Here is a 57,671-nt window from a genome sequence, read left to right on the forward strand (position 1 = left end):
CTGTGGGTTTGCGGGGTGTGAGCCGCATGGATGCGGCGACCAAGCCCCCATGGACGGGTTTACGGCGTCCCCGCAAACCCACAGTGCCCCGCCATCCCACGGAATGCCGCTCCTGACGTTGAGGTTGCCGGCCAGCGGCCGGCACTACCGGGGGGGCAGGGCGCAGCCCTGCAAAAAAAACCTACTTCACCCGACGTCCCGTGCGGTCGATGCGGAACCACTCGCCGCCTTCCATCGGCGTATGCCCATCGCCATCCGGCGTGCCACGCCTGCACCCGTTGCAGACCTCCGCCACGCCGTCCTCGAACGGCCACGCGAAATCAAACAGCGCCGGAATCACCTGGCGGAACTGCAGGTCGAAGTAGCCCACGCGGTCACCCACGCGCCCGCGCAGCAGGCCTTCCTGCGGCGTGTCCGCTCCGTTGTCCCAGGCCAGCACCGGCAGGCTGCCGCCGTTGCGGGCCACGTAGTGGAAGCCGCCATCGGCATGCACAACCGCCAGGCCCTGCGCGTCGTACTGCAGGCCCTTCAGCGCGTCGGCGCTGAGCTTCAACTGGTGTGCGTCCACCTCGCAGCCGGGCAGGGCCACCAGGCCCTGTTCTTCCGTCAGCTGCGTGCACGCCGGTGCCTGCGCCCACGCCGCACCGCTGGCCAGCAGGCCGCACAGTGCCAGCGACCGCGCGAGGCGGCCGCTGGCAGACGACGGCCGCTCAGGCCGTGCCGTCACTGCGCCTCGGCCTTGCGCTCGAAGGCGGTCGGCGCCGGCAGCTGCACCGGCACGCCCTTGTCGTCGCAGGTGCCGGCCTGGCACAGGCGCTCGCGCAGGGCCGGGGTGGCCTGCACGATCATGTGGTAGATCGCGTTCTGTTCCAGGGTGCCGCGGATGGCCTTGCTGCCCGGGCCGCGTGCCCAGATGCCCACGTCTTCGCCACCGTGCGATTCGGACTTCATCGGTACCAGCGCTTCCTGCATGTAGTCCGGGTGCTCGGTGTCCACGTCATGCAGGTTCGGGCGGCCGTTGGCCTGTTCGAAGCTGCTCGGGTTGTGCGGGTAGACCTTGGGGCCGGCCGGCTGCTGGTTGGTCGTGCCGGTGTGGCCCGGGCCGTTGGCGTAGCTCAGCGTGGTGTACGGCTGGCCGTTGCCATCCAGCGCGTAGTCCAGCTTGCCGGCGCCGTCTTCGCCGCCCTTGTCCTTCACCTTGCCCAGGATCGGGTTGCCGCGTGCCGGGTAGCCGACGAAGTTGAGGGTGTGCGAGTGGTCGGCGGTGACGATGATCAGGGTGTCGTCGGCCGAGGTCAGTTCGTTGGCCACGCGCACCGCGTCGGACAGGGCGACGGTTTCGGTGAGGGCGCGGTAGGCGTTGCCGCTGTGGTTGGCGTGGTCGATGCGCGCGCCTTCGATCATCAGCACGTAGCCTTCCTGGTGCTGCGCGAGGTTCTTGATCGCCGCGGCGGTCAGCTCGGCCAGGCTCGGCTCACCGGCGGGGTCCTGCGGGCGCTCGTACTCGTAACGCATGTGGTCCGGCTCGAACAGGCCGAGGATGGCCGGCGCGGTGGCCGCGGCCGCCAGCTGCGTGCTGTTCCAGACGTAGGCACCCTGCGGATGCGACTGCTGCCATTCCTGCACCAGGCTGCGCCCGTCCAGGCGCTGGCCGACCTTGTCGTCGTACTCGGGGTCGCGTTCTTCCACGGTGGTGAATTCGCCACGGCCACCGCCGAGGGCGACCAGCGGGCCACGGCCATAACGCGAGGTCGACAGCAGCTGCTGGGCGATGTCCTTGCAGCCGGCGGCCTTGGCGGCGTCGGTCAGGTCGGTGTCGTTTTCCCAGTTGCGCTCGGGCGAGTGCGCGTAGGTCGCGGCCGGGGTGGCGTGGGTCAGGCGTGCGGTGGAGACGATGCCGGTGGCCAAGCCGGCGCTGTCGGCCAGCTGCAGCCAGGTCAGCAGGCCCTTGGACAGGCTGTCGGCGCAGTCACTGCGGCTGCCGGCGCTGACGCCGATCGCACCCATGTGGGTCTTCACGCCGGTGGTGATGGCGGTCATCGTGCCGGCCGAGTCCGGCGTCTGCGAATCGGTGTTGTACGTCTTGCTGAACGCCGTGGCCGGGAAGCGCTCCCAGGACAGCAGGTTCTCTTCGCCCGAACCGCCCTTCTGCTGGCCTTCGTAGATGCGCGAGGCGGCGACGGTGGTCAGGCTCATGCCGTCACCCAGGAACAGGATGACGTTTTTCGCCTTGCCGGACATCGCGCCATTGGCGGCCGCCTGGGCGGCGCCGCTGCGGTACCACCACTGCGGGGTCTCGCCGGCCGGATGGGCGACCGGATCAACGGCGACCTTCAGGCCGGCCGGGGCGGAGGCGGGGGTGGTGCTGGCGCAGGCGCCCAGCAGCAGGGTGGTGGCACAGGCGGCCAACAGGGAGACGGAACGACGCATGGACGCTGGGATCTCACAAAGTGTAACGGGGCGTTCATTATGCCCAACCCTGCAATGCACGCCGATGACACACAGTTTGCCGGTGGGGCGGTCGTACCGCCTGCCCGCTTGGGCTATCGTGCCAGCATCCCTTCCTTCCCCCCTGGATTGCCTATGAAACTGGTCTCTGCCTGGCTGCGGATTCCATTCTGGCAGCGCGTGGTCGGTGGCTTCGTGCTCGGCGCGCTGGCGGGCTGGGCGCTTGGCCCGGCCGCTGAAACGTGGTTCGGCCCGCTCGGCGAGCTGTACGTCACCCTCATCAAGATGATCGCGGTACCGCTGGTGTTCTTCGCGGTCATCAACGCCATCTCCTCGCTGCACGGCCAGAAATCGGTCGCCGCGCTCAGTGGCCGCACGTTCCTGTGGTTCGTCATCACCGCCGCGCTGGCGGTGTGCGTGGGCCTGGGCGTGGGCACGGTGCTGCAGCCCGGCGCCGGTGGCCTGCAGCTGTCGATGGCCAACAACTACGTGCCGCGCGAAGTACCCAGCGTGGTGCAGGTGCTGCTGGACGTGGTGCCGTCCAACGTGTTCTACGCGCTGTCGGGCATCGGCACCAAGGTCAACGCCGCGGGCGAGACCGTGCTGGCGGCCGGCCGTGGTTCGATCCTGCCTGTGATCTTCTTCGCCGGCCTGGTCGGCTTCGCCATCGTCAAGCTCGGCGAGAAGGTGACCGAGGCGCGCAAGCTGGTCGGCCAGATGAGCGACATCATGATCCAGGTGACCCGCTTCGTACTGGAAGTCACCCCGATCGGTACGTTCGGCCTGATCGCCGGCCTGGTCGGCAGCTACGGCTTCGAGAAGCTGCTGCCGCTGGGCCATTTCGTGCTGGCCCTGTACGTGGCCTGCGCGCTGCACATCATCGTGGTCTACAGCGCGCTGCTGCTCTCGCACGGGCTGAATCCGCTGAAGTTCTTCCGCGGTGCCGCGCCGGGCATGCAGGTGGCGTTCGTCAGCTCGTCCAGCTTCGCGGCGATGCCGGTGGCGCTGCGTTCGATCACCCACAACCTGGGCGTCAACAAGGACTATGGTTCGTTCGCCGTGCCGCTGGGCGCGAGCATCAAGATGGACGGCTGCGGTGCGATCTACCCTGCGCTGTGCGCGGTGTTCATCGCCCAGTACAGCGGCGTGCCGCTGACGCCGGAGCAGTACGTGGTGGTGCTGATCGCATCGGTGCTGGGCAGCTTCGGCACGGCCGGCGTGCCGGGCACGGCGGTCATCATGGCCACCGTGGTGCTGAGTGCGGCCAACCTGCCGCTGGAAACCATCGGTTACCTGTACGCGATCGACCGCATCCTGGACATGATGCGGACCATGACGAACGTGACGGGCCAGATGCTGGTGCCGGTGCTGGTGGCCAAGGAAACCGGCCTGCTCGACCAGTCGGTGTACGACAACCCGTCGACCAATGTCGGCCTGGATGATCCCGACCCGACCCCGCCGCGTAGCTGAAGCGGCACTGCAACGGGCTGTATCAGCACCTGTAACACCGCTGATACAGCCCCTGCCGAGCCTTGTGCAGCGTTGTTTCCTGCACGTTAAGGCAAACGAAATCCGAACGCCTCTGTAACACCCTGCTGGCAACGCGCCACCCCCTCGACTGGCTGAACCGCTTGCTACCAAGCGGTTTGGAAGTTGGCACGGAAGCTGCTATGTCCCTGCGCATACGCAACGGGAGAGCGGCATGGACAGCAGCACCACCCATCTGGGTTCCTCGGTCCGGCAGCTGGCGCTGCTGCTGGCCCTGGCCTGCCCGCTGGCGGCCGCCGCCTCGGGTGCGCGCCAGGGAGTGAAGGCGCAGCCGGGCGAGATCGTCCTGCTGCGCGATGTGGCCGCACGTCCGGCCTATCGCATGGCGCCGCCCGGCATGGCGTTGATCGCCGATCCCAAACCGCAGCATGAGATCGCCACCGCACTCGGCAGCGGCGGCGGCTCCAGCGGCATGGATGAATTGAGCGATGACGACTATGCCGGGCTCGGGGCGGGGCAGACCGGCCGCATGGCCGCGCCAGGCGGCACCACCGTGGAGCGGGTGACCCACCAGGCCCTCGGCGGCACGCTGGGCCGTTCCAGTGACGGCGCGCTCGGTGGCAACAGCCTGGGCGGTGCGATGAGCGGCCCGCTCGGCGCCGTCGGCAACACCACCCGCGGCATCGGCGATACCGTGCGCGGCGCGCTGGCGCAGTTCCCGCTGGGCGCGGCACCGCAGGGAGGTGGCAAGTGAATCGCGCGGCGCGTGGCGCGCTGCTGCTGGTGCTGGCGGGTGCGCCCGCACTGGCCTGGGCCGATGATTACAGCGGCATGCTGTCCTATCTGGACGTGGCCCGTATCGGCGACCGCGCGCTGGCCGGTGCCAGTGGCGCCATCATGGTCAACCAGGCCAGCGGCGACCTGAACATCCAGGCCAACCTGCAGGGCATGGCCACCGGCGACCAGGCCAACGTCGCCATCGCTGCACGCCAGCAGCGCCATGCCGACGTGGTGCTGTCGGGGCCGCTGCAGGCCAGCGCACATATCGAAGGCCAGGCGCTGAACGGCGCCAGTGGCATCGCATCGATCAACCAGGCCAGTGGCATCGCCAACACGACGCTCAACGTCGTCAGCGCGACGCTGGCCCGGCAAGGGATACGCGAGACCGACGACGCGGCTTTGGCGGCGTCGGACATCGCGTCAACAGGGGGGCAGGGCGACACCGGCGACGGTGTTGCGGCGGGTATCCGCAGCGTCGGGGTTTCCGCCTCGGCACTGCGGGGCTTCGACGGTGTCCTGCAACTCAATCAGATCGCGGGAGCCCGCAACGACACGGCCAACGTGCTTGGCATGGTCGTCCAGGGCAACCCGTGAGCAGTACCCACCACCCGATGTATCACTGATGAGAGAGAGGACACCATGAACGCGACTTTCAAGAAGTCTCTGCTCGCCATGGCAATTGCTTCTGCCTCGACCGCCGCCGCGGCCAATGGCTGGGACAACCAGAACGCCAACGCGAACATCAACCACAACCATGTCGTGACCGAAACCCGTAACGACACCCACAACCACACCGACAACGAGGTCCGCAACTGGACCCGTACCAACACCACGGTACGCAACAACACCGACAGCTCGAGCGTGACCCGCAACCGTACGGTCAACGAGCAGGTACAGAAGAACAGCAACATCCAGGCCGACGAGCGCAAGGAAAAGAACAACCACGGCGTCGACGTGAACCTGGAAAAGGACCTGCGCCTGAGCAGCGACGTGAACTTCTCCGGCGATCCGACCATCACCGGTGACATCGACCTGGATTCGGCCGCCATCGCGGTCATCGACAACCGCCAGTCGATCAGCCACAACGCCGCGTCCAACAGCCTGGTCACCAACAGCGCCTCGATCGCCGATGACGTCGGCTCGGGTGCCTCGGGCAACCTCGGCTTCAACGTCGTGGCCGGTGACAACAACGCGCAGGACAATGCGGCTTCGCTGTCCGCCGCTGACGCGTCCTTCAGCTTCGGCATGGCCGACGCCGAAGTGTTCGTCAACCAGTCCGGCATGGGCAACACCACCATGAACTCCGGCGTCACCAACGCTGCCGGCCTCGGTGGCAATGCCTTCGGCGGCGCGTCCGGCAACATCGGCGTGAACATCGCGTCGGGCAACAACAACGAGCAGAAGAACGCGCTCGCTGCGTCGGTGGCCACCAGCGCGATGGCCCAGTCCAGCATCAGCTCCAACCAGGTGTCCAGCGGCAATGCCGTGAGCAATGCCGGCTTCGTGCAGTCCTACACCGATACGGTGCAGGTCGGCATGAGCGGCGGTGTCAGCGGCCTCACCCTGGCCTATGGCGCCGGCACCTACAGCGGCCGTGGCAATGCCTACCAGATGGCCAACTACTATCTGGATACCTGGAGTGGCGACCTGCCGCACCCGGGTGGCAACGCGACCGGCCACATCGATCTGGACAACGAGATCCAGAACGCGACGCCGAACCCGTACCGTCAGGGCGTCGGTGGCCTGGGCTTCGATACGCGTGAAAGCGGCACCAGCCAGTTCGTCGAACTGGGCGTCGCCGACCTGTACGCCAGCCTGAGCGGCACCGTCACGACCACCCGCTGGGTGAACGTGAATGCGACCAACACCTCGGCGCTGTCGGGCAGTGCGTTCTCGGGCGCCTCCGGCAACATCGGCGTGAACGTCGCCTCGGGCACCGGCAACCTGCAGGCCAACAGCCTGGCCCTGGCCGTGGCACAGCCGAGCACCGGTGGCGGTGGCGGCACCGGCGGCGGCGAGTAACACCTGGCGTGACCGCTTTCGCAGCGAAGCTGCGTTGAGTGCAACAAGCCCGGCCATCCGCCAATGGCCGGGTCCCCCGGGAGCCCCTGCTCCTCCTCCCCCTTGGGGCAGGGGCTCCTTCCTTCTGCTGGAGGGCACCATGGCCGCACACCGCTGCTGGATCCGCCTGCTGTCCTGCCTGCTGTTGCTGGGCAGCGCCCACGCATGGGCAGGCGACGTCAAGTTCACCGGCGTACTGCCCAACGGCGCGCTGATGCAGCAGAAGGTGGAGAGCATGCAGGAGCGGCGCTACCGCAACCTGGTGCGGCAACACACCGATTACAGCTGTGGCGCGGCCGCACTGGCCACCATCCTGCGCTACGCCTACCACCTGGACACCACGGAGGCGACGGTGATCGAAGGGATGATGGACGTGTCCGATCCGCAGCTGGTGAAGGAACGCGGTTTCTCGCTGCTGGACATCAAGCGCTATGTCGAATCGCTCGGCATGCGCGGGCGTGGCTACCGCATCGATGAAAGCCGGCTGCGCAACCTGCGCGTGCCCGGCCTGGTGCTGATGGACGTACGCGGGTTCCGCCACTTCGTGGTGCTCAAGCAGGTCCGTGGTGGCATCGTCGAGGTGGCCGACCCCATCCTCGGCAACCGCAGCCTGTCCCTGGCCGAATTCAACGAAGCGTGGCCGTCGCGCGCTGTTTTCGTCGTCATCGGCAGCGACTTCGATCGCAACACTGTTCTTCTGCAACCCAGCGAGCGGCCCAGTGCGCGTGCGTTGTACGCGCGGCAGGGCCCGATCACCGATGCCGAACTGGTCGATTTCGGCTTCAGCCATGCCGACCTGTTCTGAAGGAGGCCCGATCATGCTGTGCCAACGTTTGTTGATCGCCACGCTGCTGCTGTTGCCGGTGCTGCCCGCCTGGGCCGCTGAAGGCGCACCAGGGCGCGGCCTGAAGGAAATACCCGATCCCGAACTGAACCTGATGCGTGGTCGCTACACCGTGGGCGGCAACAACGTGGCCTGGTTCGGGGTAACGATGATTTCGCAATGGCAGGGTGCCAACGGCAGCAGCGTGCAGGGCGCGCTGACCCTGGGCATGGACTTCCGCCAGGGCAGTACGCCGCGGCTGACGTTCCAGCCGCACGTGCAGGTCACCAACGCCGATGCCCCGATGCCCACCCCGGACGGACGCAGCATCGACAGCAGCGGCCTGGCCAACGCCACCGGCCTGGTGCAGGCGGTGCAGGTGGCCGGCGATGGCAACACCGCGCGCAACGTGACCACCTTGACCGTGCGTGATGGCGCGGTGCCGACCACCACCGACGATGGCAACCGCATCGCCCAGATGCAGCAGGGCGGGACCAGTGCCACGGCGGTGCTCGATGGTAACCAGGCGCGCCTGATGCTGCAGATCGACGGCCAGGGCCTGGTCCAGCAGTGGATCCGCAATGGCAGCGTCGGCCAGGGCATCGCCCTGTCCGGTGATGGGCAAGTGGCAAGCAACCGGCTGCAGCTTGAGCTGGTACGCAGCACCGTGGCCAGCAACCAGCCGTTGAGCCAGAGCGTGGCCCAGGCGATCGCGCTGAACCGCGGCATGGGCCCGGGCCAGTAACACGGCCCGGTCAAGGGGGAAGGACGGACAACGCAGGCCAACGACATGCACACCTATTTGCGGCTTACCCCGCTGGCGCTGGCGGCGCTGGCGGCCAATGCCTTCGCCCAGCAACCGGCGGCGGAGGCCAAGGACGGTGCCGATGTACAGGCACTGATCACCCAGCTCGAGCAGCTCAAGGCCAACTACGCGCAGGAGGTGCGACGCCTGCGCGAGCTGGACATGCAGGTGCAGGCCATGCAGGCCCGCCTGAGCGGACGGGCCGGCGGCGCCACGATCCCGGCGGCGCCCCTGGCGCCTGCGGCGGCGGCCGCCGTGCCACCGAGCAGCGAAGGTTATGCCAGCACCGCGGCCGAGGCCCAGCAAGCCAAGCAGGAGGCGCGGCGCAGCGTGGACGATGTGAAACAGCAGCAGGCGGCGCTGTTCTCGCGCAGGTTCACCGTTGAAAACAGCCTCACCTACGCGCGCTATGACCGCAAGCAGCTCTCCCTCAACGGCTTCCTGGCGCTGGATGCGATCTTCCTCGGCAACATCGCCATCGAGAATGTCGAGTCCGATTCGCTGACCTACAACCTGGCCGCGCGCTGGGGTGTCAGCCCGAACCTGACGTTGAACATGGACGTGCCCTACCTGGCACGGCGCACCGTGTACCAGAAGGGTGGTGCGGGCGGCGCGGCGGCGGCGATCGCGCAGGAAGAGACCAACGGCAACGGCATCGGCGATGTCAGCATGAGCGCCAACTACCGCCTGTTCGGCGAGCGTGGCTGGCGCCCGGAAACGGTGCTGACCGGCGGCGTCACCGCACCGACCGGCCGCGCACCGTATGGCCTGGACTGGCGGGTGATCGAGCGTGATGACGATGACTACATCCGCTTCGCGGTCCCGCGCGAACAGCCGACCGGCAACGGCGTCTGGCAGGCCAACCTGGGCGTGTCGATGGTGAAGACCGCCGATCCGGCGATCCTGTTCGCCAACGCCGGCTACATCCATTCCTTCCCGCGTGGCTTCGACGATATCGACAGCAACCCGGACACAGTGAACCCCGGCGATGTGAAGCTGGGTGGGTCGGTGTACTTCGGTGCCGGCGTGGCCTTCGCCTTCAACGAACGCACCAGCCTGAGCATTTCCTTCAGCGACAAGATCAGTGCACGCGCGTCGACGCGGTTCCAGGGCGGGCAGTGGGTGAAGGTAATCGGCAGCGATGCCAACGCGGCGTCGTTGAACCTGGGCGTGACCTACGCGCTGAACCAGCACGCGACGATGGTGACCCTGCTGGGCATCGGCCTGACCCCGGATGCACCGGACTTCACGCTGTCGTTCAAGGTGCCGTACATGTTGTAGCTGATTGCGGTGATCCTGCATCGGCAACGCCGGGCCTGGCCCGGCGTTCTTTTTTTTGCAGCGACCCTCACGCTTCCAGTAGAGCCGAGCCATGCTCGGCTGACTTCCTGCCGGGCAGCGCCCGGCACTACCGCTCCGGCGGCAGTTCCAGCCGGTGCTTCCGGCACAACCGGTACACCGTCACCCGCGACACCTGCATGTGCCGCGCGCAGGCCGACACGTTGTAGCCATGCATCTTCAGTGTCCGCAGCAGCACATCGCGCTCGACCTGGCCGCGTGCGTCCTGCAGCACCGCGCGCGGCGAGGGGGCGTCGGCGTCGGCCAGATCCAGGTCGCTGGCGCTGATCAGCTCGTGTTCGCTGACGATTGCCGCGCGCTGCACCCGGTTCAGCAGTTCGCGCACATTGCCCGGCCAGTCGAACTGGCGCATCGCCACGCGCGCACCGGGATCGAAGCCACGGGCGCGGCCGGGATGGCGGTTGCGGAAGCTGCGCAGGAAGTGCTCGGCCAGCAGCAGCACGTCGTTGCCACGGTCGCGCAGCGCCGGCATCGGCAGCCGCAGCACGTTGAGGCGGTAGTACAGATCGCGGCGGAACCGCCCCTGGGCAACGGCCTGTTCGAGGTCGACATGGGTTGCCGCCAGCACGCGGACATCCACCCGCAGCGGCTGGTTGCTGCCGACCCGCTCCAGCGTGCCTTCCTGCAGCACGCGCAGCAGGCTGGTCTGTGCGTCGGCAGGCAGGTCGCCCACCTCGTCCAGGAACACGGTGCCGCCGTCGGCGGTTTCGAACAGGCCGACCCGGCGCTGGGCCGCCCCGGTGAAGGCGCCGCGCTCGTGGCCGAACAGCTCCGACTGCACCAGGCTTGCCGGGATGGCCCCGCAGTTGACTGCGAGGAAGGACCGGCCGGCGCGCCCGGACAGGGCGTGCAGGGCCTGCGCGGCGAGCTCCTTGCCGGTGCCGGTTTCGCCGGTCACCAGCACCGGCAGCTCGACCGGAGCGAATTTGTGCAGGGACGCGCGCACGGCCAGCAGGGCCGGGCTGTCGCCGATCAGCGCGGGCAGGCCGCCGCCGTCGCGTATCGCCGCTGCGGGAGGATCATCCTCGCCGCATTCGCGCTGCATCGCGGTCAGCAGGTCCTGCAGCTCGCGGGGCAGGGTGAACTGGTCCTGGCAGGCGCGCAGCAGCGCCGCCCAGCTGGGCGGCGGCACATCCAGACCGCCCGGCAGCACGGCCAGCCAGGGCAGGTGGTGGTGCTGCTCGACCCACGGCAGCATGGGCTGCAGCGCCTCCGCATCCAGGTGGCGCAGGTCCAGCACGGCCACCAGATGGTCGCGGCCGCGCAGGCCCACGGCCATGGCCGGCGAGGGACTGACGCAGCGCAGCTGCCAGCCGGCCGCCGCCAGCGCGTCGCGCTCGCTCGCCAGTGGCTGGCCGAACCAGATCACACAGCGTGATGGAACCTGCAGGCTTGCCGCCATGCCTTCCCCCAAGCATCCGGGCAACGCGGGCGGTGTCAGACCGGGCATCGCGCGTGCCGCCCCACGCCGGGATGCCATGGCCGCATCCAGCGGCCGGTCGCGGCATGTATCCCGCCGTGACATCAGTGACCAACGCAGGCAGCGGCGGCCAGCGGCCACGCATCTGCACGTCAGGGGAGGTGGACAACAAAAAAGCCGCTGCAGGGCAGCGGCTTCCAGTGCGGGTGCGGGCGTCCGGGTCAGAGGTCGACGCGGCGGGCCTGCATGAACTTGTTGCCCCAGTAGCCGCTGAGCAGGGTGTCGACGCGGACGTCCTTGCCGGTGCTCGGTGCGTGCAGGAAGCGGCCTTCGCCGACATAGATGCCGACGTGGTCGACGCGGCCCTTGCGGCCGAAGAAGACCAGGTCGCCCGCCGCCAGCGCGGCGCGGTCGTTGATCAGTTCGGCATTGTTGTCATGGGCCATTTCGCGCGAGACGCGCGGCAGCTCGATGCCCAGCGCCGAGCGGAATACGTAGCCGACCAGGCCGCTGCAGTCGAAGCCGCTGTCCGGGTTGCTGCCACCCCAACGGTAGGGGGTGCCCAGCAGGGTCATCGCGCGGCGCAGCAGGGACTGCACCTTGCCGTTGTCGGCCTCGGTGCCAACGACGCTGCCATTGGCGGCGCTGCTGGTGTCGTAGTTGGCAAGCAGGCGGCTGAGGTCGCCGGCAACCATCGCCGAACGGTCCATCAGCGGAATGGTGTCATTGGCGGCCAGATGCGGCAGCAGGGCGGCCAGGGTGGCGCTGGCGGCGGCATCGGCGCGGCTGCGCTGGGGAGCGGCAGCGTCGGCCTTGGCGGCCGGCCGGGCGGTCTCGGCCACGGTGGCCGGGGTCGCATCGGTCTTGGTGGGCGCACTCTGCGACCAGGCCGGAAGGCTGGTCAGACACAGCGCCAGGCCCAGGAAAAGCGGGCGGACACTACGTGAAGAAGCGGCGGTCTGGCCTTGGCCTTGCAGGTCGTCAGTCGTCACGCGTCGGTCACAGGAAAAAAACGATGGGGCATCATGCCCTGTAAAAGCGTCAATAAGTTAAAAATTCCGTTAATAAACCGTTATTTCCATAGTGACGTCCATCACAGTTTTGAACATATCGCCTGTTCATTTTAGCGAAGAACGCGTTTCGCTCCTGTGTAGTGGTCTTTCCAGTAGGCGCCGCTGAGCGAGTCCAGGCGGACGGTGCCGCCGGTGCTCGGCGCGTGCACGAACCGGCCTTCGCCCACGTAGATGCCGACATGGGTGACGTTGCCGCGGCTGCCGAAGAACACCAGGTCGCCGGTGGCCAGGCGCTGCGGATCGATCTTCGGTCCCTGCACGGCGGCCAGGTCGCGTGAGGTGCGCGGCAGCTTCAGGTCGACCATCTCGCGGTAGACGTAGGTCACCAGGCCGCTGCAGTCGAAGCCCGAATCGGGGGTGTTGCCGCCATAGCGGTAGGGCGTGCCGACCAGGCTGATGGCGCGCATCAGCACCGAATTGGCAGCCTCGGGGTTGTCCGGCGTGGTGGCCGGCCAGTGCGCCGTGGGCGGCGGCGTGGCGGGGCGGACGGCCTTGCCGCCACCGCAGGCGGCCAGCAGCAGGGGCAGGGCCAGCAGCAGGGCGGGCGCGAGGATCCGGCGCAGGCCGGACGAAACTGGCGTGTTGTGCATGTTCTCCGGATAATGCGCCACCTTGGATTGGCCGTCATGATGGCGGCGTCCCCGCCGGGCGACAACCCGCCCCAACCCGCCTGCCTCCGGCAGATCCAGACAGAGTTGCGCATGAAGATCGAAAAAGACCGCGTTGTCCGCTTCCACTACACCGTCTCCGAGGTCGGCCAGGCGCCGATCGAATCGTCCAAGGACCGCGGTGAGCCGCTGTCGATCCTGATCGGCCACGGCAACATCATCCCGGGCCTGGAAAACGCCATGATGGACAAGGAAGCCGGCGCGACCTTCGACGTCGACGTCTCGGCGGCCGATGCCTACGGCGAGCGCCGCGAAGGCCTGTCCCAGCGCGTGCCGAAGAAGCACTTCGGTACCGCCAAGCTGGTCCCGGGCCAGCAGGTCGTGCTGCAGACCAACTTCGGCCCGCGCGCGGTCACCGTGCAGAAGGTCGGCATGAGCGTGGTCGACGTCGACCTGAACCACCCGATGGCCGGCAAGGACCTGCATTTCGACGTCGAGATCGTTGAAGTGCGCGAAGCCGCCAAGGAAGAAATCGACCACGGCCACGTCCATGGCGACGGTGGTCACCAGCACTGATCGCCCCGCGATCGTGATGGCAGCAACGGCCCGCTTCGGCGGGTCGTTGCGTTTCTGGAACAGGGCGCGGCCGTCCATGGCGCGCAGGGCGGCGGCATAATGACGGACCTGCCTGCCGGATGCCCCGTGAACGCCGCTTCCCCTTCCCTGCAGCCGGTAGCGTCCGGCGAACGCATCGCGGTGCTGGACGTGCTGCGCGGGGTGGCCCTGCTGGGCATCCTGCTGATGAACATCGAGGCCCTCAGCGGACCGCTGGATCTGGCCTTCACCGGCATCGACACGCGCTGGCACGGGCTGGATTACGCGGCCGACGCCTTCGTCTACATCTTCGTGCAGGGCAAGTTCTTCACCCTGTTCTCGCTGCTGTTCGGTGCCGGCTTTGCGGTCATGGCGCAACGCGCGCAGGCGGCCGGGCGTGAATTCGCGCCGTTCTACCTGCGGCGCAGCCTCGGCCTGGCGCTGATCGGCCTGTGCCACGCGCTGCTGGTCTGGTCCGGCGACATCCTGGTGATGTACGCGCTGGTGTCGCTGCCTCTGCTGGCCTGCCGCGAAGCGCCGCGCAGCTGGCTGCCGTGGATGGGCATCGTGGTCTACCTGGCCGGCGTGTCGATGATGCTGCTGATCGGCGCGATGGTGACGATCTCGCCGCCGCCGGACCTGCAGAAGATGCTGGTGGACGCGCAGCAGGCCATCGACCAGCAGCGCCTGGTGTACGGGCAGGGCTCGTGGATGCAGGGCAACGTGCAGCGGCTGCAGGAGTTCGGCAGCTCGCTGGGCGCGCTGGTGATCACCGGGCCGGAAGTGCTGGGCATGTTCCTGATCGGCAGCTGGTTCGCCGCCAGTGGTGCGTTGACCGAGCCGGAGCGCTTCCCGCGGCTGTATGCCAGCCTGCGCTGGGTCGCGCTGCCGCTGGGCCTGCTGGTCACTCTGGGCGGGGTACTGTGGAAGCCGTACCTGGCGCCAGGCGAATACAGCTTTGAAACCACCGCGGTGATGTCGCTGGTGTCGGTCGGCGCGGTGCCGATGTGCCTGGGCTACCTGGCGTGGATCGTGCACTGGCGCGCGCGGCTGGGCTGGCTGGCACCGGCGGGGCGCATGGCGCTGACCCACTACCTGGCGCAGTCGCTGGTCTGCACCTGGCTGTTCAACCACTACGGGCTGGGCTGGTTCGACCTGATGCCGCGCGCATGGCAGCTGGTGTTCGCATTGCTGCTGTTCGCGCTGCAGGTGGGCATCTCGCAGCTGTGGCTGCGGCGCTTCCGCTTCGGCCCGATGGAATGGCTGTGGCGTGCGATGACCTACCGGCAATGGCCGCCGATGCGCCGCGAACGCGGGCACGGGTGAACTGAACTGTTCTGCTGCCGCTCACATCGTGGTGGGTACGCGCCATGGCATGCTCGCTGCCTGTGGCCGTGAACCGCTGAGCGGCACGCATCTTCTTTCTTCGAGCGATTCCGATGAGCACTGCATCCTTTGACTACGACCTGATCGTGCTTGGCGGCGGTTCCGCCGGCCTGGCCGGTGCCATCCGCGCGGCCCAGCACGGCAAGCGCGTGGCGCTGCTGGAACCCGGCGCGCTGGGCGGTACCTGCGTCAACGTCGGCTGCGTGCCGAAAAAGGCGATGTGGCTGGCGGCCGACCTGCACGAGCGCATCGGCCTGGCCAGTGCGATGGGCTTCGATGTGCCGGCACGGCCGGCGCTGTCGTGGAAGGAACTGGTGATCCATCGCCAGGCCTACATCTCCAACATCCATACCAGCTACAACAAGCGCCTGGACGAAACCGGCGTGGTGCGCATCCCGGCGCGCGGCCACCTGGTCGACGCGCATACCGTGGACTGCAGCGATGGCGTGCGCTACAGCGCCGGACACATCCTCATCGCCACCGGCGCGCACCCGCAGCGCCCGGACATTCCCGGCGCGGAGCTGGGCCTGGTCTCCGATGATTTCTTCGACCTGCGCAGTGCGCCGGCCGAAGTGGCGATCATCGGTGGTGGCTACATCGCGGTGGAACTGGCCGGCCTGCTGCAGGCGCTGGGCAGCAGGGTCAGCCTGCTGGTGCGTGGCAACCGGCTGCTGGAGCGCTTCGATCATGAACTGACCGACCAGCTGGCCGAGAACCTGAAACAGCAGGGCGTGCGCATCCATTTCGACTACCGCCTGCGTGAACTGCAGCGCGACGGCGGGCGCGTGCGCGCGTTCGGCCATGACGGCCCGCTGGACAGCGTGTTCGATGCAGTGTTCTTCGCCACCGGCCGCCGTGGCAACAGCCGCGACCTCGGCCTGGAAGCGCTGGGCATCGGCATCGGCGAACACCAGCAGGTGGAGGTGGATGAGTGGCAGACCACGGCGGTGCCCAGCGTGCATGCGGTGGGTGACATTGCCGGCAAGGTCGGCCTGACCCCGGTCGCGGTGGCCGCGGCACGGCGCCTGATGGACCGCCTGTTCGGCGGCCGCCCTGAAGCGAAGATGGATTACAGCAACGTGGCCAGCGTGGTGTTCTCGCACCCGCCGCTGGGCGCGGTGGGCATGAGCGAGGAAGAAGCACGCGCCTGCTTCGATCAGGTGACGGTCTACCACAGCCGGTTCCGGCCGATGCTGCAGGCGCTGGCCAACGGCACCCAGCGCAGCCTGTTCAAGATGGTGTGTGCCGGTGCGGAGGAGCGCGTGGTCGGCATCCACCTGCTCGGCGAAGCAGCCGATGAGATCCTGCAGGGCTTCGCGGTGGCGGTGAAGATGGGCGCGACCAAGGCCCAGTTCGACGACACCGTGGCCATCCACCCGACCTCGGCCGAGGAAGTGGTGCTGATGCGCTGACGCGCGGTTGTTGTAGAGCCGAGCCCATGCTCGGCTGCGCCCATCTGTAGAGTCGAGCCATGCTCGACTGCGGTGGGAAGTCAGTCGAGCATGGCTCGACTCTACAAGGCGGGCAGCGGGCGCCCGCATGCGACAATGCGCGTCCCCACATACCCCATGGCCGCACCCTGCGGCCTGCCGTCGTCCTGATGTCCAACCCTTCCCCCCGCATCGCTACGACCTCCCCGCGCATTGCCCTGGGCGGCATCGGCCTGGCTGCGGTCGGTGCCATCGCCGCGTCCGGCAAGGCCATCATCGTCAAGCTGGGCCTGCGCCACGGCGTCGATGCCACCACGCTGCTTGCCCTGCGCATGCTGATGGCGCTGCCGCTGTTCGTGCTGATGGCCCTGTGGTCGGCGCGCCGTGCCGAACCGCTGTCCTGGGCCGACCGTGCCCGCGTGCTGTGGCTGGGCTTCACCGGCTACTACCTGTCCAGCCTGCTCGATTTCCAGGGCCTGCAGTACATCAGCGTGACCCTGGAACGGCTGATCCTGTACTTGAACCCGACCCTGGTGCTGCTGATCAACGTGCTGCTGGCGCGGCAGCGCCCGGGCCGCTGGCAGGTCGCGGCGCTGGTGCTGAGCTACCTGGGCGTGCTGCTGGCCTTCGGCCATGACCTGCAGCGCGAGGGCGGGCAGATCATCGTCGGCAGCCTGCTGGTGCTGGGCAGCGCGCTCAGCTACGCGCTGTACCTGTTCGGCAGCGGCCAGGTGGTCGCGCGCATCGGTGCGGTAAGGCTGACTGCCTATGCCAGCTGCGTGGCCGGCGTGCTGGTGCTGCTGCATTTCGCCATCACCCATCCGCTGCCGCTGCTGTGGCAGGCACCGGCGCCGGTGCAGTGGCTGTCGCTGGTCAACGCCACGGTGTGCACCGTGCTGCCGGTGCTGGCGATCATGCTGGCGGTGCAGCGCGTCGGCTCGTCGCTGGCCGCGCAGGTGGGTATGCTGGGCCCGGTTTCCACCATCGTGATGAGTCTATGGCTGCTCGACGAGCCGATGGGGCCGGCGCAGATCGCCGGCACCGTGCTGGTGCTGATCGGCGTACTGCTGGTGACCCGCCTGCGGCGCTGACGCCGGAGCAGGCGCGTGACCGCATCCTGGCGGTGATCCGTGCGATCCCGCCGGGCCAGGTGCTGGGCTATGGCCAGGTCGCGATGCGCGCCGGCCTGCCCGGGCGCGCGCGCCTGACCGCGCGCATCCTCGGCCAGAACGAAGACCCGGACCTGCCCTGGCACCGCGTGCTGCGCTCGGACGGGCGCATCGCCATGGCCGAAGGTTCGGCCGGCTGGCGCGAGCAGTCGCAGCGGCTGCGCGCCGAAGGCGTGGTGGTGGAAAACGGCCGCGTGCGCATGCCTGCCAGCGATCCGGCTGCCGCGCTGGACGCGGCGATCTGGGGCCCGGGCTGATCACCAGCGGCGACTGAACGGAACGGGCAGGGCGGTCGCCACGCTGTCGTGAGGCTGCGGCTATGATGGAGGCCGTTCCATGCCGGTATTCCCATGTTCCCGCGACTGCCCACCGTCACCAAGGCTCTGCTGATCGCCAACGTGATCCTGTTCCTGCTGCAGCAGCCGTTCCTGCTCGGCATGCAGACCTTCGAACCGTTCATGCTGCAGCCGTGGCAGCAGGGTTTCGATGCGTTTTCCCCGGGCGGCAATTTCCAGCCGTGGCAGCTGCTGACCTATGGCTTCCTGCACAGCGGCTTTGCGCACCTGTTCTTCAACATGTTGCTGCTGTTCCTGCTTGGCTCGCCGCTGGAACAGACCTGGGGCGAGAAGCGGTTCCTGGTCTTCTACCTGGTCTGCATCGCCGGTGCCGGCGTCTGCCAGCTGATCGTGGGAACGATGCTGGACAACCCGGCCACGGTGCTGGGCGCTTCGGGCGGTGTGTTCGGCCTGCTGCTGGGGTACGGCATGGTGTTCGGCGACCGGGTGATGCGGCTGCTGTTCCCGCCAATCACGATGACGGCGCGGACCTTCGTGATATTGATGGGTGTGACCGAGGTGGTCATGGCCATGACCGGTTGGGATCCGGGCGTCGCCCATCTGGCCCACCTCGGCGGCATGCTGTTCGGCTGGCTGCTGATCCGCTACTGGCGGGGGCAGCCGCCGTTCAACAAGCATCGCCCGCCGGGCCCGCCCGGCCCACGCAAGCGGCCGAACCACCTGCGCAGCGTGAAGTGAGGCGCGCCGCGCCTCTCTTCACGCGGGTAGGTGCCGACCGTTGGTCGGCACACTTTGAATGGGATCATTTGACGCTGTGGGTGCCGACCGTTGGTCGGCGCACGGTGCCCGCATCCACGCATGGCGTGGATCTACAGATCCTGCAGCACCACCTGCGCGGCATTGTGCCCCGGCGCACCGGTCACGCCGCCGCCGGGATGGGTGCCCGATCCACACAGGTACAGCCCCGGCAGCGCACCGCGATAGCCGGCCTGTCCGACCATCGGCCGCGCCGAGAACAACTGGTTGGCACTGAGCGCGCCGTGGAAGATATCGCCGCCGACCAGGCCGAAGGTCCGCTCCAGATCCAGCGGTGACAGCACCTGTCGGCCCAGTACGCTGGCGGCAAAGCCCGGCGCATGGCGGTCGACGGTGGCCATCATCAGGTCGGCTACCTCGTCCCGATGGTCATCCCAATGCCGCCCACCAGGCAGCACCGGCGCCACGTGCTGGCAGAACAGGCTGGCCACATGCTGCCCGGGCGGGGCCAGCGAATCGTCCAGCGTGCTGGGAATCAGCATCTCCACGATCGGTTCGCGCGACCAGCCATCGCGCCGTGCGTCCAGCCACGCGCGGTCCATGTAGTCCAGGCTGGGCGCCATGATGATGCCTGCGCTGAGGTGGTCGCCGGGGCCGGGCAGGGCGCGGAAGTCCGGCAGCCGCGACAGTGCGACGTTCATCCGGAACGTGCCCGAGCCGCAGCGCCACTGCGCCATCCGCTCGCGCGTCGTCGGCGGCACCTGCGTTGGCTCCAGCAGCTGTTCGTACAGCAGCTTGGGATTGACGTTGGCGACCACCGCACGTGCGCGCAGCGTTTCGCCGCTGCTCAACTCCACACCGGCCACGCGCCCCTGCTCGACCAGCACGCGCTGCACGCCCGCATCCACGCGCAGCTCGGCACCGGCCTCGCGCGCGGCCGCCGCCATCGCCTGGCTGATCGCGCCCATGCCGCCGATCGCGTGGCCCCAGGCACCTTTCACGCCGTTGCACTGGCCGAACACGTGGTGCAGCAGCACATACGCGCTGCCCGGCGTGTACGGGCTGGCGAAGTTGCCGACGATGCCATCGAAGCCGAACAGCGCCTTGATCGGTTCGCTCTCGAACCAGCGATCCAGGTACTCGGCGGCCGAGAGGGTGAACAGGTCCAGCAGCTCCTGCCGCAGCGACGCATCCAGCGAGGCCAGTTCGCGGCCCAGGCGCCCCATCTGCCACAGCGCGGGCAGGGCGCGCCATCCGCCGGCCACGCCGAGGTCGGGCGGCGCACGCAGCGACCATGCACGCAGCACGTCGGCGAAGATCTCCAGCCGCGCTTCGTACTCGGGCAGCCGCAGCGCGTCGCGCTCGGAGAATTTCGCCACCTCGGCCTGGGTGCGGCCCGGTGCCGACAGCAGGTAGCGGCCATCGTCCAGCGGCAGGAAGTTGTTGGCCGGCCGGTTGATGATGCGCAGTCCATGCGCGTGCAGCTGCAGGTCGTCGATTACCTTCGGCTGCAGCAGCGACACGGTGTAGGAAGCCACCGAGTTGCGGAAGCCGGGATGGAACTCCTCGGTGACCGCCGCACCGCCCAGCACGCCGCGGCGCTCCAGCACCAGCACCTTCTTGCCGGCTTTCGCCAGGTAGGCGGCACACACCAGTCCGTTGTGGCCACCACCCACGATGATCGCGTCCCAGTGGTTCATGCGCCCGCAATCGCCGCTTCGATGGTGGCGATGTCGATTTTCTTCATCGGCATCATGGCGTTGAACGCGCGTTTCGCCAGTGCCTTGTCCGGGCTGGTCACCGCGTCGATGAGCATGCGCGGGCTGATCTGCCACGACACGCCCCAGCGGTCCTTGCACCAGCCGCAGTCGCTTTCCTGGCCACCGTTGCCGACGATGGCGTTCCACAGCCGGTCGGTCTCGGCCTGGTCTGCGGTCTGGATCTGGAACGAAAACGCTTCGCTGTGCTTGAACGCCGGGCCGCCGTTCAGGCCGACGCAGGCCACGCCGCAGATGGTGAACTCGACGGTGAGCACCGCGCCCTCCTGGCCGGCCGGGTAATCGCCCGGCGCGTGGTGCACGGCGGTCACCGCACTGTTGGGGAAGGTGTTGGCGTAGAAGGTGGCCGCATCCAGCGCCTCCTTGTCGTACCACACGCAGATGATGTTCCTGACGGTCATGATCGGCTCCGCAGCGGTCGAAGGCGCAGCGATAGCACGGGCGGTGTTAATGCGGGATCGTGCTGCACTGCAGGACCGCGCTACCATGCGATGGCAGAGCAGTTCCCTTCCATCGCAGTACGACAAGGACGACGCGTGAAGATCCTGATCCTGGGCGGATATGGGGTATTTGGAGGGCGCCTGGTGCAGCTGCTGGCGGACCTGCCGCAGCTGGAGCTGCTGGTGGCCGGGCGCACCCTGGCGGCGGCGCAGGCCTTCTGCGCGGACTTCCGCGGCGAAGCGCGCGTGCGGCCGCTGCGGGTGGACCGGCAGGAGCTGGCGCCGACCCTGCTGGCCGAAGGGCCCGATCTGCTGATCGATGCGTCCGGTCCCTTCCAGGAGTACGGCAGCCAGCGCTATTCGGCCATCGAGGCCTGCATCGCTGCCGGCATCGATTATCTGGATTTCGCAGACGCCGCCGACTTCGTGTTCGGTGTCTCGCAGTTCGACGCGCAGGCGCGCGCGGCCGGCGTCTACGTGCTGTCCGGGGTCAGCAGCTTCCCGGTGCTGACCGCCGCCGTGTTGCGGGTGATGGCCACGCGCATGGACATCGTCAGCGTGGAAGGCGGTATTGCGCCGTCGCCCTACGCAGGCATCGGCCTGAACGTGATGCGCGCGGTGGTCGGTTATGCCGGGTCACCGGTGAAGCTGCGTCGCGGCGGGCGTGATGGCCACGGCGTGGGCCTGGCCGAAAGCCGCCGCTTCACCGTGGCGGTGCCGGGCCGGATACCGCTGCGCAACCTGCATTTCTCGCTGGTGGACGTGCCCGACCTGCAGGTGCTGCCGCCGGAGCACCCCACGCTGACCGATATCTGGATCGGCGCCGGCCCGGTGCCGGAGATCCTGCACCGCATCCTCAACCTGCTGGCCAAGGCCCGCCAGCACCTGCGCCTGCCGTCGCTGGAACCGTGCTCGCGGCTGTTCTACACCGTGCTGAACCTGATGAAGTTCGGCGAGCATCGCGGCGGCATGATCGTGCGCGCACTCGGCGTGCGTGATGGCGCGCCGGTGCGGCAGAGCTGGCACCTGCTGGCCGAAGCCGATGACGGTCCCTACATTCCGTCGATGGCCATCGAGGCGCTGATCCGCAAGCAGCTCGCCGGCGAACGGCCGGCGCCGGGCGCGCGCCCGGCAACGCATGCGCTGGAACTGACCGACTACGACCAGGTGTTTGCCGGCCGCACCATCCATACCGGTTTCCGCCAGGACATGCCCGGCGCCAGCCTGTACCAGCGCGTGCTGGGCGATGCCTATTCGCGTTTGCCCACAGCCGTGCAGGCCCTGCATGCGCCGGGTGCGGCACGGTGCTGGCAGGGCAGGGCGCAGGTGCAGCGAGGCAGTGGCCTGCTGTCGCGGCTGCTGGGCGTGGTGTTTGGCTTCCCGGCTGCGGGCGGGCAGGTGCCGGTCAGCGTCGCCTTTGCGCCGGAAGCGGGCGGCGAGCGCTGGACGCGCACGTTTGCCGGGCGCCGCTTCTCCTCGCTGCAGACCGAAGGGCGTGGTCGCAACGAGGCGCTGCTGGTCGAGCGCTTCGGTGCCGTGTCGGTGGCGCTGGCCGTGGTGGTCGAGGGCGGTCGGCTGCAGCTGGTGCCGCGTCGCTGGTCGCTGCTGGGCATCCCGCTGCCGCGCGCGCTGCTGCCGGGCGATGACAGCTTCGAGTACGAAGTGGATGGACGTTTCGTGTTCGACGTGGAGATCGGTGCGCCGCTGGTCGGCCGCATCGTGCATTACCGGGGGACGCTGGAGCCGGCGTGAGGATTACCGCTGCGTGCATGCAGCGGGTGTGTCGGAATCGGATCGACGTGCTGTCGCTTCGGACGCTGCATGGCGCGCGGCAGCGCTTCTGGTGTGACGTATATCGCCTGTGGTGGGGCGGTTCGGGCGTGCGTACAGGCGGTTGCGAGACCCGCCGAATGTCCAGGATTTTCAAGCGCATGGCGTGAATCCGGGCCCGCGCCGAGCGCTGTGTCGTGGCGAATTCCGCGCACTTCATCGCCGGTTTCAGCACTGCCGCACACGCCAGGCCCGTGCCTATAACGCTCCGGCAGTTCCATCACCGGAGAGAGTTCATGGCATTTGCATCCGCACATCGCGTGCTGAAGCGCAGCGCGCTTTCAGCAGTGTTGTTTTCCATCGTCGGCAGCGTCGCTGCGCAGAGCACCACCGGCACGCTGCACGGCACCGCCGCCGGCTCCGAAGGCGCGACCGTCGTCGCCCAGAGTGACAGCGGCCTCAGGCGCACGGCGGCCATCGATGCGCAGGGGCGCTACAGCTTTGGCGCGCTGCCGGTGGGCCGCTACAGCATCAGCCTGCAGCGCGACGGGCGCATCCTCGAACAGCGCGACGACGTGCAGCTGCGCGTGGGCAGTGGTACCGAAGTGAGCTTCGCCGCACATGGCCCAGCCACCACGCTGGAAGCGGTCAACGTCACCGCGGCGAACCTGCCGAAGATCGATGTGAGCCACACCGTGTCCAAGTCGGTCATCACCTCCGAGCAGCTGGACGTGCTGCCGCTGGGGCGCAGCGCTGAATCCATCGCGCTGCTGGCGCCGGGCGTGGTGGCCGGCAGCGGTGCCTTCTCCAACGGGTCGCGCTCGGTCCTGTCGTTCGGTGGCTCCAGCGTCACCGAGAACGCGTATTACCTCAATGGCTTCAACGTCACCAATCCACTCAACTACCTGGGCGGCGTCAGCCTTCCTTACGGCTCCATCGACCAGCAGGAAACCTTCACCGGCGGCTATGGTGCGGCGTATGGCCGTTCCACCGGTGGCGTCATCAACCAGGTCGGCAAGCGTGGCACCAACGCGTGGCGGTTCGGCGCGCAGGTCACCTGGTCGCCTGCCGGGCTGGCCGAATCTCCGGCATCGGTGAACTACCCGGACATGACCCTGCCGGAGGGATATGCCTACGAGAACGAGGCCAGGCCGGGCACGCTGTACCGCTACCGGCGCGGTGACAAGTCCACCACGACCACCTACAGCGGCTATGTCAGTGGGCCGTTGATCGAAGACAGGCTGTTCATCCATCTTGCCGCCGAATCGAACCGTCGCGAGGGTGTTGCAACCGCCAACGAGGCCGCCGCGCAGCAGGTGCGCAACCACTACCGTGCGGATACACCGAAGTTCTACGGCAAGATCGACTGGAACATCAACGACAGCAACACGCTGGAATACACGCGCTTCCAGGACACCGATCGTACCGGCGGCTACTACCGGGACTTCGACTACGAGACGCTGTCCGAAGGGGATCGCACCGGTACGTTCCCCAACGTGGCAAAGTCCAGTACCGACGTCGATATCTTCAAGTACACCGGCTACCTCAGCGACGCGCTGACCTTCAGTGCCGTGTGGGGGCGCGCCCGCACCAGCAACCTCAAGTTCAATCCGCTGGACTCGGGCAACCCCTACATCAACGGCGCCGGCAACCAGGATCCCGCGTTGAACGGCGGCACGCCGATCCGCAACGACCAGCCCGATCTGTACACCAAGGCACCGGATGCAGGCAGCACGACGCACGGGCTGCGCATGGACCTGCAGTACCGCATCGGCAACCATGAGTTGACCGCCGGTGTCGACAACATGACCTACCGGGCCACCAACGAAGGCGAATCCATGACGGGCCCCGGCCATGCCTGGATCTATTCGCGTGGCAATCCGGGCGCCTCGCCCAGCCCGGGCTTCGGCATCGCACCCCCGGGGGGAAATGGCTACTTCGTGCAGAAGTACATTTTCTCCACCACCACCAGCATGTCGGTGAAGCAGCGGGCCTATTACCTGGAGGACCGCTGGCAGCTGACGCCCGACTGGCTGCTGACGCTCGGCCTGCGCAACGACCGCTTCACCAACTTCAACAGCGATGGCCGCGCCTACGTGGAGAGCGGCGACCAGTGGGCGCCACGCCTGGGCGCCAGCTGGGATGTTTTCGGTGATGCGTCGTTGAAGCTGTTCGCCAACCTGGGCCGCTACTACCTGGCATTGCCCAACAGCGTGGCCATCCGTGGCGCTTCCGCATCAACCTACACGCGTGAGTACTTCACCTATACCGGCATCGATGCCAACGGCAACCCGACCGGCCTGACGCCGCTGGGGCCGGGGCCGGTGTCGGCCAATGGCGAGTACGGGCAGGCGCCGGATCCGCTGGCGGTGGCGCCGACCGACCTGAAGTCGCAGTATCAGGACGAGCTGATCCTCGGCTTCGAGAAGACCCTGGGCAGCCGCTGGAACACCGGCGGCAAGGTCACCTACCGGCAACTGCAGTCGGCCATTGACGATACCTGCGATGCCGACCGCTTCGTCGACCGACTGGCAGGCATGGGGCTGGATGCGGACACCTTCGATCTGCCCGGTTGCGTGATCTTCAATCCGGGTGCCACCAACACGTTCCAGCTGCGGCACCGTGATGGTTCCGGCTACACGCCGGTCAGCATGAGTTCGACGGACTGGGGCTACGACGGCAATAAGGCGAAGCGCCAGTATGTCGCGCTGGATGTGTTCATCGAGCACCCGATGTCCGACGGCTGGTACGGCCGCCTGGACTACACCTGGTCGCGCAGCTTCGGCAACGCCGAAGGGCAGGTGAGATCGGATATCGGCCAGAGCGATGCCTCCAAGACCCAGGACTGGGATGCGGCGGCGTTGATGGAGTACGCCGGCGGCTATCTCGCCAATGATCGGCGGCACCAGTTCAAGGCGTTCGGCGCCTACCAGATCAATGACGAATGGACCGCATCTGCCACGGTGCGGGTGATGTCGGGCATGCCGAAAAACTGCCTCGGCTACTACGGCAGTGACCAGAGCGATCCTCTCAATGGCTACGGATCGGCCTACCACTACTGCAACGGCAGGCCGTCGCGCCCCGGCGACGCGGGTCGGCAGCCGTGGACGGCGCAGCTGGACATGGGCGTGATGTACCGCCCCGGGTTCGCTGACAACCGGCTGGGCCTGGGCCTGAGTGTCTTCAACGTGCTCAACCAGCGGCGCCAGCTGCAGTCGACCGCCAAGTACCAGACCGGACCGGACACGGTCTCCAACCTCTACGGCATGGGCAGCTACTTCACGGCCCCGCGGACGGTGCGCCTGAGCGCCTCCTACGACTTCTGACCTGCGCGAACAGCGGCTCTCTCTCTCCGCAAAGGTTGGCTTGGCCCTGATCCGTCAGGGCCCTTTTTCCAGCGACCTGCCTGCATGGATCCACGGCAGGCACGGATACCCCATCACACCAGCGAAGGCGCCCCAGGGCGCCTTTTTTCGTTGTCGCCTCGCGCCGCCGCCCGGTGCGGGAAAACGAAAGTAAATGCTCGTGGCATCTTTCGAAATCAGCGCGCCCGCGCCGCGCATAAGCGGTCAAATCAATGCCGCAATGTCTCAGTTAAATGAAATGTAAATGAATGTTTTCGTTTGTATCAAAGTAAAATCAATAAAATCAATGACATAAAATATTATCCAGTAAGCCTTGCAAGTTAAACTTTTATGAAATTAATATCCTATTCAGCTGTTTTCATGATCGAACATTGATGCAGCGAGCCTGAAACGTAAGTGTGTCTTTTCACGAAACAAGGAAATTTCATGTCCTATAGAAAGACGGCCATCCGGCTGAAGCGCACGGCACTGGCCGTTGTCCTGACCTCGTTCGTCGGCGCCGCAGCCGCGCAGAGCACCACCGGTTCCCTGTATGGCAACGCCCCGGCCGCCGCAGGCGCCACGGTGGTCGTGCAGAGTGATTCGGGCCTCAAGCGAAGCGCCAACGTCGATGCAAATGGCCGCTACACCCTGGGCTCGCTGCCGGTGGGCCGTTACTCCATCAGCCTCGAGCGTGACGGGCAGGTGGTCGAGAAGCGTGACAACGTGCTGCTGAAGGTCGGCGTAGGCACGGAAGTTTCCTTTGGCCAGTCCGCCAGCGGCGGCGCCACCAACCTCGACGCAGTGAACGTCACGGCGGCCAACATTCCGAAGATCGACGTGACCAACACGGTCTCCAAGTCGGTCATCACCTCCGAACAGCTGGACGTGCTGCCGCTGGGCCGCAGCGCCGAAGCCATCGCGCTGCTCGCGCCAGGCGTGGTCGCCGGCAGCGGCGAGTTCTCCAATGGCTCGCGCTCGGTGCTGTCGTTCGGCGGCTCCAGCGTCACCGAGAACGCGTACTACCTGAACGGCTTCAACGCGACCAATCCGCTCAGCGCAATGGGCGGTGTGAGCCTGCCGTACGGCTCGATCGACCAGCAGGAAACCTTCATGGGTGGCTACGGTGCAGGCTACGGCCGCTCCACCGGTGGCGTGATCAACCAGCTGGGCAAGCGCGGCACCAACGAGTGGAAGTTCGGTTTCCAGACCACCTGGTCGCCCGACTCGCTGGCGGAATCGCCGCGCGACATCTACTACCCCAATCACACCGCGCCTACGGGGTTCGAGCTCGAGGATGACACCGGCACCGTGGCCGGCTCCCTGTACCGCTCGCGCAAGGGCGACAAGGCGACCCGCACCTCCTACAGCGGCTACGTCAGCGGCCCGTTGATCGAGGACCGTCTGTTCATCCACCTCGCCGCCGAGAAGGATCGCACCGAAGGCGTTTCCACCAGCGCCGGTGAAGCCGCGCAGCAGGTCCGCAGCCACTACACCTACGACACGCCGAAGTTCTACGGCAAGATCGACTGGAACATCAACGACAGCAACACGCTGGAGTACACCCGTGTCGAGAACACGGACCGCTACGGCAGCTACTACCGCGATTTCGACTACGACACAATGAGCGAGGGCGAGCGTACCGGCACTTTCGCCAACACGACCAAGCTCAAGGACGAGTTCGACATCTTCAAGTACACCGGGTACCTGACCGATGATCTGACCCTGAGCGCGGTGTGGGGACGCAGCAAGGAATCCAACCTGGAGTTCAATCCGCAGGATTCGGCCAACGCCTACATCAGCGGCCCGACCAACCAGGATCCGTCGATCACCGGTGGTACCCCGGTCCGCAACGACCAGACCGCGCTCTACACCAAGTCGCCCGATGCAGGCAGCAAGACCCGTGGCCTGCGCGTGGACCTGCAGTACCGCATCGGCAGCCACGAGCTGACCGCCGGCATCGACAACATGACCTACCAGGGCCACAACGAAGGGCAGGCGATGACCGGCCCGGGCTACGCCTGGATCTATTCGCGCATCGCGCCGGGTTCGTCGCCGGCACCGGCGTTCGATATTGCTGCGCCGGGCGGTGATGGCTACTACGTGCAGAAGTACATCTTCTCCACCACCACCAGCATGTCGGTGGAACAGAAGGCCTATTACCTGGAAGACCGCTGGCAGGTCAGCCCGAACGTGCTGCTGACCCTGGGCCTGCGCAACGACAAGTTCACCAACTACAACAGCTCGGCGGTTGCCTACGTCGAGAGCGGTGACCAGTGGGCCCCGCGCCTGGGCGCCAGCTGGGACGTCTTCGGTGATTCGTCGCTGAAGGTGTTCGCCAACCTCGGCCGCTACTACCTGGCCCTGCCCAACAGCGTGGCCATCCGTGGCGCATCGGCATCGACCTATACCCGTGAGTACTTCACCTACGGTGGCATCGATGCCGACGGCAACCCGACCGACCTGACCGCGCTGGGCCCGGGCCCGGTGTCGACCAACAACGAGTACGGCGTTGCGCCCGATCCGCTGTCGGTGGCACCGACCGACCTGAAGTCGCAGTACCAGGATGAATTCATCATGGGCTTCGAGAAGACCCTGGGTTCGTCCTGGAACACCGGTGCCAAGTTCACCTACCGTCGCCTGCAGGCGGCCATCGACGACACCTGTGATTCCGATCAGATCTACGCCAAGCTCGAGTCGATGGGTATCGATTCAAGCGGCATGGAAGTGCCGGGCTGCGTGATCTTCAACCCGGGCAAGACCAACACCTTCATGGTCAAGCATGCCGATGGTTCCGGTTACACCCCGGTGCAGATGAGCTCGTCGGACTGGGGCTACAACGGCAACAAGGCCAAGCGCAGCTACGTCGCAGTTGATCTGTTCATCGAACATCCGCTGAGCGACAAGTGGTACGGCCGCCTGGATTACACCTGGTCGCGCAACTTCGGCAACACCGAGGGCCAGGTCAAGTCGGACATCGGCCAGGATGACGTGTCCAAGACCCAGGACTGGGATTCCTACTACCTGATGGAGTACGCCGGTGGCTACCTTGCGAACGATCGTCGCCACCAGCTGAAGGGCTACGGCGCGTACCAGTTCAACGATGAGTGGACGGCGTCGGCCACCATGCTCATCTCTTCGGGCATGCCGAAGAGCTGCCTGGGTTACTACGGCGCGGATGGCAGCGATCCGATCGGCTATGAGTCGGCGTACCACTACTGCAACGGCCAGCCGTCGCGTCCGGGTGATGCCGGCCGCCAGCCGTGGACCTATCGCCTGGATCTGGGCGTGATGTATCGCCCGACCTTTGCCGACCACAAGCTGGCTTTCGGCCTGGACGTGTTCAACGTGCTCAACCAGCGTCGCCAGCTGCAGTCCGATCCGTCGTATGAATCGGGTCAGCACACGATCTCCAACACCTATGGCATCGGCACCTACTACACGGCGCCGCGTTCGGTTCGCCTGACCGCGTCCTACGACTTCTGATGTAGAAGCCGCTCTCTTTCAGCAGGACATTTGACCCCGGCATCCGCCGGGGTCTTTTTTTTGCAGGTGCCGCCCACGAAAAAGGCGCCCTGAGGCGCCTTCTTCGTTACCGCATCACGGCCAGGTTCAGCGCCAGACCTTGATCTGCTCGGCGTCGGTGCGCTGCATCGGCTGGCCGGCCTTGCAGCTGAAGGTCGCACCGAAGGCCGGCAGGTTCGACAGCGGGCCGTTGGTGCGCCAGCGACCCGGTGCACGGATGTCGGCGGTCAGGCGGCGTGCGGCCTCGTTCGGCGACAGCTGCTGCGGCCACAGGGCCGCCCAGGCGCGGAAGAAGCCCTGCTGCTGCGCCGGCTTGGCCTTCGGTTCCTGCGCGGTGTACGCCGCCCAGGCCAGTTCCAGGCCGGCGATGTCGGCCAGGTTCTCTTCCTGGGTCAGCGTGCCGTTGACCTTGGCACCCTTCACGCCCGGGAACTCGTAGGCGCCGTACTGCGCGGCCACGCGGCTGCCGAGCAGGGTCCAGGCGGTCTTGTCGGCCGGGGTCCACCAGCTGCGCAGTTCACCCTTGGCATCGACCAGGGCGCCCTTGGCGTCGACGGCGCGGTTCAGTTCGTGGCCGACCAGGCCACCGAAGCTGCCGAACTTGTCGGCGGCGTCGGCCTTGGCGTTGAACACCGGGCCCTGCAGGATGGCGGCGGTGACGATCAGGCGGTTCTGCGCCAGGTCGTAGGCCAGCGACGGCTGCTGCGGCAGCACGTCCCAGCGACGGTCGGCGTTGCCCTTGCCGATGCGCTTCATTTCCTCGCGATGGCGCCAGGTCGATGCGATCAGCATGTTGCCGCCGAACGAACCACGGCCCATCGGCTGCACGCTGTAATCCAGGTCGCGCAGCGGGGTGCCGATCTCGATCTTCAGTGCGGCCAGCTTGGCCTGTGCTTCGGCCTTGGCCTCGGCGCTCATCCAGGTGCTGTTCTTGACCGCCTCGATCTGCACTTCGCGCACCTTGTCGACGATCCACGCCGCCTGGCGGCGATCTTCGGCGGACAGGTGGCGGGCGGCGTACTCGCGGCCGACCATCGGGCCAGCGGCCACGTTGATGGCGTCCAGCACGTTTTCCCAGCGCTGCGCGGGCAGGGTCTCACCGCGCAGCACGCGACCGCGGAATTCGAACTCGGCGTCACGGTAGGCCTTGGACAGGTACGGCGCCATCGAGTCGCCCACGCGCCAGCGCAGGTAGGCCTTCCACTGTTCCGGCTTGAGCTTGGTGACCATCGTGTCGAGCTGCTTGAACAGGCCCGGGTCGGCCAGCGAGACCAGGTCGTCGTTCACGCCCTGCGCCTTCAGGAAGGCATCCAGCTGCAGGTTGCGGTAGCGGCTGTTGAGATCCTTGGTCGAGATCGGCGCGTAGTTGTTGAACGGGTTGTTGATGCCGGCCAGCGACTGCGCGTTGCGCGCCAGTTCGGTTTCCAGTTCGATCACCGACTGCGACTCGGCATCCAGCTTGGCCGCCGGGGTACCGGTCAGGGCCAGGATCTGCTTGACGTAGTTGCGGTAGCGGCCCATCAGGGCCACGGTGTCGGCGTCGGTACGGGTGTAGAACGCCGGGTCGGGCAGGCCCATGCCGCCCTGCATGAAGTAGCCGATGTGGCGGTCCAGCGCCTTCAGGTCCACGTCCGGGCCGAAGTTGAAGGCCACCGGGATGCCGACCTGGTGCAGGGCGGCGATCGAGGCCGGGACGTCCTTGGCCTTCTTGATCGCGTTGATGCGGGTCAGCAGCGGGGCGATCGGGTTGGAGCCATCGGCTTCCACCGCGGATTCGTCCAGGCCGCTGGCCCAGAAGTCGCCCAGCAGCTTCTGCACGTTGCCCTGCGGCGCCTTCATCGAGGCGTCCAGCAGTTCACGCTGCTGCTGGCGGCTGCGGTCGACCAACTGGCCCAGCGCGGTGGCGGCGCCGGACTGCGGCACCGGGTTGGCCTTCAGCCAGTCCGCGTTGGTGGCATCGTAGAAATCGCTGCACTGGGCGCTGACGGCCGGGGCGCGCACGGCCTTCTTCTTGGCAGCGAACGCATCGTGGGTCGGGACCAGGGTCGCCAGGCTGATACCCAGGGCGACGGCAAGCGGACGGAAATTGGGCATGTAGAACGAATCCGTGATGGATTGAGGGCGGGCGAACTATAGCAAGCCGTGCATGGGCACGGGATGCATGCGTCACGCGGCTTCTGCCGGGCATGGCCCGGCGCTACCGGGTGGTGTGGCCAGTAGATCCACGCCATGCGTGGATGGTGTCACCTGCATGGGGTCAGAGCCCTCGCGCTGCGCGCAGGGGATCCGACCCCGCCAAAAACAAAGGCCCGGTAAATCCCGGGCCTTTGAAGGTCTACCTTGGCGTCAGCCGCGGCTTACCAGATCACCACCTGCTGGTCGCCGGTGCGGGCCATCGGCGAGCCGGCCTTGCACTGGAATGCAGCGGCGAAGGTCGGCAGGTTCGACGGCGCACCCATGGCGCGGAACTGCGCCGGGGCGTGCGGGTCGGTGGCCAGGCGGACCTTGGCGTTCTCCGCGGTGTACTTGGTGCGCCACACGGTGGCCCAGTTGAAGAAGAAGCGCTGGTCGCGGGTGAAGCCGTCGACCTTCGGATCTTCCTTGCCGGCGGTGGCCTTCTGCAGGGCGTCGTAGGCGGTGGCCAGGCCACCCAGGTCGGCGATGTTCTCGCCCAGGGTCAGGTGGCCGTTCACTGCCTGGCCGTCGACCTTGTACTGGTCGAACTGCTTGACCAGCTTGCCGGTCAGGCCTTCGAAGTTCTTCTTGTCAGCCGGGGTCCACCAGTCTTCCAGGTTGCCGCTCGGCCCGAAGCGTGCGCCCTGGTCGTCGTAACCGTGGGTCATTTCGTGGCCGATCACCGCGCCGATGCCGCCGTAGTTCAGCGCGTCGTCGGCCTTCGGGTCGAAGAACGGCGGCTGCAGGATGGCGGCCGGGAACACGATCTCGTTCTGCAGCGGGTTGTAGTAGGCGTTGACGGTCTGCGGGGTCATGCCCCACTCGGTCTTGTCCACCGGCTTGCCGACCTTGGACAGGTTGAACTTGTAGTTGAACTCGTTGGCGGCGCGCACGTTGCCCAGGTAGCTGTCGCGCTGGGTCTGCAGGCCGGCCCAGTCACGCCACTTGTCCGGGTAACCGATCTTCGGGGTGAAGGTTTCCCACTTGGCGATGGCCTTGGCCTTGGTTTCGTCGCTCATCCAGCTCAGGCCCTGGATGCGTTCCTTCAGCGAGGCGGCCAGGTTCTTCACCAGTTCTTCCATCTTCGCCTTGGCTTCCGGCGAGAAGGCGACCTTCACGTACAGCTGGCCGAAGGCTTCGCCGGCATCGTTCTCGATGGTGCCCAGCACGCGCTTCCAGCGCGGCTTCTGTTCCTTCTGGCCGTTCAGGGTCTTGCCGTAGAACTCGTAGTTCTCCTGCACGAAGGCGTCGGCCAGGTACGGCGAAGCGCCGTCAACGGTGTGGAAGCGCAGGTAGGCGCGCCAGACCGACGCATCGGTGTCGCCCAGTGCCTTGCTCACTTCCTCGTGGAAGGCCGGCATGGCCAGCGAGAACTTCTCCGGTGCGGCCACACCCTGCGACTTGAAGAACTCGGTCCAGCTGAAGTTCGGGGTCAGCTTGTCGGCGTCGGCCAGGGTGAGCGGGTTGTAGAACAGCTCGACGTTGCGCGACAGTTCCACGCGCGACTTGGAGGCCTTGGCCAGGCGGGTCTCGAACTTGACCACGTCCTCGGCCTGCTTGGCGGCGTCGGCAGCAGCCACGCCCGACAGTTCCAGCACCTTGGCGATGTGCGCCTGGTAGGCCTTCAGCTTGTCGGCGTTCTTGGCGTCGGTGTAGTAGGTGGTGTCCGGCAGGCCCAGGCCGCCCTGGCTGGCGTAGGCCATGTTCATGGCCGAGTTCTTGAAGTCCGCTTCGGCGCCGAAGCCGAACAGGATGTTTTCACCCTTGGCGGCGCTGGTGCGCAGGTAATCGGCGATAGCGGCCTTGTCCTGCAGGCCGTCGATGGCGGCCAGGTCGGCCTTCAGCGGCTCGATGCCCTGGGCGTTGATCTTGGCCTCGTCCATGCCGGTGGCCCACAGGTCGCCGACGATCTTCTCGATGTGGTTCGGGTTCTTGACCTGGGCGACCTGCTCGGCCAGCTGGTGCTGCACCGCTACCGAACGCTCGTCGAGGATGGTGAAGGCGCCCCAGCTGGTGCGGTCGCCCGGAATCTCATTGGCGGCCAGCCACTTGCTGTTGACGTAGTCGCCGAAGGCGCCGCAGGCGTCCACCGTGCTGTCCAGGTCGCTGGCCTGGAAGGCGTTGTAGGCCGGCAGCTTGGCTTCGTCGAGCGTGTAGGCGGTGGCCTGCTCGGTGGCGGCCGGCGTGGAGGCGGCGGCGTCCTTTGCCGGGGTATCGGTCTTGCCGCAGCCGACCAGCGCGGCCGAAACGGCCAGGGTCAGCAGCACGATCTTGGGAGTACGGGTCACTTGTATGGCCTCCAGGCCGAGTGAGTCAGGGAATGGCCGCAGGACGGCCGTGGGCCGAACGATACGCCGCCGGCCCGCCCTGCAAGGGTGTCGAAGGTCATGGCCGATGGCAAGCCGCCGGCCCGTTGCACATGGGCCGCGGCACAGCCGCCAGAATCGGGCAGGTCGCCGCACGGGCTGCGCAAAGAACGCTGCCGGCACAAGGCCGGCAGCGGAGACATCAGGGTTTGCCGTTGTCCAGCTTGGGCTGTTCGTCGGCGGTCTGCGGTTCGGGGGCATCCACCTGCGGTGCGCCGGCCTCGATGCGGGTCTTGCGGTCGGCTTCGTCCTTGATCTGGGTTGCCGCACCGACATCGACCCGGGCGACCTTGGGCTTGGCCCACACCGAATCCTGCCAGGCCTGGTACTTCTCCGGGTCCCAGTAGCGATCGTCGTAGAACTTGCTGCCATCGATCTCCGTAGTGCCGACCAGGCCGGGCACCACGATGCGCAGGTTGCCGGTCGCGCCGGTGCGGCTGCCGGTCACCTGGCGGCGTTCGCGGCGCAGCGCGGCATCGATGCGCGGGCGCGCGGCCTCATCGCCGAAACGGGCATAGACCGCCGGGCCTTCCTGCAGGGCACGGTCGCGTTCCTCGGGCGTCAACGCGGCCCAGTAGCGCTCGCGCAGGTCGAGGAAACCTTCATAGCCGCGTTCGGCGGCCAGGTCCATCCAGGCGTAGGCAAGGGCGCGGTTGACCGGGGTGCCGGTGCCGTTCCACAGCATTTCCGCCACCATCGCCTGCGACGGCTTGTCGGCATAGAAGCCGGCGCGCTGGAAGAAGCCGAACGCCTGTTCCATCTTGCCGGCATCGCGCTTTTCGATGCCCAGCAGGCGGAAGCGCAGGTCCGGGTGGCCGCTGAGGAAGCCGGCAGTGATCATCATCGGATCCTCGGTGGGATCCGGTGCGGCGGCCGGTGAAGGCTTGGCGGCCAGCGCGAGCGGGGCGTGCAGCGCGAAAGGCAGCAGGGCTGTAAGCATGAGCCTGCGGTACATCGGTATCTCTCCTTGATTGAACGATGGCACCCACGCACCCGTTGCCGGGTACGCGCAGGCACACCTTAATGGTGCGCCAAAAGGTGCCCGAAGTTCCCGGCTCCCCTGTTCAGGGAGCCGGGGGACGGCTCAGTCAGCCGCCTTTGCCCCCGATGCCGTCGACGGACCGATGTGGCGGCCGAAGAAATCGAGCATCGTGGTGTACAGCTTCACCCGCGCCGGCACACCGTAGAAGCCGTGCATTTCGCCGGGCTCGATGATCATGCCTTCGGGCTTGTTGCCGGCGGCGATCAGCGCCTTGTTCATCAGCTCGGTCTGTTCCGGCGGCGTGCGCACGTCACGCGCACCTGCGGCAAGGTAAACCGGGATCTTCACTTCCGATGCGCGACGTGCCGGCGAGGTGCGGGTCCAGTCGGCGGTGTCGGTGCCATGGGTGCGGCGCAGGAAGCGCTGGCCCGACTCGCGTTCCGGGATGTCGCCCTTCTTGAACATCATGTCGATGTCGTAGACGCCGACGTAGCCGAAGGTGCACTTGAACAGGCCCGGTGCACGGATCGGGGCCATCAGCGACGAGTAGCCGCCGAAGCTGCCGCCGTAGATGCAGATGCGGTCCTTGTTGGCGTAGCCCTGGTTGATGGTCCACTGCGTGGCATCGATGATGTCGTTCTGGATGCCATCGGCCCACTGCTTGTGGCCCGCATCCTGGAACGCCTTGCCGTAGCCACCGGAGCCGCGGTAGTTCACCTGCAGCACCGCATAGCCGCGGCTGGCGAACAGCTGCGTTTCGCCGGAGAAGCCCCAGTTGTCACGCGGGCCGATCGGACCGCCGTGCGGGTTGACGATCAGCGGCAGGTTCTTGCCGTCGCTGCCATGGGGCAGGGTGAGGTAGGCATGGATGGTTTTGCCGTCGCGCGCGGTGAAGCTGAAAGGCTTGACCGAGGCCATGCGCGCCTTGTCCAGCTGCGGCGCGCGCTGCATCAGGAAGCGTGCCTTGCCGGTGGCGCGGTCATACAGGTACAGCTCGCCCGGATTGCTGTCGCTGTAGACCGAGACGATGATCTTGCTGCCATCGGCGGTGTGGCTGGAGAAATCCACCAGTTCGCCGGGGAATGATGCGGCCAGCGAGCCATACAGTTCGGCGTCGGGGTGGTTCTCATCGACCAGGGTCACCTTCGGTGCACCAGCTTCGGTGATCACGCCCAGCAGGCGGTTGTCATCGGTGGACCAGATGTAGTCGGAGACTTCGGCCACCGGGTCCTGGAACAGGGAGGTGAACGCGCCGGTGGCGGTGTCCAGCGTGCCCACCGCGCCGGGCGCCTTGTCGTCGCTCTGGGTGACATACACGGTGCCATCGGCGGTGGCGCGCTCGACCCACAGGTGCTTGCCGTCGGTCTTGGAGGCGTTGACCAGGGTCCAGTCACGGCCATCGCGGCGGTACAGTTCGGTGCGTTCGTCGTACTCGCCTTCCTCGTTGCGGCTGGACGAACAGACCGCGAAACGCGGTTCCTTCTGCGCGTCCAGCGCGATGGAGCAGTCGTCCTTGGGCGCGCGTGCGAGCACGGTGCGGCGGCCGCTGAAGGTATCGACCTGTACCACCTGGGTGCCGGCACCTTCGTTGGAGCGCGGGTAACGCGACTGCATGATGACGTTGCGGTCGTCGTCCTTCAGCGTGTCGAGCAGGCTGAAGCTTTCGCGGCCGACGGTCTTGCCGCGCTGGGTGGCATCGCGGGTGCCGTAGAAGATCAGCGGCACGGCCTGGCTGCCATCGGCGTTGACGGCGAACCACTCGCCGGTGGCGAAGGGCTGGGCATAGCCGCCCATCTTCTTCACCGCATTGAACATCAGGCGGTCCGGCGCGATCCAGGTGAACTGGCCGACGCTCTTCTTTTCCGGCAGCTGGTTGACCTTGAGGATCTTCAGGTCGCTGGTGCGCAGGACGGCCAGGACGTCCTGGTCGCCGTGGTCCATGGTCACGGCCAGGTACTCGCCGTTGGGCGAGATGCGCACGTTGCCGTAGGCAGCGTGCTTGACGAAATCTTCGACCGAGTAGGCCGTCGCGGCGGAGGCCGGCACGGCGGTGGTGCCCAATGCCAGTGCAAGCAGGGCGAAGGACAGCTTGTACATCGTGTATCCCCTTCAATTGGCGGGCCTTCGTGGCCCAGGGTGTGGCGTTGCTGCCGATGCGCAAACACAGAGCCCGGCCTAGGCCGGGCTCTGCTTGTCACACAACCTGTCGCATCAGAAGCGGTAGGACAGGCTGAAGTAGTAGCGACGGCCCAACGGGTCGGCGCCGATGAAGCTGTTGAAGTACGGATAGGCCGTATTGGTGGTATCGCGACGGAACTGGTTGTCGGTCAGGTTGACCACTGTGAACTCGGCACGCACGTTCGGGCCGAACTTCTTGCTGACCTGCAGGTTGTACTGCATGTACGGAGCCAGGCGTTCGGTCCAGGCGGCGTTCCAGTTCGAACCGTAGCGGGTACCGAACAGGGTGGCACCCCATTCGTCGCCGGCCCAGCTCAGGCTGCCGCGCAGGCGGCTGCGCTGGCTGTAGTCATACAGCGGCAGGTCGCGGTAATCGATCAGCTCGTCGTCGCTGTTTTCCTGGTACTTGTTGGTCAGCACCAGCGAGTAGCCCAGGTCCAGGCCGAAGTCGCCGAGGCGATCGGTATCCAGCTTGTACTTGAAGGTGGCATCGATACCGCTGGTTTCCAGCAGCGCCGCGTTGATGTACGCGGTGTTGATCTGCGAGATGCGGCCGTCCAGGGTGGTGCCCGGTGCGTTGGTACGGGTGACCAGCGCGGTCAGGTTGCGGCAGAAGGCCGAATCGGATCCCTGCTCGAACGGCGTGCCATCCGGGCGCACGCCCAGGCGGCAGTTGGCTTCGTTCTGCAGCAGGTAGGTCGAGCTGAGCTGGGTGGAGGCATCTTCCAGGCGGATCTTGTAGTAGTCCACCGACATGGACATCGAGTCCATGATGTCCCACACGAAGCCGGCGCCCCACGACTTGCCTTCTTCTTCCTTCAGGTTCGGGTTGCCGGCGATCAGCGACTGCGCCTGGTACAGGGTCACGTCACCGGTCACGTTGCACTGCGCGCGGGTACGGCCCGGAGCGCCTGCAGCCTGGCCCAGGCCGGTGCCCGAACGGCAGCTGTATTCGTCGAGGATGGTCGAGAACGAGGCGGCGCCTTCGGCGTAGACCAGCTGCATGTCCGGTGCGCGGAAGCTGGTGGCGTAGGAACCACGGATCAGCAGGTTGCTGAACGGACGGTATTCCAGGCCGACGTTGAAGGTCTTGGCATCGTCGACGGCGGTGATGTCGTCGTACTTGTCCCAGCGGCCTGCCAGGTTCATCGACAGGTTGCTGAAGATCGGCACGCGGAACTCGGTACCCACCGCATAGCGGTTACGGGCGCCGTGGGTTTCACCGGAGCTGGTCAGGTTGTAGATGGTCTGGTCGTCGATCGGACGCAGCTGGTTGGTGCGCACGTCGCTGACCAGGTCGGTGGTCTGGCGCATGCCTTCGATGACCGCCGCGAAGCCCACCGGGCCGGCCGGCAGCTCGAACAGGTCGCCGCTGATGTTGAAGTTGGCGGTGGCCGAGGTCGATTCGGCAACGTTCTTCACGCGGGTGGCGAAGCTCTGGTAGATCTCCGGGGTGATCGGAGTGTTCCAGCGGTCCTGGTTCAGCGTGTAGATCGGGTAATTGCTGATGTAGCCCTGCAGCGGGCCCAGGAAGTAGTCATGCACGGCCTTGGCCAGCAGGCGCGGGCGGTCGGCTTCGTACTCGTACTTGCCGTAGTTGACGCTGGCTTCCCAGTCGAAACGATCGGCGAAGGTGCCCTGCGCACCGAAGGTGAAGTCGTAGCTCTTCTCGTCGTACAGGGTGCTGGCGGCTTCGTTGCCACCCAGTTCGAACGGGTTGAAGGTGCGCTGCAGCTGGATCAGGTCCTGCAGGGCGGAGTCGTAGTACACGCCGGTCGCGGCGCCGCTCGGGTTGGAGGTGAAGCGGTCACCCGAGGTGCCCCAGAACTCGATGCCGCCGCTGGCCTTGGCCTTGGTCTTGTAAAAGTTGACGCTGCCGAACAGCTGGGTGGTGTCGGTCACGTCGAACGTGCCGTAGCCGTAGCCGTTGAAGTTCTGGTTCTTGTTCCAGATCGAACGGGCGGCGACCTGGGTATAGCTGCCGCAGTAGGTACCGCGCGAGGCGGTGGTCACCGTGGTGTAGTCGAACGCATCACAGGCCGCAGCGTTGTACAGCGCGTTCTGGTTGCGCACGTGGCCGTTCAGGCCGGCCGAGCTCAGGGCGACCAGCGACAGCGACGGATTCACCGCGACGCCGGCGGCGTTGTTGCGGGTATCGGCCAGCGCGTGGCGCTGCGAGGCGAACACCGGCTCGTTCTCGCTGTACTGCAGCGCGTAGGTCGCGCTCCAGCGGTCGCCGGTCTTGCCGCCGGTGTACTCGACGTTGACGTTGTCGCCGCCGCCTTCTTCGGTGGTGCCGGTGGTCAGGCGCAGCTGGTTGCCGTCGTAGTTCTTGCGCAGCACGATGTTGATCACGCCGGCGACAGCGTCCGAACCGTAGATGGCCGAGGCGCCGCCGGTCAGGACTTCAACGCGCTCGACGATCGAGCTCGGGATGGCCTTGATGTTGACCACGTTGTTGTCGCGGTTGTACGGCTGCGGGTACTGCGCCGGGCGGCGGCCGTTGACCAGGGTCAGGGTGTAGCCCGGGCCCAGGTTGCGCAGGTTGACCACCTGGGCGTTGGGCGTGAAGCCGGTCACGGCGAGATCGCCGGTGAACGAGCTGGTGGTGTTCTGGGTCAGGGTCTGCAGCATGTCGCCGACCGACTGGAAGCCTTCGCGGTCGATGTCGGCGCGCGAGATGACGGTGACCGGCGCCGGGCCTTCGACTTCAGCGCGCTTGATGCGCGAGCCGACGACCGAAACGCGGTCCAGGTTGGTGGCGTTCTTGCCGCCGGCTTCGTTGCCGGCTTCCTGGGCAAAGGCGGGCGAAACGACGGCTGCCAGCAGGGCGGACGTCAGAGCAAAGCTCAGCGGGTGGCGGCTGAGCGCCGTGCGGATGGTCATGGATGGATCCCCTGGTGTATCGAACCTCGACAGGCGCGCTGGCCCGTCGTCCCTATAGGGCTTTTGCCCCGTTCTGAAACCGGCTTCACAAGCCGATAAGGCGAAGTTAACACAGCCTTAACTTGACGTGTCAACTGTTCATGCTCCTGTCATCAAGCCAAGGTAGGCAAAGTGCTGATTTGGATGGATTTTTGCGCCAAACCGTTGATTTCAAATGAAAGGATCTGCTGCTGCGCCGGCCGTTTGCGACGTGTTCAGGGGGCTTTGGCGCATTTTTCGTTAAGCGTGCAGTTCATGTTGTGAGGATCGCTGCCCGTGCCTGGCCGGCCGTCGGGGCAAAAAGAAGGCCCCGCCGAAGCGGGGCCAGAACCCGTCAACCCTGCAGCGGGGCGGCGGCGTCAGCTGCCACCGAAGTTGTACTGCATCTGGGCATAGATGGCCCGGCCGTACGGGTTGTAGAGGTAATCGTTGTACGGCGCGTCGATGTTGCCGCCGAAGCTGTGGCGCTGGCTGGACGGGTTCTTGTTGAACACGTTGTTGACCATCAGCGACAGGGTCAGGTTGTCCAGCGCGCGGTAGCTCACGCTGAGGTTGTAGGTGGTGTAGGAACCCCACTTGCCGGCCTTGTAGCCGGAAGAGTGCACGTAGTCGTAGCTCTCGCCCAGGTAGGCCATGTAGTTGGGGGTCTTGCCGATGTAGTTGTAGTACAGGGTGGTGGTCCACTGGTTTTTGGCCCAGCCCACCGACCCATCGGCGCGCACCTTGGCAAAGGCCTGGTAGTTCCACATCGCATACGGATCGCGCAGCAGATCCAGGTAGTCATCGCCGGTCTGCGGCTGCAGTTCGCGCTTGAGGATGTTGGTGTAGTTGCTGGCGAACTGCAGCGAGCCGAAGCGGCCGATGTCCTGCACGTACTTGAAGCTGGCCGTCAGTGCATTGAGGTTCTGCCGTGCAACGTTGAGCTTGGGGGTATAGATCTGCTCAAGGTTGCCGGAGGCATCACGGGTCACCCAGTCGGCCACGTTCTGGCAGGTGGCGTTGGTGTTGTTGTCCAGGTTGTTGCGGCAGTAGTACTCGGCACGCAGCAGCTGGTCGGAACTGAGCGTGTCGACCTCGTTCTCGATCTTCCAGCGGTAGTAGTCCACCGACAGCGACAGGTTGGCCATCGGTGCCCAGACCACGCCAGCGTTCCACACATCGGCAGTGATCGGTTCCAGTTCCGGGTTGCCCGATTGCACGCCGAAAGTGGAGCGGCCAGCGTACGGGCAGCCCACGGTATCAGCCGGCTCGAAGCCCAGCTGCGCACAGCGGTAGTAATCGGTGGCCGCCGTGTAGAAGCCGCTTTCGCCCTGGAAGGCATCGGGCAGCGAAGGCGCACGGAATGCGGTGCCGTACTTGCCGCGGAACAGCAGGCTTTCGATCGGGCGGAACTCGACGCCGATGCTGTAGGTCGACTTGTCGACGGTGTTGTCGGCGATCTTGAAGGCGTCGTAGCGGCCCGAACCGGTGACGGTGAGTGAATCGAGCAGGGGCAGGCGCAGTTCGCCGGTCACCGCATAGTTGCTGCGATGGCCGGAGCCGGCCACCGAGGTGGTGCCCCAGACATCGCCATTGAGCAGGCGCGCATCCGGGCTGTAGTCCCAGCCTTCGCTGCCGCCTTCGACGACGATGCCCAGGCCGGCATCACCGCCGGGCAGCGAGAACAAGCCGCTGTTGGTCAGCTGCACCCGGCCGAGGTTCTGCCAGGTCCGGCTCTGGTTGTAGGTGTAGCCGGTGAAACTCTGGAACGCACCTGCCGGCAGCTGCGAATAGAACGCGCCCCAGTTCGGGCTGTAAATGTTGTAGCCATCGTCGGTCTGGCCGAGCACCGGGCCGAACACGTTCTGCTCGAACCAGCTGTCGATCGGCTCGGCCCAGCGTGCGAAGCCGCGTTCGGTCAGCTTGTACTCGCCACGGCTGAAGCTGGCGCTGTAATCCCAGTCGGTCGCAAACGTGCCACGGCCGCCCAGGGTGATCTGGTAGGCCTTGTTGCGGTTGGTTTCCTGGATGTCACGGTAGCCGGCGCCGCCGATGTCTTCCGGGGAAAACGCGCGCTGCAGGCTCATGTACTGGTCGGTGTCCTGGTCGTAGATGTAGCCGAAGCCCGGGCCCGTGCTCCAGAACGTATAGCCGGCACCGGTGACGTAGTTGATCTCCTCAAGGCTGTAGAGCGCATCGGCGAACAGCTCGAAGTTGTCGTTCACCTGGAAGCTGAGCGACGAATAGAACTGGCTGCTTTCCTTGCCGTTCTTGATGGTGCGGTAGCCAGCGCTGTACTTGGAACCGCACGATTCGCCCGCGGCGCGCACGCCCAGTTCGGTGGTGCCACCGAACTGCCCGGCCACGCTGGCGCAGCGGGTCGGGTCCATCATGATGAAGGCATTGTTTTCGTCAGGCAGGTAGACCAGGAAATCATTGGACGGCACCTGCGCGCTGTAGCCGGCCGGGTTGTTCACCTTGGTCAGGTCGCGCTGGTAGCCCCAGATCGGGCTGGACTTCTCGTACTGCACGTTGAACAGCGCGTTGAAGCGGTCATCGGCGCTGTTGAAGCCCTTGGCCACGCTGACCCGCACATTGTTGCCACCGCCTTCGGTGTAGGCGCCGCCGCGGATGTTGATCGTGCCGCCATCCATGCGTTCCTTCAGGATGATGTTGACCACGCCAGCGATGGCATCGGAGCCATACAGCGACGACTGGCCGCCCGGCAGGATCTCGATGCGCTCGACGATGTCGATCGGGATGCCGCTGATGTTGTTGAAGGCGTCGCTGCCGTTGTACAGCGCCGGATACTGCAGCATCGGGCGGCCGTTGATCAGGTACTTGGTGTAGCCCGGATCCAGGCCGAACATGCCGGCCGCTTCGGCGCCCTGGGTGAAGGCTGCGGAGGACTGGCCGCCCTGCAGGCCGCCGGTGGTCAGCGAGGACTGCTGCAGCACTTCGGCAATGCTGGTGAAGCCGCGCGTCTGGATGTCCTCGGCGGTGACGGTGAGTACCGGGGTGTGGTTTTCAACCTGCGTCTGCGGGATGAGCGAGCCGGTGACGGTCACTCGACCGAGGTCGGTGGTCTCCTTGCTGTCCTGGGCGAGGGCGGGAAGGGCGGTGGCGAGCAGGCTGCCGAGCAGCGCGAGCGAGAGCGGGTGGCGGACGACATTGGTGCGACGACGAGTCATTGCGATATCCCATCCATTAAGTAAGTGCAGGCAGCCCCCGTTACCGGGGCATTCAATCAGCCTTCAGTTTCCAAGCTGTGGAGCCGAACGTAACACGGCATTAACGTTAATGGCACGAAATTGCAAGGAATCTTTGCGTATTGCGGCTAATTCTTAAGCAAAATCAATGAGATGGGTATTTATTTGCCGAGTCTGGCGGTTCGTCTTCAAGTCGGCTTAATAATAGATTCACTTATTATTAACTATTGAATTTAAAATGACTGTCGCGTTTCACCTAAATGCGGTCGGCTGATTCAGCGCTGCCGGGAGATTCTGCTGAAGGTGGTATTCCTCGTGCAGCGCGCGTTCAGTGCCGGTCGCCTACGCGCGCAGGACGGGAAGGGCTGCGCGTGGCTGAACTTGTATGATGGGAGGTTGCCCGCCCCATGAACCGCTTCCGGAGTCCGCAGTGAACAGCCCCGCCCGTCGTCCCCATGCCAGCCAGGTGCAGAAGGGCCTTTCGCCCCATGCGCGCATCCGCAACGTGATCGCGGTGGGATCGGGCAAGGGAGGCGTGGGCAAGTCCACCACTTCGGTGAACCTGGCCGTGGCCCTGCAGCAGCTCGGCGCCCGCGTGGGCGTGCTGGATGCCGACATCTACGGTCCCAGCGTGCCGGCCATGCTCGGCCTGTCCGGCCGCCCGGAAAGCCCGGACAACAAGAGCATCGAACCGATGCGCGCGTTCGGCGTGGACACCATGTCCATCGGCTACCTGGTGGAAGACGAGACGCCGCTGATCATGCGCGCGCCGCGCGCGACCGCCGCGCTGACCCAGCTGTTCGAGGACACGCTGTGGGACGACCTGGACTACCTGCTGATCGACCTGCCGCCCGGCACGGGTGACATCCAGCTGACCCTGGTGCAGAAGATCCCGCTGGCCGGTGCGGTCATCGTCACCACGCCGCAGGACATCGCCACGCTGGATGCAAAGAAGGCGCTGAAGATGTTCGAGAAGGTGGAGGTGCCGGTGCTGGGCATCGTCGAGAACATGGCCGTGCACACCTGCAGCAACTGCGGCCACGTCGAACATCTCTTCGGTGAGGGCGGCGGCGAGCGCATGGCCGCGCAGTACGGCGTGCCGCTGCTGGGCTCACTGCCGCTGCAGATCGACATCCGCGAACAGGGCGACGCCGGCAGCCCGATTACCGCCGTCCAGCCCGAATCGACGGCCGGGCAGGCCTACCGCCGTGCCGCCGAGCGCCTGGTGGAAGCGGTGGGCAAGCGCCCGCGGGCATCGATCCAGATCCTGTCCTCGCTGCTGTAAGGCCAGGCCTGCGGGGCTGCGGCGTGCGTGCCCGGCCCCCTGCTAGAATCCACGCGCCCCCTCGTACCCAGGACAAAGCATGAGCATCAAGAGTGACCGTTGGATCCGCCGTATGTCCGAGCAGCACGGCATGATCGAGCCGTTCGAGGCCGGGCAGGTGAAGCAGGCCAACGGCGAGCGCATCGTCAGCTACGGCACTTCCAGCTATGGCTACGACGTGCGTTGCTCGCGCGAGTTCAAGGTGTTCACCAACATCAACTCCACGATCGTCGATCCCAAGCATTTCGACCCGGGCAGCTTCGTGGACATCGTCGGTGATGAGTGCATCATCCCGCCCAACAGCTTCGCGCTGGCGCGCACGGTGGAGTATTTCCGCATCCCGCGCGACACCCTGGTGGTGTGCCTGGGCAAGAGCACCTATGCGCGCTGCGGCATCATCGTCAACGTGACCCCGCTGGAACCGGAGTGGGAAGGTCACGTGACCCTGGAATTCAGCAACACCACGCCGCTGCCAGCGCGCATCTACGCCAACGAAGGCGTGGCCCAGATGCTGTTCTTCCAGGCGGCCGCCGATGACGTCTGCGAGACGTCGTACAAGGATCGTGGCGGCAAGTACCAGGGCCAGACGGGCGTGACCCTGCCGCGTACCTGATCAACCTATCGGTAGCGCCGGGCCATGCCCGGCGTTTTCGTATGGGCCGCGTGGTGCATTCGCCGGGCATGGCCCGGCGCTACCTTTATTTGCCGCGTCCGAACAGCATCGCGATGCCGACGCCGACCAGGCCGACCGGCCACCAGGTCAGGAACAGCTTGGACAGGTTCAGGTGCGTCCAGCCCAGGTTGCTGGCGAGCATGAACAAGCCGATCAGGATCAGCAGGATGGCGGCGACGAGATTGAAGCGCATCGGGTCGTCAAAGGCTCAGGGATGGGCCGGATATCCTAGCCGTTCCTTCCAGTAGGCGACATGCTGGTCCAGTGCGGCCGGCTCGTAGCGGTGCGCCGGACCACTGCCCCAGACCGGGCCCGGCCACGCCGGATCGCCGTCGTGGCGGCCGATCACGTGGAAATGCAGCTGGCGCACGATATTGCCCAGCGCGCCGATGTTGATCTTCTCCACCCCGTCCGTGCCGTGCAGGGCCTTGCAGGCGCGGTTGAGTTCGGTGCGCAGCTTGTCCTGCTGTTCACCGTCCAGCTCGATCCATTCGGTGATCCCGGCCAGGCGGGGCACCAGCACCAGCCAGGGGAATCGTTCGTCGTTCATCAACCGCACTTGCGACAACGGGCCTTCTGCTACCAGGACGCTGTCGGTGGCCAGGCGTGAATCCAGTTCGAAATCGCTCATCCAAGATGCTCCGTGAAGAAGTCCAGGGTGCGTTGCAGCGCCAGGGCGGCGCTGTCTGGATCATACGCATGTCCGACCTCCCGGTTGAAGGCGTGGTCGGCCGGATAGACGTAGGTGGCCATCTGCGGCAGCTTTTCGCGGTGGGCCTGCACGGCGTCCGGCGGGATGCTCCTGTCCTGGGCGCCGAAGTGGAAGATCACCGGGGCCTTGGGCGTCTCGTCGAGGAAATTGACGTTGCGGCCGCCGTAGTAGCTGGCCGAGGGCAGGCCCAGGCGCATGGCCGCCAGCAGGGCCACGCTGCCGCCCCAGCAGTAGCCGACGGTGCCGACCTTGCCGTAGGGGGCCAGGCGCGTCGCCGCGGCGCGAACCACTTCCAGCGCCTTCTCCATGCCCAGGGTGTTGACCCGCTCCAGGCCGTCCTTCACGCCCTCGGGGCTGTAGGGCAGGGCATCGGGGTCGGATTCCGGGCCATCGACCAGGTCGAAGAACGACGGCGCCAGCACGGCGTAGCCTTCGGCGGCGAAGCGCTCGGCCACCCCGCGCATGTGCGCGTTGACCCCGAAGATTTCCTGTATGACCACCAGCGCCGCGCGCGGCTTGCCTTCGGGCAGGACCTGCCAGGCGCGGACCGGGCCATGATGCGTATCCAGGGTGATCCATTCGGACATCGTCGGGAACCTCGTTGCTGGGGACAGGCCTGCATTGTCGACGCTGGCCGGGTTAGCGGCGTGTCAGCGGCTGTGCCCGATCAGGCGGCTGGCCATTCAGAGCCCGGCCACCAACCCCGCTATACTGGCGCCCTTTCAGGCCCCGGCCCCCAGGTCCCCCTGCCATGCCGGCAGGGGCCCAGGCCCCCAGAGTCCCGCGATTTCCATGTCCCAGCTGAACCCCAAAGTCGGCTTCGTCAGCCTTGGCTGCCCGAAGGCCCTTGTCGATTCCGAGCGCATCCTCACCCAGCTCCGCTCGGAAGGTTATGACATCGTCCCGTCCTACGATTCGGCCGACGTGGTGGTGGTCAACACCTGCGGCTTCATCGATTCGGCGGTGACCGAATCGCTGGACGCCATTGGCGAGGCGATGAACCAGAACGGCAAGGTCATCGTCACCGGCTGCCTGGGCAAGCGCCCGGAGCAGATCCGCGAGGCGTACCCGAACGTGCTGGCGGTGTCCGGCCCGCAGGATTACCAGAGCGTGATGGAAGCGGTGCACGAAGCGCTGCCGCCCAAGCACGACCCGTTCGTGGACCTGGTGCCGGACTACGGCATCAAGCTGACCCCGCGCCATTACGCCTACCTGAAGATTTCCGAGGGCTGCAACCACAAGTGCAGCTTCTGCATCATCCCGTCGATGCGCGGCAAGCTGGTTTCGCGCCCGGTGGATGAGGTGCTGCGCGAAGCCGAGCGCCTGGTGCGCGGCGGCGTGCGCGAGCTGCTGGTGGTTTCGCAGGACACCTCGGCCTACGGCGTGGACGTGAAGTACGCCGAGAAGATGTGGCGCGACAAGGCCTACCAGACCCGCCTGAAGGCGCTGTGCGAAGGCCTGTCCGAGCTCGATGCCTGGGTGCGCATGCACTACGTCTACCCGTACCCGCACGTGGACGAAGTGGTGCCGCTGATGGCGGAGAACCGCATCCTGCCGTACCTGGACATCCCGTTCCAGCACGCGAGCCCGCGCATCCTGCGCCTGATGAAGCGCCCGGGCGCGGTCGAGAAGACCCTCGAGCGCGTGCAGAACTGGCGCCGCATGGCCCCGGACATCACCGTGCGTTCGACCTTCATCGTCGGCTTCCCGGGCGAGACCGAGGCCGAGTTCGAAGAACTGCTGTCGTTCCTGGACGAAGCACAGCTGGACCGCGTGGGCGCGTTCGCCTATTCGCCGGTCGAGGGGGCCACCGCCAACGACCTGCCCGATGCCGTGCCGGAAGAAGTGAAGCAGGAGCGCCTGGCCCGCTTCATGGAGAAGCAGGCGCAGATTTCCGCCGCGCGTCTGGAAGCCAAGATCGGCACCGTGCAGCAGTGCCTGGTCGATGCCATCGAAGGCGATATCGCCGTGGCCCGTTCCAAGGCCGATGCCCCGGAGATCGACGGCCTGGTGCACATCCAGAACGCCGACCAGGTGCCGCTGCGCGTGGGCGAGTTCGTCGACGTGGAGATCACCGAGAGCGACGAGCACGACCTGTACGGTGACGCGCTGGCCAGCGCCACGCGTCCGGCGTTCGACCTCAAGGTGCTGTGACCGCAGCGACGGCCGCCGGCGGCGACGCAGGCGGCCCTCGTCGCTTCATCCCGCCGCCGCGTGCGGCGGTCGATGCGCGGGTGTTCGAGCATCCGCTGTTCGATGGCGTGCGCGGCTTTGCCGATCTGCTGGCGGGACCGGGTTGGCCGACCGTCGCCGCGCTGGATGCCCGGCTGGCCCTGCCTGGGCTGCAGCTGGTCGAGCAGGATGCCGCGCTGCTGGCCGATGGCCTGCACTACGAGGCCCGCATCGCCCAGGGCCGCCTCGCGACCCGCGCGGACAACTGGCACGACCTGTTCAATGCGCTGGTCTGGGCGGGTTTTCCCCGGCTCAAGCGCGTGCTCAATGCATGGCAGTGCCTGCATATCGCGGCGATGGCGCCCGGCCAGCGTAACCGCGCACAGGCCGCGCTGACCCAGTTCGATGAAACCGGCGTGGTCGTGCAGGTGCGCGATGCCGGCGTGCTGGCCGCATGGGACGCGCACGACTGGCACGCACTGTTCGATGCTTCGCACTGGCAGGGCGGTGGCATCGCTGTGGTGGCGGTGTTCGGCCATGCGCTGATGGAGCAGGCGCTGCTGCCGGGCCGGCTACTGGTCGGCAAGTGCGTGGTGGTGCAGGGCGATGGTGAGGCGGGATGCATCGAGACGGTCACCCGAGCCATCGACGAGGGCCGGGTGCTGGGCGATCCGCTGCAGCTGCGGCCGCTGCCGTTGGCCGGTATTCCCGGCTGGCATGAGGTGCAGGATGCCGCCTTCTACGGGAATGCGGATTATTTCCGCCCGCTGCGCCCCGGCCGCCAGTACCCGCCGCCGCTGCCGCTGCCGCTGCCTCTGCTTCGGTAGAGTCGACTGCTAGTCGACTGCTCTTCCTGCAGCCATGAAAATCCCGCGCTGCGCGCGATAGTCGACTAACAGTCGACTCCACCAACAGCGGCGCAGTCGACCGACCGTCGACGTTACGGCGCCGCGTATTCCACCCCGATCACCGCGAACGTGAACTGCCCACCGGGCAGCTCCACCGCGAACTCATCATCAATGCGTTTCTTCAGAAGCGCCCGCGCCAGCGGCGAGTCGATGCTGATCCAGCCCAGCCCGGCATCGGTCTCGTCCGGGCCGACGATGCGGTAGCGGCTGGTCTCGCCACTGTCCACGTTCTCCAGCTCCACCCACGCACCGAAGAACACCGCCTGCGGATCGGTCGGCGTGGTGTCGACCACGCGCAGCGATTCCAGGCGCTTGGTCAGGTAGCGCACGCGGCGGTCGATCTCGCCCAGCTGCTTCTTGCGGTAGGTGTACTCGGCATTCTCCGAACGGTCGCCTTCGGCAGCGGCCGCGGCCAGCGCCTTCACCACCTCGGGGCGGCGCACGCGCCACAGGTCATCCAGCTCGGCTTTCAACCGGGCGTGGCCGGCGGCAGTGATCAGGGCGGTGCTTTTTTCTGCGGGGGGACGCCAGCGGGACATGCAGTACGACTTCTTTTCAGGATGACGAATAGGGAGTGGGGTCGGAGCCCGGGGTCAGATCCCTTTCCAGCGGAAAGGGCTCTGACCCCGGCAATGGAAGATCAACGCTTGCCGCCGAAAATGCCACCGAGGATCCCGCGCACGATCTGGTTGCCCAGCTTGGTGCCGACCGTGCGCGTGGTCTGCTTGGCCATGGTTTCGATCATGCCCTGGCGGCGCTTGGTGCCGAAGATCGCGTCCTTGATCGACTGGCCGAAGCCGCCTTCCTGCGCCTCGTCCTGCTCGCGGCTGCGGGCGGCCGGGGCTGCGGCCTGCTCGGTGGCCTTCTGCGCGCGCTGGGTCAGCAGTTCGGCGGCCGATTCGCGGTTCACTGCGGTGTCGTAGCGGGTGCCGACCGGGCTGCCCGCACGCACCTGCGCGCGCTCGGCCTCGGTGATCGGCCCCATGCGGCAGCGCGGCGGGGCGATCATCGTCTGCTGCACCGGCATCGGCACGCCCTTGTCCTGCAGCGTGGACACCAGCGCTTCGCCGGTGCCGAGCTGGCTGAGGGCCTTGGCCACGTCCAGCTTCGGGTTCGGTACGAAGGTCTCGGCGGCGGTCTTCACCGCCTTCTGGTCGCGCGGGGTGAAGGCACGCAGCGCGTGCTGCACGCGGTTGCCGAGCTGGCCGAGGATGTTGCCCGGCACGTCGTCGGGGAACTGCGAGCAGAAGTACACGCCCACGCCCTTGGAGCGGATCAGCCGCACCACCTGCTCGATGCGCTGCACCAGCGAGGCCGGCGCGTCGTCGAACAGCAGGTGGGCCTCGTCGAAGATGAAGACCAGCTTGGGTTTGTCCAGGTCGCCCACTTCAGGCAGCTGCTCGAACAGTTCCGACAGCAGCCACAGCAGGAAGGTGGAATAGAGCTTGGGCTTGAGTACCAGCTGGTCGGCGGCGAGGATGCCGATCACGCCGCGTCCGTCGTGATTGACCCGCATGAGGTCGGCCAGTTCCACCGCCGGTTCGCCGAAGAAGCCTTCGCCGCCGTCCTGGGCCAAGCGCAGCACGGAGCGCTGGATGGCCGCGATCGACTGTGCGCTGACCAGGCCGTACTCGGTGGAGATGTCCTTGCGTTCCTCGGCCACCAGGCCCAGCAGGGCGCGCAGGTCGTCCATGTCCAGCAGCAGCAGGCCACGGTCGTCGGCCAGCTTGAAGACGATGTCGAGCACGCCCGCCTGGGTGTCGTTCAACTCCAGGATGCGCGCCAGCAGGGTCGGGCCCATCTCGCTGATGGTGGTGCGCACCGGGTGGCCGAGCTTGCCGTACAGATCCCAGAACACAGTGGGGCTGGCGGCCGGTGCGTAGTCGGCCACGCCGATCTCGGCGGCGCGCTGCAGCAGGGCATCGGCGCCGGTGCCGGGTACGGCCAGGCCGGACACATCGCCCTTCACATCGGCCAGGAACACCGGCACGCCCAGCCGCGAGAAGCCCTCGGCCAGGGTCATCAGGGTCACGGTCTTGCCGGTACCGGTGGCACCGGCCACCAGGCCATGGCGGTTGCCGAGTTTCGGCAGCAGGGTGACAGCCACATCGTCGGTGATGCCTTTGCCGAGCAGAATCGGATCCATGGTCCAGCCCTTGTGGTGAATGCGCCCAATGTTAACCGCCGAGGGTGGCGGGCCGACGGCCGGGTTGCCCGGACCTTGGCGGCACCGCTACTCTGCCTGCCTGTTTCGCACACAGTGCCACCAATGCCCGTTCCTGTCCTGATTTCCCGTGGTTGGCCGCTGCTGGCGCTCGCCGGCCTGGTATCCCTGGCGCCCGACGCCCATGCGCAGCGTGTTTCGGCGCGGGACCAGGCCAAGGCCGATGCGCTGCAGCAGCGCATGGCCACCGCCGAGAAACGCTACAGCGATGCCCTGCTGCTGGTCGCCAATGCCGACCCCAAGGGCAGCAACGAAGCCGATGCGGCGCTGGAGGACATGGAAGATGTCATCAGCGAATGCGTGAAGCAGAAGGGCTGCCAGATGAGCAACATGCTGGCCACCTACAAGCGCCTGCTGAAGCGTGATGCCGACGCGGCCGCCAGCGACGACGTGGCCGAAGAGGGCGGTGACCGCCTGGAGGCCGACCCGGACCACGTGGGCCCGCTGACCGCCGACGTGCCCGAGGCCGCCCGCGCCGCGGCGCTGCTTAACGACAAGCGCCACGCTTTCGACAACATGGTCGACTACAACCCGGCCGTGCAGGCGGGCATCCGCCGCTGGCTGACCGACATGCGCCCGGCTTTGCTGACGAGCTACGAGAACTACCAGAACCTGCGCGCGGTGATGTGGCCCGAGTGGGAAAAGCGCGGCCTGCCCGAGGCGCTGCTGTTCGGCATCATGGCCAAGGAATCCAATGGCCGCGTGCATGCGTCCTCGCGCGCTGGTGCGGCCGGTCTGATGCAGTTCATGCCGGCCACCGGTCGCCGCTTCGGCCTGGGCCCGGACGGCACCGGCTTCGATACCCGCTTCGACGCGCGCAGCGCCGCCGAAGCCAGCGCCAGCTACCTCAACGAGCGCCTGCGCGAACTGAACAACAACGTGGAAATGTCGGTGGCCGCCTACAACGGCGGTGAAGGCCGCGCCGCGCGCGTGTTCAAGCAGAGCGGCGGGCAGAGCTTCTGGACCGACAGCGTCTACAACCAGTTCCCCGGCGAGACCAAGGACTACGTGCCGATGGTGATCGCCGCGGCGTGGATCTTCCTGCACCCGCAGCAGTACGGCGTGGAGTTCCCGAAGATCAGCGCGCAGCCAGCCACCCTGCGCCTGGCCAAGTCGACCACCATCTACGAGCTGACCATCTGCCTGGGCAGCCACGGCACACGTGACGGCTACATGCGCGCGCTGCGCAACCTCAACCCGCGCTATGAAGCCGATGGCTGGATTCCGGCTGGCACGCTGATCAACGCCACCACCCGCATCACCAGCCTGTACCAGCGCAACTGCGTCAGCGGCCCGCGCGCGGACCTGGCCCGCACCCTGATCACCGCCGATCTGAACGCGGCCATCGTGCGCCCGACCGCCGCCAGCTACACCGGCAGCGTGGCCGTGGGCGGCGTGGTGCCGCTGGCCGACCCGAACGCCAGCGCCACGGTGCCGACCGCACCGACCGCGCCGGTTGCCGCGCCGCGCCCGGCGGCGCCCAAGGCCAAGCCTGCCAAGACCTACAAGGTCGGCAAGGGCGACACCCTGGGCCGCATTGCGGCGAAATTCCAGTGCGAAGTGCCTACCCTGGCGCGCGCCAACGGCCTGAAGGCCCCCAGCTACAGCCTGCGCCCCGGCAAGGTGCTGAAGCTGCAGGGCTGCGACAAGTAACCGAACCGGAAGAGAGCCATGGACCTGGAAGCAACCCGCGATCTGTTCGCCAACCTGCGCGAGAACACCGACTGGGATCTCGCCACGCCCTTGCTGTGGGGCTACTACTTCGTGCATTCCACCCCGGACCGCCTGCAGGCACTGGCAACCACCCTGGAAGCCCAGGGCTATGCGGTGGTGGAACTGTTCGAGCAGGAGCCGGAAGAAGGCGGCGCACCCTTCCACGTGCTGCACGTGGAGCGCGTGGAGATCCACGACGAAGCCTCGCTGGACCTGCGCAACCAGGAACTGGCCGCCCTGGCCAGCCAGACCGGCGTGGAAGACTACGACGGCGTCGACGTCGGCCCGGCCCCGACCCTGCAGTGAATCCATCCACGCACGGCGTGGATCTACCTAGGCGGTAGTGCCGGCCGCTGGCCGGCATCCCGGTGAATCCATTCGACCTGGTAGTGCCGGCCGCTGGCCGGCATTGCGGTGAATCGATACCGCCAGGTCAGCGCAGCTTCGCCAGCGCCTGACCCAGTTGCACAGGGTGCTCGGCATCCAGATGCGGGGCGAACTCGGCCACGCCCGGCGGCAGCAGCACGATCACGGTCGAGCCATAGTTGAAGCGTGCCATTTCGGCGAAACGCTCCAGCCTGATGCCCTGGCCGCGATAATCCTTGCGGGTGATGCGGTCGCCATAATGCGGAATCTCTTCGCCGCTCCACACCGTTTCCACGCCGGACACCAGCAGCGCACCGACCATCACACTGACCATCGGGCCAAAGCTGGTATCGAAGTGGCAGACCAGGCGTTCGTTGCGGGCGAACAGGCGCGGCACGCCGTTCACCGCGGCCGGGCCGACACTGAACAGCCGGCCGGGCACGTGCACGGTCTCGCGCAGGGTGCCGGTCCAGGGCATGTGCACACGGTGGTAGTCACGCGGGGACAGGTACACCGTGGCGTACAGGCCGTCGTTGTACGGCTTGGCGTCCTCGTCGCTGCCCAGCAGTTCGGCGGCGGTGAAGGACTGGCCCTTGGCCTGGAAAATGCGGCCGGCCTCGATCTTCCCCAGCTGGCTGATGCGGCCGTCGGCCGGCATCACCAGGCTGCGCGGATCGGCATCGGCCACGCGAGCGCCCGGCTTCAGGGCGCGGGTGAAGAACTGGTTGAAGGTCGGGTAGCTGCGCGGGTCCGGGTTGGCCGCTTCGTCCAGGTTGACGTTGAACTTGCGGGTGACGGTGTCGATCAGCCAGCGCGACACGCGCGGGTCGTCCGAGTACGCCAGCGAGCGCGCCATCGAGGACAGCAGGCGGTGGGGCAGGGCGTACGTCAGGGCGGTGATCAGGCTCATGGGGCGGATTTCTCGGTCAGCTTCTGCAGGTCGCGGGCGATGGCCGGCGCATTGAACGGGGGCCGCACCAGGCCGGCAAGGCGGCCCTGCGGGTCGAGTACGGCCAGGCTGGCCGAGTGCTCGACGGTGTAATCCTCGGGATTCTCGTCGAAATGCTTGCCCGGCACCTTCTGGAACACGAAGCCCAGCGAGGTGGCGAAGCGCTCCAGCGAGGGGATGTCGGCGGTGGCGGCCAGGGTGTCCTTGTGGAAGCCGTGCACGTACTCGCCCAGGCGGATGGCGTTGTCACGGTCCGGGTCGACCGACACGAACAGCACGCGTGGGCGCAGCGTGTCGGGCAGGGCTTCCCACTGCTTCTGCGCACCGGCCAGCTCGGCCAGGGTGGTGGGGCAGACGTCCGGGCAGAAGGTGAAACCGAGGAACACCAAGGTCCAGTGGCCCTTCAGCTCGCCGGGGATGAGCCGGGTACCGTCGGACTGGGCCAGGTTGAAATCGGGCAGCTCGCGGGTGTGCGGGTACAGGGTGATCGCTTCGGTGGCCGGCTGGCTGGCCGGCGGCTTCGGCGCGAACACCTGCTGCGCGGCCAGCAGGCCCAGGCCCGCCGCCAGGGCGATCAGCAGGATGATGCCGACGTTGCGATTGAACATGGGAGCCCCCGCAGGAAGTAATCCCCATCATACCGGCTGCAGCCTGATCGTTTCCGTCGCAACGGATGCCGCCGCGGGCGCCAGCCTCTATAATCGTGGGCCACTTTGCCCGCAGTACCGCCATGACCGCTGAAACGGCCGCCGAACTCCACACGATCATCGACCTGATCCGCTACGGCACCAGCCGTTTCAACGAAGCCGGGCTGACCTTCGGGCACAGCTACGACAATGCCCTGGACGAGGCCACCCAGCTGGTGCTGCACAGCCTGCACCTGCCGCACGACCTCGGCCCGGCCTACGGCCAGGCCCGCCTGCTGCAGGCCGAGAAGGTCCGCGTGCTGGAACTGTTCCAGCGCCGCATTGACGAGCGCGTCCCGGCCGCCTACCTGACCGGTGAAGCCTGGTTCGCCGGCCTCAGCTTCAAGAGCGATTCGCGCGCCCTGGTGCCGCGCTCGCCGATCGCCGAGCTGATCGAGTGCGGCTTCGAGCCGTGGCTGGCCGGCCGTGACGTCAGCCGTGCGCTGGACCTGTGCACCGGTTCGGGCTGCATCGCCATCGCCATGGGCCACTACTACCCGAACTGGGAAGTGGACGGCGTCGACCTGAGCGATGACGCGCTGTCGCTGGCCGAAGAGAACAAGGAACGCCTGCAGGCGCACAACGTGACCCTGCTGAAGTCGGACCTGTTCAACGGCCTGACCGGCCGCCACTACGACCTGATCGTCACCAACCCGCCGTACGTCACCAACGACGAGACCGATGCCCTGCCGCAGGAATATTCCTACGAGCCGGAGATGGGCCTGCGTGCCGGCGACGACGGTCTGGACCTGGTGCTGAAGATCCTGCGCGACGCCCCGCTGCACCTGAGCGAGGACGGCCTGCTGATCTGCGAAGTGGGTGAATCCGAGCAGCACCTGATCAAGCTGCTGCCGGAAGTCGACTTCGCCTGGGTGGAGTTCAAGGTCGGCCAGATGGGCATCTTCGCGGTCGAATGCCGCGAGCTGATCGCCCACAGCGCACGCATCACCGAACTGGCGGCGCAGCGCCCGTGAGTTCCAATTCGTTCGGCAAGCTGTTCACCGTCACCACGTTCGGCGAGTCGCACGGGCCGGCCATCGGCTGCGTGATCGACGGTTGCCCGCCGGGGCTGGCGCTGGATGCGGCCGAATTCACCCACGACCTGCAGCGTCGCGCCACCGGCAAGAGCCGGCACACCTCGGCGCGCCGCGAGGCCGACGAGGTCGAGATCCTTTCCGGCGTGTACGAGGGCCTGACCACCGGCACCCCGATCGCGCTGCTGATCCGCAACACCGACCAGCGCAGCAAGGATTACGCGAACATCGGCCAGCAGTTCCGGCCGGGCCATGCCGACTACAGCTACTGGCACAAGTACGGCATCCGCGACCCGCGCGGTGGCGGCCGTTCCTCGGCCCGCGAGACCACCATGCGCGTCGCTGCCGGCGTGGTCGCCAAGAAGTGGCTGGCCGAGCGCTTCGGGGTGACCGTGCGCGGCTACCTGTCGCAGCTGGGCGAGATCCGTCCGGCCGGGTTCGACTGGTCGGCGGTGGAAGACAACCCGTTCTTCTGGCCGCACGCCGAACAGGTGCCCGAGCTGGAGGCGTACATGGATGCGCTGCGCAAGTCCGGTGATTCGGTCGGTGCGCGCGTGGACGTGGTGGCCGACAACGTGCCGCCGGGCTGGGGCGAGCCGATCTACGGCAAGCTCGACGGCGACCTCGCCGCCGCGCTGATGAGCATCAACGCAGTGAAGGGCGTGGAGATCGGCGATGGTTTCGCCAGCGCCGCGCAGAAGGGCACCGAACACCGTGACCTGCTGACCCCGCAGGGCTTCGCCAGCAACCATGCCGGCGGCATCCTCGGTGGCATTTCCACCGGCCAGCCGGTGGTCGCGTCCATCGTCCTCAAGCCCACCTCCAGTCTGCGCCTGCCGGGCCCGTCGCTGGATACCGAGGGCAACGTGGTCGAAGTGGTCACCACCGGCCGCCACGACCCGTGCGTCGGCATCCGTGCCACCCCCATCGCCGAGGCGATGATGGCCCTGGTGCTGATGGACCAGGCCCTGCGCCACCGCGCCCAGTGCGGTGACGTCGGCACCATCACCCCGCGCATTCCCGGGCAGATCGATGGCTGATACCCGGCCGACGGTGTGGGTGAGCCAGCCGCTGATCGACGCGGCCATCGCGCCGCTGCGCGATCGCGTGCAGCTGCTGGCCACCGACACCGTCACCGCCTGGTCGCCGCAGCAGATCGCCCAGCGCCTGGCCTCGGTCGACGGCGCGATCATCACCCTCAACGAGCGCATCGGCGCGGCCCAGGTGGCCGATGCCGCGCAGCTGCAGGTGATCGCCAACGTAGGCGTCGGCTACAACAACCTGGATGTCGACGCGCTGAGCGCGGCCGGCATCCTCGCCAGCAACACCCCGGACGTGCTCACCGAGACCACGGCCGACCTCGGTTTCGCCCTGCTGATGGCCACCGCGCGCCGCATCACCGAATCCGAGCGCTGGCTGCGTGAAGGGCAGTGGGGGCAATGGTCGTTCCAGACCATGCTCGGTGCCGACATCCATGGCAGCACGCTGGGCATCCTCGGCATGGGCCGCATCGGCCAGGGCGTGGCCCGCCGTGGCGCGCTCGGCTTCGGCATGAAGGTGCTGTACCACAACCGTTCGCGGCTGCCGGCCGAGACCGAAGCTGCGCTCGGCGCGACCTACGTGGATCTGGACACGCTGCTGGCGCAGTCCGACCACCTGGTCACCGTGCTGCCGTACACCCCGGCCTCGCACCACATCATCGATGCGGCCGCGCTGGCCAAGATGAAGCCGTCGGCCACGCTG

The 57,671-nt window shown here is 66.8% G+C and carries 45 protein-coding genes (1 of these 45 running past the window's edge); 25 read left to right on the forward strand and 20 right to left on the reverse strand.

From position 1 onward, the window contains the following. Positions 1-181 precede the first annotated feature (181 nt). Together ACVOK1_RS08395 and ACVOK1_RS08400 are read right to left on the reverse strand one after the other, a co-directional pair. On the reverse strand, positions 182-727 hold the full coding sequence (locus ACVOK1_RS08395; RefSeq protein ID WP_481561736.1) for a WG repeat-containing protein: 546 nt from the start codon (positions 725-727) through the stop codon (positions 182-184). After that, a complete protein-coding gene (locus ACVOK1_RS08400; protein ID WP_406235306.1) occupies positions 724-2,430 on the reverse strand; it encodes an alkaline phosphatase in 1,707 nt (568 codons plus the stop codon). The genes ACVOK1_RS08395 and ACVOK1_RS08400 overlap by 4 nt, the downstream gene beginning before the upstream one ends. A gap of 153 nt (positions 2,431-2,583) precedes the next feature. Between ACVOK1_RS08400 and ACVOK1_RS08405 the strand changes: the two genes are divergently transcribed. The 7 genes from ACVOK1_RS08405 to ACVOK1_RS08435 all read left to right on the forward strand — a co-directional run bounded on the left by ACVOK1_RS08405 (position 2,584) and on the right by ACVOK1_RS08435 (position 9,686). Next, positions 2,584-3,918, forward strand: a complete 1,335-nt coding sequence (locus ACVOK1_RS08405) for a dicarboxylate/amino acid:cation symporter (protein WP_108769516.1) — start codon at positions 2,584-2,586, stop codon at positions 3,916-3,918. Between the two features lie 232 nt (positions 3,919-4,150). After that, a complete protein-coding gene (locus ACVOK1_RS08410) occupies positions 4,151-4,690 on the forward strand; it encodes a hypothetical protein (protein WP_164072944.1) in 540 nt (179 codons plus the stop codon). After that, positions 4,687-5,310, forward strand: a complete 624-nt coding sequence (locus ACVOK1_RS08415) for a hypothetical protein (RefSeq protein WP_200753264.1) — start codon at positions 4,687-4,689, stop codon at positions 5,308-5,310. Before ACVOK1_RS08410 ends, ACVOK1_RS08415 begins: the two co-directional genes overlap by 4 nt. A 45-nt stretch (positions 5,311-5,355) precedes the next feature. Next, positions 5,356-6,738, forward strand: coding sequence for an adhesin (locus ACVOK1_RS08420; protein WP_116862715.1), 1,383 nt, complete (start codon positions 5,356-5,358; stop codon positions 6,736-6,738). A 139-nt stretch (positions 6,739-6,877) separates the two neighbouring features. Further along, positions 6,878-7,582, forward strand: a complete 705-nt coding sequence (locus ACVOK1_RS08425; protein ID WP_481561737.1) for a C39 family peptidase — start codon at positions 6,878-6,880, stop codon at positions 7,580-7,582. Positions 7,583-7,595: 13 nt separating this feature from the next. Beyond that, positions 7,596-8,345 (forward strand): hypothetical protein, encoded by a 750-nt coding sequence (locus ACVOK1_RS08430; protein WP_108769511.1) that lies wholly within the window; start codon positions 7,596-7,598, stop codon positions 8,343-8,345. Positions 8,346-8,390: 45 nt separating this feature from the next. Then, positions 8,391-9,686 (forward strand): transporter, encoded by a 1,296-nt coding sequence (locus ACVOK1_RS08435; protein ID WP_481561738.1) that lies wholly within the window; start codon positions 8,391-8,393, stop codon positions 9,684-9,686. Positions 9,687-9,813: 127 nt separating this feature from the next. Here the strand turns inward: ACVOK1_RS08435 and ACVOK1_RS08440 are convergent, their stop codons facing one another. The 3 genes from ACVOK1_RS08440 to ACVOK1_RS08450 all read right to left on the reverse strand — a co-directional run bounded on the left by ACVOK1_RS08440 (position 9,814) and on the right by ACVOK1_RS08450 (position 12,847). Next, entirely contained in the window at positions 9,814-11,166 is a 1,353-nt protein-coding gene (locus tag ACVOK1_RS08440) for a sigma-54 interaction domain-containing protein (protein ID WP_406235312.1), read from the reverse strand. Positions 11,167-11,405: 239 nt separating this feature from the next. Continuing rightward, on the reverse strand, positions 11,406-12,176 hold the full coding sequence (locus ACVOK1_RS08445) for a C40 family peptidase (protein ID WP_108769508.1): 771 nt from the start codon (positions 12,174-12,176) through the stop codon (positions 11,406-11,408). A 131-nt stretch (positions 12,177-12,307) separates the two neighbouring features. After that, positions 12,308-12,847, reverse strand: coding sequence for a C40 family peptidase (locus ACVOK1_RS08450; RefSeq protein ID WP_116862721.1), 540 nt, complete (start codon positions 12,845-12,847; stop codon positions 12,308-12,310). 111 nt (positions 12,848-12,958) lie between these two features. Here ACVOK1_RS08450 and ACVOK1_RS08455 point away from each other — a divergent pair, with 111 nt between their 5' ends. The 6 genes from ACVOK1_RS08455 (at position 12,959) to ACVOK1_RS08480 (ending at position 18,478) form a co-directional block, all read left to right on the forward strand. Continuing rightward, positions 12,959-13,441, forward strand: a complete 483-nt coding sequence (locus tag ACVOK1_RS08455) for an FKBP-type peptidyl-prolyl cis-trans isomerase (protein ID WP_108769506.1) — start codon at positions 12,959-12,961, stop codon at positions 13,439-13,441. A gap of 99 nt (positions 13,442-13,540) precedes the next feature. Continuing rightward, on the forward strand, positions 13,541-14,785 hold the full coding sequence (locus ACVOK1_RS08460; RefSeq protein WP_481561739.1) for a DUF418 domain-containing protein: 1,245 nt from the start codon (positions 13,541-13,543) through the stop codon (positions 14,783-14,785). A 113-nt stretch (positions 14,786-14,898) separates the two neighbouring features. Continuing rightward, positions 14,899-16,257 (forward strand): glutathione-disulfide reductase, encoded by a 1,359-nt coding sequence (gorA, locus tag ACVOK1_RS08465; protein ID WP_481561741.1) that lies wholly within the window; start codon positions 14,899-14,901, stop codon positions 16,255-16,257. 188 nt (positions 16,258-16,445) lie between these two features. Continuing rightward, positions 16,446-17,366 carry a DMT family transporter gene (locus ACVOK1_RS08470; RefSeq protein ID WP_481561742.1) on the forward strand — a complete coding sequence of 307 codons (921 nt, stop codon included), beginning with the start codon at positions 16,446-16,448 and terminating at the stop codon, positions 17,364-17,366. Then, entirely contained in the window at positions 17,363-17,701 is a 339-nt protein-coding gene (locus ACVOK1_RS08475) for an MGMT family protein (protein ID WP_254051438.1), read from the forward strand. Before ACVOK1_RS08470 ends, ACVOK1_RS08475 begins: the two co-directional genes overlap by 4 nt. A gap of 93 nt (positions 17,702-17,794) precedes the next feature. Next, positions 17,795-18,478, forward strand: a complete 684-nt coding sequence (locus tag ACVOK1_RS08480; protein WP_406235321.1) for a rhomboid family intramembrane serine protease — start codon at positions 17,795-17,797, stop codon at positions 18,476-18,478. A 131-nt stretch (positions 18,479-18,609) separates the two neighbouring features. On the opposite strand, the gene ACVOK1_RS08485 is transcribed toward ACVOK1_RS08480, so the two are convergent. Next, positions 18,610-20,196 (reverse strand): phytoene desaturase family protein, encoded by a 1,587-nt coding sequence (locus ACVOK1_RS08485; protein WP_481561743.1) that lies wholly within the window; start codon positions 20,194-20,196, stop codon positions 18,610-18,612. Then, complete coding sequence (locus ACVOK1_RS08490) at positions 20,193-20,675, reverse strand: VOC family protein (RefSeq protein ID WP_481561744.1); 483 nt, start codon at positions 20,673-20,675, stop codon at positions 20,193-20,195. The genes ACVOK1_RS08485 and ACVOK1_RS08490 overlap by 4 nt, the downstream gene beginning before the upstream one ends. 135 nt (positions 20,676-20,810) lie before the next feature. Between ACVOK1_RS08490 and ACVOK1_RS08495 the strand changes: the two genes are divergently transcribed. The 3 genes from ACVOK1_RS08495 (at position 20,811) to ACVOK1_RS08505 (ending at position 29,314) form a co-directional block, all read left to right on the forward strand. Next, a complete protein-coding gene (locus ACVOK1_RS08495; RefSeq protein WP_481561745.1) occupies positions 20,811-22,466 on the forward strand; it encodes a saccharopine dehydrogenase family protein in 1,656 nt (551 codons plus the stop codon). Between the two features lie 314 nt (positions 22,467-22,780). Next, the gene (locus ACVOK1_RS08500) at positions 22,781-25,810 is read left to right on the forward strand and encodes a TonB-dependent receptor (RefSeq protein ID WP_481561746.1); all 3,030 of its coding nucleotides are present in this window, start codon (positions 22,781-22,783) and stop codon (positions 25,808-25,810) included. Between the two features lie 465 nt (positions 25,811-26,275). Further along, positions 26,276-29,314, forward strand: a complete 3,039-nt coding sequence (locus ACVOK1_RS08505; protein WP_481561747.1) for a TonB-dependent receptor — start codon at positions 26,276-26,278, stop codon at positions 29,312-29,314. 126 nt (positions 29,315-29,440) lie between these two features. Here the strand turns inward: ACVOK1_RS08505 and ACVOK1_RS08510 are convergent, their stop codons facing one another. The 6 genes from ACVOK1_RS08510 to ACVOK1_RS08535 all read right to left on the reverse strand — a co-directional run bounded on the left by ACVOK1_RS08510 (position 29,441) and on the right by ACVOK1_RS08535 (position 43,149). Beyond that, the gene (locus ACVOK1_RS08510; RefSeq protein WP_406235330.1) at positions 29,441-31,447 is read right to left on the reverse strand and encodes a M13 family metallopeptidase; all 2,007 of its coding nucleotides are present in this window, start codon (positions 31,445-31,447) and stop codon (positions 29,441-29,443) included. Between the two features lie 263 nt (positions 31,448-31,710). Further along, positions 31,711-33,816 carry a M13 family metallopeptidase gene (locus ACVOK1_RS08515; RefSeq protein ID WP_481561748.1) on the reverse strand — a complete coding sequence of 702 codons (2,106 nt, stop codon included), beginning with the start codon at positions 33,814-33,816 and terminating at the stop codon, positions 31,711-31,713. A 220-nt stretch (positions 33,817-34,036) separates the two neighbouring features. After that, positions 34,037-34,849 (reverse strand): SEL1-like repeat protein, encoded by an 813-nt coding sequence (locus tag ACVOK1_RS08520; protein WP_406235334.1) that lies wholly within the window; start codon positions 34,847-34,849, stop codon positions 34,037-34,039. 129 nt (positions 34,850-34,978) lie between these two features. Further along, a complete protein-coding gene (locus tag ACVOK1_RS08525; RefSeq protein WP_406235336.1) occupies positions 34,979-36,973 on the reverse strand; it encodes an alpha/beta hydrolase family protein in 1,995 nt (664 codons plus the stop codon). Between the two features lie 114 nt (positions 36,974-37,087). Then, positions 37,088-39,940 (reverse strand): TonB-dependent receptor domain-containing protein, encoded by a 2,853-nt coding sequence (locus tag ACVOK1_RS08530; protein ID WP_406235338.1) that lies wholly within the window; start codon positions 39,938-39,940, stop codon positions 37,088-37,090. Between the two features lie 398 nt (positions 39,941-40,338). Continuing rightward, the gene (locus tag ACVOK1_RS08535; protein WP_481561749.1) at positions 40,339-43,149 is read right to left on the reverse strand and encodes a TonB-dependent receptor domain-containing protein; all 2,811 of its coding nucleotides are present in this window, start codon (positions 43,147-43,149) and stop codon (positions 40,339-40,341) included. Positions 43,150-43,555: 406 nt separating this feature from the next. On the opposite strand from ACVOK1_RS08535, the gene apbC reads away from it, so the two are divergent. Both apbC and dcd read left to right on the forward strand, forming a co-directional pair. Further along, entirely contained in the window at positions 43,556-44,452 is an 897-nt protein-coding gene (apbC, locus tag ACVOK1_RS08540) for an iron-sulfur cluster carrier protein ApbC (RefSeq protein ID WP_481561750.1), read from the forward strand. 79 nt (positions 44,453-44,531) lie between these two features. Continuing rightward, positions 44,532-45,104: a dCTP deaminase gene (gene dcd, locus ACVOK1_RS08545; RefSeq protein ID WP_108750257.1), complete on the forward strand. Its 573-nt coding sequence runs from the start codon at positions 44,532-44,534 to the stop codon at positions 45,102-45,104. 85 nt (positions 45,105-45,189) lie between these two features. On the opposite strand, the gene ACVOK1_RS08550 is transcribed toward dcd, so the two are convergent. Genes ACVOK1_RS08550 through ACVOK1_RS08560 form a run of 3 tightly spaced genes read right to left on the reverse strand, consistent with a single transcriptional unit; the run spans position 45,190 to position 46,463 of the window. Beyond that, positions 45,190-45,357 carry a LiaI-LiaF-like domain-containing protein gene (locus tag ACVOK1_RS08550; protein ID WP_165835665.1) on the reverse strand — a complete coding sequence of 56 codons (168 nt, stop codon included), beginning with the start codon at positions 45,355-45,357 and terminating at the stop codon, positions 45,190-45,192. 15 nt (positions 45,358-45,372) lie between these two features. Further along, positions 45,373-45,795, reverse strand: a complete 423-nt coding sequence (locus ACVOK1_RS08555; protein WP_108765801.1) for an HIT domain-containing protein — start codon at positions 45,793-45,795, stop codon at positions 45,373-45,375. Beyond that, positions 45,792-46,463 (reverse strand): dienelactone hydrolase family protein, encoded by a 672-nt coding sequence (locus ACVOK1_RS08560; protein WP_313052533.1) that lies wholly within the window; start codon positions 46,461-46,463, stop codon positions 45,792-45,794. Before ACVOK1_RS08560 ends, ACVOK1_RS08555 begins: the two co-directional genes overlap by 4 nt. A gap of 205 nt (positions 46,464-46,668) precedes the next feature. On the opposite strand from ACVOK1_RS08560, the gene rimO reads away from it, so the two are divergent. Together rimO and ACVOK1_RS08570 are read left to right on the forward strand one after the other, a co-directional pair. After that, positions 46,669-48,030 (forward strand): 30S ribosomal protein S12 methylthiotransferase RimO, encoded by a 1,362-nt coding sequence (rimO, locus tag ACVOK1_RS08565; protein ID WP_481561751.1) that lies wholly within the window; start codon positions 46,669-46,671, stop codon positions 48,028-48,030. Beyond that, positions 48,027-48,875 carry a DUF3025 domain-containing protein gene (locus ACVOK1_RS08570; RefSeq protein ID WP_481561752.1) on the forward strand — a complete coding sequence of 283 codons (849 nt, stop codon included), beginning with the start codon at positions 48,027-48,029 and terminating at the stop codon, positions 48,873-48,875. The genes rimO and ACVOK1_RS08570 overlap by 4 nt, the downstream gene beginning before the upstream one ends. 113 nt (positions 48,876-48,988) lie before the next feature. Here the strand turns inward: ACVOK1_RS08570 and greB are convergent, their stop codons facing one another. Beyond that, complete coding sequence (gene greB / locus ACVOK1_RS08575) at positions 48,989-49,495, reverse strand: transcription elongation factor GreB (protein WP_079222642.1); 507 nt, start codon at positions 49,493-49,495, stop codon at positions 48,989-48,991. Between the two features lie 101 nt (positions 49,496-49,596). Next, positions 49,597-51,102, reverse strand: a complete 1,506-nt coding sequence (locus ACVOK1_RS08580) for a helicase HerA-like domain-containing protein (RefSeq protein WP_481561754.1) — start codon at positions 51,100-51,102, stop codon at positions 49,597-49,599. Between the two features lie 123 nt (positions 51,103-51,225). Between ACVOK1_RS08580 and ACVOK1_RS08585 the strand changes: the two genes are divergently transcribed. Together ACVOK1_RS08585 and ACVOK1_RS08590 are read left to right on the forward strand one after the other, a co-directional pair. Next, complete coding sequence (locus ACVOK1_RS08585; protein WP_481561755.1) at positions 51,226-52,833, forward strand: transglycosylase SLT domain-containing protein; 1,608 nt, start codon at positions 51,226-51,228, stop codon at positions 52,831-52,833. Between the two features lie 18 nt (positions 52,834-52,851). Continuing rightward, a complete protein-coding gene (locus ACVOK1_RS08590; protein ID WP_367382817.1) occupies positions 52,852-53,199 on the forward strand; it encodes a ribonuclease E inhibitor RraB in 348 nt (115 codons plus the stop codon). Between the two features lie 127 nt (positions 53,200-53,326). On the opposite strand, the gene asd is transcribed toward ACVOK1_RS08590, so the two are convergent. Both asd and ACVOK1_RS08600 read right to left on the reverse strand, forming a co-directional pair. Next, positions 53,327-54,169: an archaetidylserine decarboxylase gene (gene asd, locus ACVOK1_RS08595; RefSeq protein WP_481561756.1), complete on the reverse strand. Its 843-nt coding sequence runs from the start codon at positions 54,167-54,169 to the stop codon at positions 53,327-53,329. Then, a complete protein-coding gene (locus tag ACVOK1_RS08600; protein ID WP_481561757.1) occupies positions 54,166-54,816 on the reverse strand; it encodes an SCO family protein in 651 nt (216 codons plus the stop codon). Before ACVOK1_RS08600 ends, asd begins: the two co-directional genes overlap by 4 nt. A 122-nt stretch (positions 54,817-54,938) precedes the next feature. Here ACVOK1_RS08600 and prmB point away from each other — a divergent pair, with 122 nt between their 5' ends. The 3 genes in view from prmB to ACVOK1_RS08615 are tightly spaced (each overlapping or abutting the next) and all read left to right on the forward strand, a layout consistent with a single transcriptional unit that may run on beyond the window. Continuing rightward, positions 54,939-55,868 carry a 50S ribosomal protein L3 N(5)-glutamine methyltransferase gene (prmB, locus tag ACVOK1_RS08605; RefSeq protein WP_108770725.1) on the forward strand — a complete coding sequence of 310 codons (930 nt, stop codon included), beginning with the start codon at positions 54,939-54,941 and terminating at the stop codon, positions 55,866-55,868. Further along, on the forward strand, positions 55,865-56,968 hold the full coding sequence (aroC, locus tag ACVOK1_RS08610) for a chorismate synthase (RefSeq protein ID WP_164072896.1): 1,104 nt from the start codon (positions 55,865-55,867) through the stop codon (positions 56,966-56,968). The genes prmB and aroC overlap by 4 nt, the downstream gene beginning before the upstream one ends. Continuing rightward, positions 56,961-57,671, forward strand: partial view of a 2-hydroxyacid dehydrogenase gene (locus ACVOK1_RS08615; protein WP_313205209.1) — the 5' portion only. It continues 327 nt past the right edge of the window; only the first 711 of its 1,038 coding nucleotides appear in the window; the start codon lies at positions 56,961-56,963; its stop codon lies off the right edge, out of view. Before aroC ends, ACVOK1_RS08615 begins: the two co-directional genes overlap by 8 nt.

The sequence above is a fragment of the Stenotrophomonas sp. STEN087 genome (genome assembly GCF_056759115.1).

Bases quoted from the DNA above. Each gene is read 5' to 3' on its own strand.
- ACVOK1_RS08400 (WP_406235306.1), bottom strand. From the start codon at position 2,430: ATGCGTCGTTCCGTCTCCCTGTTGGCCGCCTGTGCCACCACCCTGCTG.
- ACVOK1_RS08405 (WP_108769516.1), top strand. From the start codon at position 2,584: ATGAAACTGGTCTCTGCCTGGCTGCGGATTCCATTCTGGCAGCGCGTG.
- ACVOK1_RS08410 (WP_164072944.1), top strand. From the start codon at position 4,151: ATGGACAGCAGCACCACCCATCTGGGTTCCTCGGTCCGGCAGCTGGCG.
- ACVOK1_RS08420 (WP_116862715.1), top strand. From the start codon at position 5,356: ATGAACGCGACTTTCAAGAAGTCTCTGCTCGCCATGGCAATTGCTTCT.
- ACVOK1_RS08425 (WP_481561737.1), top strand. From the start codon at position 6,878: ATGGCCGCACACCGCTGCTGGATCCGCCTGCTGTCCTGCCTGCTGTTG.
- ACVOK1_RS08430 (WP_108769511.1), top strand. From the start codon at position 7,596: ATGCTGTGCCAACGTTTGTTGATCGCCACGCTGCTGCTGTTGCCGGTG.
- ACVOK1_RS08435 (WP_481561738.1), top strand. From the start codon at position 8,391: ATGCACACCTATTTGCGGCTTACCCCGCTGGCGCTGGCGGCGCTGGCG.
- ACVOK1_RS08440 (WP_406235312.1), bottom strand. From the start codon at position 11,166: ATGGCGGCAAGCCTGCAGGTTCCATCACGCTGTGTGATCTGGTTCGGC.
- ACVOK1_RS08450 (WP_116862721.1), bottom strand. From the start codon at position 12,847: ATGCACAACACGCCAGTTTCGTCCGGCCTGCGCCGGATCCTCGCGCCC.
- ACVOK1_RS08455 (WP_108769506.1), top strand. From the start codon at position 12,959: ATGAAGATCGAAAAAGACCGCGTTGTCCGCTTCCACTACACCGTCTCC.
- ACVOK1_RS08460 (WP_481561739.1), top strand. From the start codon at position 13,541: ATGACGGACCTGCCTGCCGGATGCCCCGTGAACGCCGCTTCCCCTTCC.
- gorA (WP_481561741.1), top strand. From the start codon at position 14,899: ATGAGCACTGCATCCTTTGACTACGACCTGATCGTGCTTGGCGGCGGT.
- ACVOK1_RS08470 (WP_481561742.1), top strand. From the start codon at position 16,446: ATGTCCAACCCTTCCCCCCGCATCGCTACGACCTCCCCGCGCATTGCC.
- ACVOK1_RS08480 (WP_406235321.1), top strand. From the start codon at position 17,795: ATGTTCCCGCGACTGCCCACCGTCACCAAGGCTCTGCTGATCGCCAAC.
- ACVOK1_RS08485 (WP_481561743.1), bottom strand. From the start codon at position 20,196: ATGAACCACTGGGACGCGATCATCGTGGGTGGTGGCCACAACGGACTG.
- ACVOK1_RS08490 (WP_481561744.1), bottom strand. From the start codon at position 20,675: ATGACCGTCAGGAACATCATCTGCGTGTGGTACGACAAGGAGGCGCTG.
- ACVOK1_RS08500 (WP_481561746.1), top strand. From the start codon at position 22,781: ATGGCATTTGCATCCGCACATCGCGTGCTGAAGCGCAGCGCGCTTTCA.
- ACVOK1_RS08505 (WP_481561747.1), top strand. From the start codon at position 26,276: ATGTCCTATAGAAAGACGGCCATCCGGCTGAAGCGCACGGCACTGGCC.
- ACVOK1_RS08510 (WP_406235330.1), bottom strand. From the start codon at position 31,447: ATGCCCAATTTCCGTCCGCTTGCCGTCGCCCTGGGTATCAGCCTGGCG.
- ACVOK1_RS08520 (WP_406235334.1), bottom strand. From the start codon at position 34,849: ATGTACCGCAGGCTCATGCTTACAGCCCTGCTGCCTTTCGCGCTGCAC.
- ACVOK1_RS08525 (WP_406235336.1), bottom strand. From the start codon at position 36,973: ATGTACAAGCTGTCCTTCGCCCTGCTTGCACTGGCATTGGGCACCACC.
- ACVOK1_RS08530 (WP_406235338.1), bottom strand. From the start codon at position 39,940: ATGACCATCCGCACGGCGCTCAGCCGCCACCCGCTGAGCTTTGCTCTG.
- ACVOK1_RS08535 (WP_481561749.1), bottom strand. From the start codon at position 43,149: ATGACTCGTCGTCGCACCAATGTCGTCCGCCACCCGCTCTCGCTCGCG.
- apbC (WP_481561750.1), top strand. From the start codon at position 43,556: ATGGGAGGTTGCCCGCCCCATGAACCGCTTCCGGAGTCCGCAGTGAAC.
- dcd (WP_108750257.1), top strand. From the start codon at position 44,532: ATGAGCATCAAGAGTGACCGTTGGATCCGCCGTATGTCCGAGCAGCAC.
- ACVOK1_RS08550 (WP_165835665.1), bottom strand. From the start codon at position 45,357: ATGCGCTTCAATCTCGTCGCCGCCATCCTGCTGATCCTGATCGGCTTG.
- ACVOK1_RS08555 (WP_108765801.1), bottom strand. From the start codon at position 45,795: ATGAGCGATTTCGAACTGGATTCACGCCTGGCCACCGACAGCGTCCTG.
- ACVOK1_RS08560 (WP_313052533.1), bottom strand. From the start codon at position 46,463: ATGTCCGAATGGATCACCCTGGATACGCATCATGGCCCGGTCCGCGCC.
- rimO (WP_481561751.1), top strand. From the start codon at position 46,669: ATGTCCCAGCTGAACCCCAAAGTCGGCTTCGTCAGCCTTGGCTGCCCG.
- greB (WP_079222642.1), bottom strand. From the start codon at position 49,495: ATGTCCCGCTGGCGTCCCCCCGCAGAAAAAAGCACCGCCCTGATCACT.
- ACVOK1_RS08580 (WP_481561754.1), bottom strand. From the start codon at position 51,102: ATGGATCCGATTCTGCTCGGCAAAGGCATCACCGACGATGTGGCTGTC.
- ACVOK1_RS08585 (WP_481561755.1), top strand. From the start codon at position 51,226: ATGCCCGTTCCTGTCCTGATTTCCCGTGGTTGGCCGCTGCTGGCGCTC.
- ACVOK1_RS08590 (WP_367382817.1), top strand. From the start codon at position 52,852: ATGGACCTGGAAGCAACCCGCGATCTGTTCGCCAACCTGCGCGAGAAC.
- asd (WP_481561756.1), bottom strand. From the start codon at position 54,169: ATGAGCCTGATCACCGCCCTGACGTACGCCCTGCCCCACCGCCTGCTG.
- ACVOK1_RS08600 (WP_481561757.1), bottom strand. From the start codon at position 54,816: ATGTTCAATCGCAACGTCGGCATCATCCTGCTGATCGCCCTGGCGGCG.
- prmB (WP_108770725.1), top strand. From the start codon at position 54,939: ATGACCGCTGAAACGGCCGCCGAACTCCACACGATCATCGACCTGATC.